63 protein-coding genes and 1 riboswitch (2 of these 64 cut by a window edge) are annotated in these 56690 nt (G+C 54.2%); of the genes, 4 read left to right on the plus strand and 59 right to left on the minus strand.

The window, feature by feature from the left end; translation table 11 throughout:
- From panB to U9M73_RS07595, 9 genes are all read right to left on the minus strand, one after another.
- Window positions 1–115: the 5' portion of a 3-methyl-2-oxobutanoate hydroxymethyltransferase gene (gene panB, locus U9M73_RS07555; RefSeq protein WP_323076707.1), read on the minus strand. It extends 764 nt beyond the left edge of the window; 115 of the gene's 879 nt are visible here — the first part of the coding sequence; it begins with the start codon at window positions 113–115; its stop codon lies off the left edge, out of view.
- Between the two features lie 308 nt (window positions 116–423).
- Window positions 424–1407, minus strand: coding sequence for a biotin--[acetyl-CoA-carboxylase] ligase (locus U9M73_RS07560; protein WP_009226978.1), 984 nt, complete (start codon window positions 1405–1407; stop codon window positions 424–426).
- Window positions 1382–2752 carry a CCA tRNA nucleotidyltransferase gene (locus U9M73_RS07565; RefSeq protein ID WP_407673902.1) on the minus strand — a complete coding sequence of 457 codons (1371 nt, stop codon included), beginning with the start codon at window positions 2750–2752 and terminating at the stop codon, window positions 1382–1384. Before U9M73_RS07565 ends, U9M73_RS07560 begins: the two co-directional genes overlap by 26 nt.
- 178 nt (window positions 2753–2930) lie before the next feature.
- Window positions 2931–4091, minus strand: coding sequence for an N-acetyl-alpha-D-glucosaminyl L-malate synthase BshA (bshA, locus tag U9M73_RS07570; RefSeq protein WP_323076710.1), 1161 nt, complete (start codon window positions 4089–4091; stop codon window positions 2931–2933).
- Window positions 4092–4131: 40 nt separating this feature from the next.
- Window positions 4132–4845, minus strand: a complete 714-nt coding sequence (gene bshB1, locus U9M73_RS07575; RefSeq protein WP_009226982.1) for a bacillithiol biosynthesis deacetylase BshB1 — start codon at window positions 4843–4845, stop codon at window positions 4132–4134.
- On the minus strand, window positions 4842–5264 hold the full coding sequence (gene mgsA, locus U9M73_RS07580) for a methylglyoxal synthase (RefSeq protein WP_009226983.1): 423 nt from the start codon (window positions 5262–5264) through the stop codon (window positions 4842–4844). The genes bshB1 and mgsA overlap by 4 nt, the downstream gene beginning before the upstream one ends.
- Before the next feature lie 14 nt (window positions 5265–5278).
- Window positions 5279–6085, minus strand: a complete 807-nt coding sequence (gene dapB, locus U9M73_RS07585) for a 4-hydroxy-tetrahydrodipicolinate reductase (RefSeq protein WP_009226984.1) — start codon at window positions 6083–6085, stop codon at window positions 5279–5281.
- Window positions 6086–6107: 22 nt separating this feature from the next.
- Entirely contained in the window at window positions 6108–6638 is a 531-nt protein-coding gene (locus tag U9M73_RS07590; protein WP_009226985.1) for a tetratricopeptide repeat protein, read from the minus strand.
- Window positions 6639–6694: 56 nt separating this feature from the next.
- Window positions 6695–7003, minus strand: a complete 309-nt coding sequence (locus U9M73_RS07595; protein ID WP_036646645.1) for a nucleotide pyrophosphohydrolase — start codon at window positions 7001–7003, stop codon at window positions 6695–6697.
- Between the two features lie 209 nt (window positions 7004–7212).
- Between U9M73_RS07595 and U9M73_RS07600 the strand changes: the two genes are divergently transcribed.
- Window positions 7213–8082: a YitT family protein gene (locus tag U9M73_RS07600; RefSeq protein WP_009226987.1), complete on the plus strand. Its 870-nt coding sequence runs from the start codon at window positions 7213–7215 to the stop codon at window positions 8080–8082.
- Between the two features lie 83 nt (window positions 8083–8165).
- Here the strand turns inward: U9M73_RS07600 and U9M73_RS07605 are convergent, their stop codons facing one another.
- The 15 genes from U9M73_RS07605 to tenA all read right to left on the minus strand — a co-directional run bounded on the left by U9M73_RS07605 (window position 8166) and on the right by tenA (window position 19653).
- The gene (locus U9M73_RS07605) at window positions 8166–9089 is read right to left on the minus strand and encodes a sporulation protein YpjB (RefSeq protein ID WP_323076715.1); all 924 of its coding nucleotides are present in this window, start codon (window positions 9087–9089) and stop codon (window positions 8166–8168) included.
- Window positions 9090–9147: 58 nt separating this feature from the next.
- The gene (locus tag U9M73_RS07610) at window positions 9148–9774 is read right to left on the minus strand and encodes a DUF1405 domain-containing protein (protein WP_009226989.1); all 627 of its coding nucleotides are present in this window, start codon (window positions 9772–9774) and stop codon (window positions 9148–9150) included.
- Between the two features lie 90 nt (window positions 9775–9864).
- On the minus strand, window positions 9865–10740 hold the full coding sequence (locus U9M73_RS07615; RefSeq protein ID WP_009226990.1) for a menaquinol-cytochrome c reductase cytochrome b/c subunit: 876 nt from the start codon (window positions 10738–10740) through the stop codon (window positions 9865–9867).
- Between the two features lie 80 nt (window positions 10741–10820).
- Window positions 10821–11492, minus strand: coding sequence for a menaquinol-cytochrome c reductase cytochrome b subunit (gene qcrB / locus U9M73_RS07620; RefSeq protein ID WP_009226991.1), 672 nt, complete (start codon window positions 11490–11492; stop codon window positions 10821–10823).
- Window positions 11493–11508: 16 nt separating this feature from the next.
- Complete coding sequence (locus tag U9M73_RS07625; protein WP_009226992.1) at window positions 11509–12051, minus strand: Rieske (2Fe-2S) protein; 543 nt, start codon at window positions 12049–12051, stop codon at window positions 11509–11511.
- A gap of 186 nt (window positions 12052–12237) precedes the next feature.
- Window positions 12238–12660: a DUF2487 family protein gene (locus tag U9M73_RS07630; RefSeq protein WP_323076717.1), complete on the minus strand. Its 423-nt coding sequence runs from the start codon at window positions 12658–12660 to the stop codon at window positions 12238–12240.
- 131 nt (window positions 12661–12791) lie between these two features.
- A complete protein-coding gene (locus U9M73_RS07635) occupies window positions 12792–12977 on the minus strand; it encodes an IDEAL domain-containing protein (protein WP_009226994.1) in 186 nt (61 codons plus the stop codon).
- Window positions 12978–13163: 186 nt separating this feature from the next.
- A complete protein-coding gene (locus U9M73_RS07640; protein WP_009226995.1) occupies window positions 13164–14252 on the minus strand; it encodes a hypothetical protein in 1089 nt (362 codons plus the stop codon).
- Window positions 14253–14366: 114 nt separating this feature from the next.
- Window positions 14367–14966, minus strand: coding sequence for a histidine phosphatase family protein (locus U9M73_RS07645; RefSeq protein ID WP_009226996.1), 600 nt, complete (start codon window positions 14964–14966; stop codon window positions 14367–14369).
- 69 nt (window positions 14967–15035) lie between these two features.
- Window positions 15036–15638 carry an anti-sigma factor family protein gene (locus U9M73_RS07650; RefSeq protein WP_009226997.1) on the minus strand — a complete coding sequence of 201 codons (603 nt, stop codon included), beginning with the start codon at window positions 15636–15638 and terminating at the stop codon, window positions 15036–15038.
- Window positions 15635–16228 (minus strand): RNA polymerase sigma factor, encoded by a 594-nt coding sequence (locus U9M73_RS07655; RefSeq protein ID WP_009226998.1) that lies wholly within the window; start codon window positions 16226–16228, stop codon window positions 15635–15637. The genes U9M73_RS07650 and U9M73_RS07655 overlap by 4 nt, the downstream gene beginning before the upstream one ends.
- A gap of 326 nt (window positions 16229–16554) precedes the next feature.
- Window positions 16555–17199, minus strand: a complete 645-nt coding sequence (gene thiE / locus U9M73_RS07660; RefSeq protein WP_269724348.1) for a thiamine phosphate synthase — start codon at window positions 17197–17199, stop codon at window positions 16555–16557.
- Window positions 17200–17237: 38 nt separating this feature from the next.
- On the minus strand, window positions 17238–18056 hold the full coding sequence (gene thiD, locus U9M73_RS07665; protein WP_009227000.1) for a bifunctional hydroxymethylpyrimidine kinase/phosphomethylpyrimidine kinase: 819 nt from the start codon (window positions 18054–18056) through the stop codon (window positions 17238–17240).
- Entirely contained in the window at window positions 18053–18901 is an 849-nt protein-coding gene (gene thiM / locus U9M73_RS07670; RefSeq protein WP_260071996.1) for a hydroxyethylthiazole kinase, read from the minus strand. The genes thiD and thiM overlap by 4 nt, the downstream gene beginning before the upstream one ends.
- Before the next feature lie 65 nt (window positions 18902–18966).
- A complete protein-coding gene (gene tenA / locus U9M73_RS07675) occupies window positions 18967–19653 on the minus strand; it encodes a thiaminase II (protein ID WP_323079088.1) in 687 nt (228 codons plus the stop codon).
- A 155-nt stretch (window positions 19654–19808) separates the two neighbouring features.
- Window positions 19809–19912, minus strand: a riboswitch (TPP riboswitch).
- A gap of 230 nt (window positions 19913–20142) precedes the next feature.
- Between tenA and U9M73_RS07680 the strand changes: the two genes are divergently transcribed.
- Window positions 20143–20445 (plus strand): hypothetical protein, encoded by a 303-nt coding sequence (locus U9M73_RS07680; RefSeq protein WP_260071695.1) that lies wholly within the window; start codon window positions 20143–20145, stop codon window positions 20443–20445.
- 113 nt (window positions 20446–20558) lie between these two features.
- Window positions 20559–20681, plus strand: a complete 123-nt coding sequence (locus U9M73_RS07685; RefSeq protein WP_260071681.1) for a hypothetical protein — start codon at window positions 20559–20561, stop codon at window positions 20679–20681.
- Between the two features lie 23 nt (window positions 20682–20704).
- On the opposite strand, the gene U9M73_RS07690 is transcribed toward U9M73_RS07685, so the two are convergent.
- Entirely contained in the window at window positions 20705–23839 is a 3135-nt protein-coding gene (locus U9M73_RS07690; protein ID WP_323076720.1) for an alpha-mannosidase, read from the minus strand.
- A gap of 143 nt (window positions 23840–23982) precedes the next feature.
- On the opposite strand from U9M73_RS07690, the gene U9M73_RS07695 reads away from it, so the two are divergent.
- On the plus strand, window positions 23983–24942 hold the full coding sequence (locus U9M73_RS07695) for a helix-turn-helix transcriptional regulator (RefSeq protein ID WP_260071683.1): 960 nt from the start codon (window positions 23983–23985) through the stop codon (window positions 24940–24942).
- Between the two features lie 1074 nt (window positions 24943–26016).
- Here U9M73_RS07695 and U9M73_RS07700 read toward each other — a convergent pair.
- From U9M73_RS07700 to rpsA, 34 genes are all read right to left on the minus strand, one after another.
- Entirely contained in the window at window positions 26017–27111 is a 1095-nt protein-coding gene (locus tag U9M73_RS07700) for a prephenate dehydrogenase (RefSeq protein ID WP_009225897.1), read from the minus strand.
- 35 nt (window positions 27112–27146) lie between these two features.
- Window positions 27147–28244: a histidinol-phosphate transaminase gene (gene hisC / locus U9M73_RS07705; protein WP_009225896.1), complete on the minus strand. Its 1098-nt coding sequence runs from the start codon at window positions 28242–28244 to the stop codon at window positions 27147–27149.
- A 47-nt stretch (window positions 28245–28291) separates the two neighbouring features.
- Window positions 28292–29113 carry a tryptophan synthase subunit alpha gene (gene trpA, locus U9M73_RS07710; protein WP_260071685.1) on the minus strand — a complete coding sequence of 274 codons (822 nt, stop codon included), beginning with the start codon at window positions 29111–29113 and terminating at the stop codon, window positions 28292–28294.
- On the minus strand, window positions 29110–30309 hold the full coding sequence (gene trpB / locus U9M73_RS07715; RefSeq protein WP_323079090.1) for a tryptophan synthase subunit beta: 1200 nt from the start codon (window positions 30307–30309) through the stop codon (window positions 29110–29112). The genes trpA and trpB overlap by 4 nt, the downstream gene beginning before the upstream one ends.
- Window positions 30309–30974 carry a phosphoribosylanthranilate isomerase gene (locus U9M73_RS07720; protein ID WP_323076723.1) on the minus strand — a complete coding sequence of 222 codons (666 nt, stop codon included), beginning with the start codon at window positions 30972–30974 and terminating at the stop codon, window positions 30309–30311. The genes trpB and U9M73_RS07720 overlap by 1 nt, the downstream gene beginning before the upstream one ends.
- Window positions 30967–31806, minus strand: coding sequence for an indole-3-glycerol phosphate synthase TrpC (gene trpC, locus U9M73_RS07725; RefSeq protein ID WP_009225892.1), 840 nt, complete (start codon window positions 31804–31806; stop codon window positions 30967–30969). The genes U9M73_RS07720 and trpC overlap by 8 nt, the downstream gene beginning before the upstream one ends.
- On the minus strand, window positions 31796–32836 hold the full coding sequence (gene trpD / locus U9M73_RS07730; RefSeq protein ID WP_260071688.1) for an anthranilate phosphoribosyltransferase: 1041 nt from the start codon (window positions 32834–32836) through the stop codon (window positions 31796–31798). The genes trpC and trpD overlap by 11 nt, the downstream gene beginning before the upstream one ends.
- Window positions 32837–32854: 18 nt before the next feature.
- Complete coding sequence (gene trpE, locus U9M73_RS07735; protein WP_009225890.1) at window positions 32855–34417, minus strand: anthranilate synthase component I; 1563 nt, start codon at window positions 34415–34417, stop codon at window positions 32855–32857.
- Between the two features lie 395 nt (window positions 34418–34812).
- A complete protein-coding gene (gene aroH / locus U9M73_RS07740; RefSeq protein ID WP_009225889.1) occupies window positions 34813–35187 on the minus strand; it encodes a chorismate mutase in 375 nt (124 codons plus the stop codon).
- Window positions 35180–36283: a 3-dehydroquinate synthase gene (gene aroB, locus U9M73_RS07745; RefSeq protein ID WP_260071690.1), complete on the minus strand. Its 1104-nt coding sequence runs from the start codon at window positions 36281–36283 to the stop codon at window positions 35180–35182. Before aroB ends, aroH begins: the two co-directional genes overlap by 8 nt.
- Window positions 36283–37452 carry a chorismate synthase gene (aroC, locus tag U9M73_RS07750; RefSeq protein ID WP_009225887.1) on the minus strand — a complete coding sequence of 390 codons (1170 nt, stop codon included), beginning with the start codon at window positions 37450–37452 and terminating at the stop codon, window positions 36283–36285. The genes aroB and aroC overlap by 1 nt, the downstream gene beginning before the upstream one ends.
- A gap of 226 nt (window positions 37453–37678) precedes the next feature.
- Window positions 37679–39019, minus strand: coding sequence for a hemolysin family protein (locus U9M73_RS07755; protein ID WP_323076725.1), 1341 nt, complete (start codon window positions 39017–39019; stop codon window positions 37679–37681).
- 338 nt (window positions 39020–39357) lie between these two features.
- Window positions 39358–39531: a hypothetical protein gene (locus U9M73_RS07760; protein WP_323076726.1), complete on the minus strand. Its 174-nt coding sequence runs from the start codon at window positions 39529–39531 to the stop codon at window positions 39358–39360.
- Between the two features lie 268 nt (window positions 39532–39799).
- On the minus strand, window positions 39800–40657 hold the full coding sequence (locus U9M73_RS07765) for a CheR family methyltransferase (protein ID WP_323076727.1): 858 nt from the start codon (window positions 40655–40657) through the stop codon (window positions 39800–39802).
- Window positions 40648–41091 carry a nucleoside-diphosphate kinase gene (gene ndk / locus U9M73_RS07770; RefSeq protein WP_009225883.1) on the minus strand — a complete coding sequence of 148 codons (444 nt, stop codon included), beginning with the start codon at window positions 41089–41091 and terminating at the stop codon, window positions 40648–40650. The genes U9M73_RS07765 and ndk overlap by 10 nt, the downstream gene beginning before the upstream one ends.
- A gap of 120 nt (window positions 41092–41211) precedes the next feature.
- Entirely contained in the window at window positions 41212–42186 is a 975-nt protein-coding gene (locus tag U9M73_RS07775) for a polyprenyl synthetase family protein (protein ID WP_009225882.1), read from the minus strand.
- Entirely contained in the window at window positions 42183–43052 is an 870-nt protein-coding gene (locus tag U9M73_RS07780) for a menaquinone biosynthesis protein (RefSeq protein WP_323076728.1), read from the minus strand. The genes U9M73_RS07775 and U9M73_RS07780 overlap by 4 nt, the downstream gene beginning before the upstream one ends.
- On the minus strand, window positions 43033–43650 hold the full coding sequence (locus tag U9M73_RS07785; RefSeq protein ID WP_009225880.1) for a UbiX family flavin prenyltransferase: 618 nt from the start codon (window positions 43648–43650) through the stop codon (window positions 43033–43035). The genes U9M73_RS07780 and U9M73_RS07785 overlap by 20 nt, the downstream gene beginning before the upstream one ends.
- Window positions 43650–44522 carry a UbiA-like polyprenyltransferase gene (locus tag U9M73_RS07790; protein ID WP_323076729.1) on the minus strand — a complete coding sequence of 291 codons (873 nt, stop codon included), beginning with the start codon at window positions 44520–44522 and terminating at the stop codon, window positions 43650–43652. Before U9M73_RS07790 ends, U9M73_RS07785 begins: the two co-directional genes overlap by 1 nt.
- A complete protein-coding gene (locus U9M73_RS07795) occupies window positions 44515–45243 on the minus strand; it encodes a demethylmenaquinone methyltransferase (protein ID WP_009225878.1) in 729 nt (242 codons plus the stop codon). The genes U9M73_RS07790 and U9M73_RS07795 overlap by 8 nt, the downstream gene beginning before the upstream one ends.
- Window positions 45244–45255: 12 nt before the next feature.
- Window positions 45256–46128 (minus strand): heptaprenyl diphosphate synthase component 1, encoded by an 873-nt coding sequence (locus U9M73_RS07800; RefSeq protein ID WP_009225877.1) that lies wholly within the window; start codon window positions 46126–46128, stop codon window positions 45256–45258.
- A 124-nt stretch (window positions 46129–46252) separates the two neighbouring features.
- A complete protein-coding gene (locus U9M73_RS07805) occupies window positions 46253–46792 on the minus strand; it encodes a hypothetical protein (RefSeq protein ID WP_036645812.1) in 540 nt (179 codons plus the stop codon).
- Window positions 46793–46905: 113 nt separating this feature from the next.
- Entirely contained in the window at window positions 46906–47154 is a 249-nt protein-coding gene (gene mtrB / locus U9M73_RS07810) for a trp RNA-binding attenuation protein MtrB (RefSeq protein WP_009225875.1), read from the minus strand.
- 119 nt (window positions 47155–47273) lie between these two features.
- Window positions 47274–47546, minus strand: coding sequence for an HU family DNA-binding protein (locus U9M73_RS07815; protein WP_009225874.1), 273 nt, complete (start codon window positions 47544–47546; stop codon window positions 47274–47276).
- Between the two features lie 489 nt (window positions 47547–48035).
- Complete coding sequence (spoIVA, locus tag U9M73_RS07820; RefSeq protein ID WP_260071273.1) at window positions 48036–49514, minus strand: stage IV sporulation protein A; 1479 nt, start codon at window positions 49512–49514, stop codon at window positions 48036–48038.
- A 401-nt stretch (window positions 49515–49915) separates the two neighbouring features.
- Window positions 49916–50671 carry a DUF3939 domain-containing protein gene (locus U9M73_RS07825; protein WP_009225872.1) on the minus strand — a complete coding sequence of 252 codons (756 nt, stop codon included), beginning with the start codon at window positions 50669–50671 and terminating at the stop codon, window positions 49916–49918.
- Between the two features lie 37 nt (window positions 50672–50708).
- Entirely contained in the window at window positions 50709–51059 is a 351-nt protein-coding gene (locus U9M73_RS07830) for a 2Fe-2S iron-sulfur cluster-binding protein (protein ID WP_009225871.1), read from the minus strand.
- Between the two features lie 10 nt (window positions 51060–51069).
- Window positions 51070–51705, minus strand: a complete 636-nt coding sequence (locus U9M73_RS07835) for a nucleotidyltransferase family protein (protein WP_009225870.1) — start codon at window positions 51703–51705, stop codon at window positions 51070–51072.
- Between the two features lie 42 nt (window positions 51706–51747).
- Window positions 51748–51927: a DUF2768 family protein gene (locus tag U9M73_RS07840; RefSeq protein WP_009225869.1), complete on the minus strand. Its 180-nt coding sequence runs from the start codon at window positions 51925–51927 to the stop codon at window positions 51748–51750.
- Window positions 51928–52072: 145 nt separating this feature from the next.
- Window positions 52073–52345: a stage VI sporulation protein F gene (locus U9M73_RS07845; protein WP_009225868.1), complete on the minus strand. Its 273-nt coding sequence runs from the start codon at window positions 52343–52345 to the stop codon at window positions 52073–52075.
- A 303-nt stretch (window positions 52346–52648) separates the two neighbouring features.
- Window positions 52649–53689 (minus strand): NAD(P)H-dependent glycerol-3-phosphate dehydrogenase, encoded by a 1041-nt coding sequence (locus tag U9M73_RS07850; RefSeq protein ID WP_009225867.1) that lies wholly within the window; start codon window positions 53687–53689, stop codon window positions 52649–52651.
- Window positions 53682–54293 carry a glycerol-3-phosphate 1-O-acyltransferase PlsY gene (gene plsY, locus U9M73_RS07855; protein ID WP_009225866.1) on the minus strand — a complete coding sequence of 204 codons (612 nt, stop codon included), beginning with the start codon at window positions 54291–54293 and terminating at the stop codon, window positions 53682–53684. The genes U9M73_RS07850 and plsY overlap by 8 nt, the downstream gene beginning before the upstream one ends.
- An 11-nt stretch (window positions 54294–54304) precedes the next feature.
- Window positions 54305–55627: a ribosome biogenesis GTPase Der gene (gene der, locus U9M73_RS07860; protein WP_323076736.1), complete on the minus strand. Its 1323-nt coding sequence runs from the start codon at window positions 55625–55627 to the stop codon at window positions 54305–54307.
- A 191-nt stretch (window positions 55628–55818) separates the two neighbouring features.
- Window positions 55819–56690 carry the 3' portion of a 30S ribosomal protein S1 gene (rpsA, locus tag U9M73_RS07865; RefSeq protein WP_016311778.1) on the minus strand. The gene runs 364 nt beyond the window's last position, so 872 of the gene's 1236 nt are visible here — the last part of the coding sequence; the start codon falls outside the window, past its right edge — the gene reads right to left on this strand; the stop codon is at window positions 55819–55821.

Raw genomic sequence — 56690 nt, forward strand, 5'->3', positions numbered from 1 at the left:
CTTCCTCGGCCAGTTGGGCCGACGGATAGTCGTAGGCGGTAATCATCGCGAGCGGAATGCCGTCTTGCTTCATTTTTTTCATTTTCACAATGTTTAAAGCTTGTTTCCCTGCCATTTGATCCATCTCCTTCGGTTTGACTTTGTGCGAGTCCTCCAAAAACGCGCACAACAAAAAAACCTTTTAGTTTGGCACTAAAAAGGTCCGAAGTCCAAAGAAGAGTGAGTTATATCCTCGTTCTTCTGTCTCGGTCCTCTTTCGGCTCAGAGCAGAATCCAACGCAACTTGATTTGTGGTCGTTCAAAAAGTCGGCCGACGGTTTGAACTTTCACCACATTCATACCTCCGACAAGCAACCGGAGTGCAGTTCAGAACGATGCCGATACCGCCTCCTGTGCTCAGTATAACAAATTACGTTATTTTTTTCATCCGCCAAGTTGTACTTCTCCAGAGAATATCGTGAAATGTTTGCCATTCTGATCCAAAAGGAATAATGCGCCGCTCGAATCCAATCCGGTTGCTGTGCCTTGGAGCACCCCGTTTGGCGTATGCACGGTGATCTCTCGGCCCAACGTGACCGACAGCGCCTCCCACAAGTGGCCGATCGGTGCAAAACCTTCCTGGATATAAAGCTCGTAAAGCTGCTCCAGCTCCTTGATCACCGCGCCGATCAAGCTTGTCCGATCAATCCGCCGCCCGCTTTCAATACATAATGAGGTCGCGATGGTCTCCAGCTCCGGCGGAATGTCAGCAGCCGTCAGATTGACATCAATGCCAATCCCGGCGACGGCGTACCGGATCAGCTCGTCCTCCGCCGCAGACTCCACGATAATGCCGCACAGCTTACGGCCGCGGGCTAAAATATCATTTGGCCATTTGATACCGGCATCTACGCCGGTGACTTTCCGTATGGCGCGGCAAACCGCCACTGCGGTCAGCAAGGTCAACTGCGGCGCAATCGACAGCGGTTGGCGGTCGGGACGCAGTAATAGGCTCATCCACACGCCTTTGCCCGGCGGTGAATACCAGCGGCGACCTTGGCGCCCGCGCCCCGCCGTCTGCTCTTCGGCGAGCACAAGGGTGCCGTGAGGCGCGCCTTCCTCCGCCAGCTTGCGGACTTCTTCCTGCGTGGAGGACGTGCTGTCCAGCAGCTTCAGCCGTTGTCCAAACGTCTTCGTCCCCTGCAAGGCATGCAGCAAACCGGCATGACTCAGCTTGTCGGGCTGCCGAGTCAACCGGTATCCCCTGCGCGGGGCGGACTCAAATTCGTAGCCTTCTTCGCGCAGCTTGGCGATTTGCTTCCATACCGCCGTCCGGCTGATCGACAGCCGGCGGCTGAGCTCCTCGCCAGATATATATTGCCCCGGATGCTCCAGCAGCATGTCAAGCAATCGGTTTGCTTCCATCATTCTTCACCACCGTTTCCACATGTTTCAGGAGAGTTAGCCGGTCGTTGGGCAGCTCACCTGCGGCAACTGCGATCAGCAGTTGCTTCAGCAGTTCGCTAAGCCAAGGGCCGCCTTTGCGGCCGGCCGTTTGCAGCACTTCGCCGCCGCTGATGGCCAGCTCCTTCAGCGTATGTACTTGCACCTCGCGGTGCCACTGGCCCGCGCGTGCCAGGATGGCCTGGTCGGCCTGCCGCTTGGCGTCGTCGCCTATGGCCGCTTGCACCACCGCCTGCTGGCGGTGCAGCCACCGCCCGGCGGTCTCGCGGCCAAACGCGACCTGCAGGCCGATCCAGCCGCGCCGCTGCTCGCGCTCACCTGGCGCCTCGGCCAGGATGGCTTCCCACGCTTCGTCAAAGCGGACGATCCCAGCCGCCTCTTGGGCGGTCTGGTTGGGGAACGTCCAGCTTTTGAGCAGCGGGGAAGCCGCCTCGCCCGGGGCGCCAAGCGCCTGCAGCAGCAGCGACCAGCGCAGCGCCGGCGGCGCAGGCGCCAGCAGCGGCAGCGCCGCCAGCAGCGCGCGGCGCGGCGGCTCGCGGTGCAGCAGGCGCCGCGACAGCGCGGCGATGGCGCCTGGCGTGGCTGCAGCGCCTGGCGTTGCCTCAGCGGCGCCCGCCCCCGCCTCGGCGCCATGCGCCTCCGCCGCAGCGGGCTCCTGCGCTGCCTTCGCGTACCGCAGCAGCCCGCTGCGTTCCAGCAGGGCCAGCCCGCGCAGCGGATCCGGGCCCAGCACTATTTTTTCCAGCTCCATCCGCACGCGCTCCTTCGCAATGTAGCCTAGCTTGTCCCGGCCTGCAAGGAGCGCCTTCCACAAGCTTAAAACCGGGCGGAACCCAAAGGTCGAAGCGAACCGGACCGCCCGCATCATGCGCAGGGCATCTTCCGCAAACCGTTCTTCGGCATCGCCCACGCAGCGGATCAGCTCGCGCTCAATATCCATCCGGCCGCCAAACGGGTCAATCAGCTCGCCCTCCAGCCCCCGGGCGATCGCATTCATCGTAAAATCCCGCCGCCGCAAATCCTCTGTCACCGCATCGACGAACTCCACCGAAGTCGGACGGCGATAATCGGCGTAATCCGACTCCTTGCGGAAAGTCGTCACCTCAAACGCATGATCCCCCATCATCACCGTTACCGTCCCGTGCTGAATTCCCGTTGGGATCGTGCGTTCAAACAACCGAACCACCTCATCCGGCTTCGCTGAAGTAGCAATATCCATGTCGTGGACCGGGCGCCCCATGAGTTCATCACGCACACACCCCCCGACAAAAAAAGCCTGGTGCCCGCCATCTCGCAAAATACGCAGCACACGTTCCCCCTGAGCTAGCATAAGGGGGTCAACTTGACTCCAATGATGTTTTTCGATTGCGGACACCTCCCTTCCAATCAATACAAGCATAGACAAAAAATCGGCACAGCAAGCGCAGGGCTCTCCAGCCCTGCGCCGTTAACATGCTGCGAATTCGCTTAATCATCGTCCGGTCCCATCAACCGCACGCCGGATTTAACGTTGGCATTGGAACATTTAGCACACGGTAATAAATTTCTTCGTATGCTGCCATCATTTTATCGCTGCTGAACTCGGTTTTGGCCCGGGTTAAACAGGCTTCACGCATCCGCTCAGCCAGCTCCGGGTTCTTCAGTAGCGAGATGCAGTACTCTGCCATCTGCTTCGTATCGCTGATCGGCGCTAAGAAACCGGTCTCCCCGTGCTTCACCAGCTCCGGAATCCCGCCTGCAATTGAGCCGATGGTCGGCACTCCGCAAGCCATCGCCTCCAGGGCGACCAGGCCAAAGCTTTCCTTCTCCGAAGGCAGCAGCAAGACGTCCGCCATGGAAATCACATGAGCGATATCGTCCTGTTTTCCGAGGAAATGCACCCGGTCGGCCAGGCCCAGCTCCTTGATTTTGCATTGGATCTTCGGCAATTCCGGTCCTTCACCGACAAACAACAGTTTCGACGAAACTTCCCGGTTGACTTGATGGAAAATATCCACCACATCACTCACCCGCTTCACCGGCCGGAAGTTGGAGATATGCATCAGCACTTTCTCGCCGGGAGCGGCAAAATTCATCCGGCAGCTCTTGGCGTCGCGCGGGTAATACACCCGCTCGTCAACAAAGTTATACGTCAAGTCGATATCCCGCGTGATGTCGAGGACCTCGCGGGTTTCCCGCATCAAATCGCGGGACACCGAGGTTACAGCGTCACTTTCATTAATCGCCAACCGAATCAAGTCCTTGAGCGATTCGTCCTGCGCCAATACGGTGATATCGGTCCCATGCAGCGTTGTCACGACCTTAAGCGAGTCTCCCACCATCTGCTTGGCGAGAAACGCGCAAACCGCGTGTGGCACCGCATAATGAACATGCAGAATATCCAGTCCTTGCTCTTTGGCTACCGTAGCCATTTTGGTGGCTAAGGACAAATCATAAGGCGGATACCGGAACACGTAGTAATCGCTGACTTCAACTTCGTGGTAAAAAATGTTTTTATGGTAACTCCCTAAGCGAAAAGGAACGCTATGCGAAATAAAATGGACTTCGTGGCCCTTCTCCGCCAGCAGCTTCCCGAGCTCGGTGGCCACAACCCCCGAACCGCCCAAGGATGGATAACATGTGATGCCAATTTTCAAAAATGGTTCCATATGGTGGGGGCCTCCTTTGTTGTTTGTTCCCTCTTTCAGCTTATGTGCGATGGGAGCCAAATAGATTAACCTGATATGCGGTTTTCGTCATAAACCCTTCTGCGAAAGGAATCAAGGCACGCTGACCAATCAGCGAGTCGCGGGCTTTGACCCGTTCCACATATCCCTGATTCAGCGGGGTTAAGGCAATGTCTTCGCCCGGCGAACCGGCCTCGAATTGAGAACGGTAGCACCGGAGCGCCCGCTCCTTCTGCTCGTAGGTTGCGCTCACATCGACGATCAGATCAGGCGTCACCCAATCATTAATGAAATAAAAATAAAGCTCAGGCGCAGCGACCGCCGGCTTGTCCGGCATGTACCGACGCAGCTTGGCGTTGAAGACCGCAGCCTCCACCAACTTGCTGCAATCGATATGATCGGGGTGGCGATCCTCCCAATACGGGGCAAAAACCACCCGCGGTGCATACTGACGAATCACCTCGGTTACCGCAGCCAGCTGCTCCGCCGACCCGGTTAACCCACGGTCAGGAAGCCCCAAATTGATGCGAGCGGCTAATCCGAGCACATCGGCTGCCGCCTCGGCTTCCTGCTTACGCAGCACCGGATTGCCATTGGAGGACAGCTCGGCTTCGGTCAAATCGCAAATGCCCACGCGGTACCCCGCGGCAATATGCTTGGCGATCGTGCCGGCCATGCCGATTTCGGCATCGTCCGCATGTGCCCCAAAGATTAAGATATCCAGTAAGCCGTTCATTTTGTCAACCCCGGTTTATTCTGTTCCACCAGTTCGCGCCAACCGAAGTCGCCGCGATCCAAGGCACGTACCAAAATTTCGGCGGTGGCCATATTCGTTGCTACTGGAATCCCGTGTACGTCGCACAAGCGCAGCAGTGCGGTGATGTCCGGTTCATGGGGCTGTGCCATCAACGGGTCGCGCAGGAAGATGACCAGATCCATCTCGTTCTGGGCAATTAACGCACCGATTTGCTGATCCCCGCCGAGCGGTCCCGACAGGAACCGGTGTATTTTTAGCGAAGTATTTTCCATGATTTGCCTTCCGGTCGTCCCCGTGGAATAAAGCCGCTTATCTTTGAATACATGCTCGTAGGCGATGACGAAATTAACGATATCTTCTTTCTTACGGTCATGAGCTATAAATGCGATGTTTAACATATGCCTTATCCCCTTTATTCATCCATGAAATGGTCGAACCCGTAAATCATGCCCTTGCAGTCAATCACTTTCTTAATGGCCAAATTCACGCCCGGCATGTAACCGGCACGCTCATACGAATCATGACGAATCTTCAGCGTCTGGCCAAAACCGCCAAACACAACTTCCTGCTGTGCAAATACGCCCGGTAACCGGACGCTATGTATCCGAAAACCGTTATAATAACCGCCGCGTGCGCCTTCAATCGTCTCTTCCTCATTCGGGTTGCCCTGACGAAGCTCCTTCCGGTTCTGCGCGATCAGCTCAGCCGTCTTCACCGCTGTCCCTGAAGGGGCATCCAGCTTCTGGTCGCCGTGGTATTCGATGATTTCCAGATGCGGAAAATATTTCGCCGCCTGTGCCGCAAAACGCATCATCAGAATCGCCCCGATGGAGAAGTTCGGAGCGATCAAACCACCGATCCCCTGGGCGTGGCACAGCTTGTCCAGTTCTTCGATTTGCTCCGGCGTAAACCCGGTCGTCCCTACAACCGGCGAAACGCCGTACCGAATCGCGAGTTCGGTGTTCGTATAAGCATACTGCGGTGTCGTAAAGTCTACAAGCACTCGCGGGCTCGTCTCCCGCAGCGCCTCTTCTAAATTCGTGGTTATCGGCACGCCGCAAGCCGGAAGGCCAACCAGCGTTCCGGCATCGATGCCTTCATTTGATAAATTCACAGCGGCAACCAGCTGAAGCTCCGGGTCCTGGAGCACCATTTTTACGACTTCTCTGCCCATTCTGCCTGCGGCGCCCGCCACGGCGACTTTAATCGGTTCCGACATCTCGATCTCCTCACATTCTCTACTAGGATGATTGCTTCATTTGCTGCTTCAATCGCTGCTCCAGCTCTTTCAGCTGACCTGCTGCACCGGCGTCCAAAGGAAGGGCCGATGCATTGCGAACCGCCTGCAGCGCAAGGTCGTAGCATTCCAGCTCGCCGTAGGCGATCGCCAGCCAAACCTGCGCATCCAACGACAACGGATCAAGCTCGACCGCACGCTTTAACATGCGGGCTGCCGGCTCGGCTGCCGCTTTCCGCTTGGCGCCGGTCGCCTCCAGCTGCCGTCTGGCCATTTGCGTCAGTTCCATGGACTGCAAACGATCGCAATGCAGCTTATATTCGTCCTGCTCAGGCTCCAAGGCCGCAGCCAGACGCGCGTGTTGCAGCGCCTTATCCAGCTGCCCGCTCCGGGCGCAGGTAATCGAGTAGCGATAATGGATGTCCGCGTGATCCGGCTGGACGTCCAGCGCTCGCTCGAACCAGTGCATCGCCTGCGCAAAGTCGTTTTCATAGATGCTGCGGTAAGCTCGTTGTAAATAATCCTCCGCCTTCATATGCTATCCCCCTTTACTGTAGGGATGATCATGCTAACAGCATATGAAGGATGACCCTATTCGGTGTCCTTTTTCGTCCATCGATCCGCATCCCGGGTCGCAAACTTATGCATCACCTTATCATGGGCCTCGGTGAGATTAATCCCAAGCGAATTGGCAAAGCATATGGTAATAAACAGGATATCGCCCAATTCCAGCTCGATCGAATTTTCCGGTTCATCCTTCTTCTTTGGCTTCTCACCAAAGGTATGGTTCACCTCGCGGGCCAGCTCGCCTACTTCCTCCGCCATTCGAGCGAGCATCGTCAGCGGGCTGAAATAGCCTTCTTTAAACTGCGAAATATAACGGTCTACTTCGCGCTGCATTTCCGCGAGAGATTTCTCATTGTTCCTATCCAAGTGCCAATCCCTCCGCTTTATGTCCCGTTTTCCCCTATGTTATCGTAAGTAGGTGACGAAAACAAATCCTTTTTTAATCGGCGCGGAAAAAGGTATACTAGGATAGGAAGATCTATCCAATTGGCGGTAGTAAGCTACATAACATAAATTACGCTGGGGACAGGTGAGGTTTTTTCATGGCTTTGAGCAAATTAACCGGATTTCTAAAAACGCTGCTGCCCATCATGCTGGGTACGGCGATTTATGCGTTTGGCCTTCTTTATTTTATCCTGCCCAACCAACTGATGGAAGGCGGGGTTACAGGCGTGACGCTGCTGCTGAACTATGCGTTTGGCATTTCACCTTCGCTGTCCAACCTCATGCTAAATATCCCTTTGTTTCTGATCGGCTGGAAGATCCTCGGCGGACGGTCCATTCTTTGGACCGGAGTCGGCATCGGCTCATTAACGCTCTTCCTGTGGCTGTTTGAACGGATGATTGATGAGGGCTGGATTTTGCCGTTCGAAACGCAGACGGACTATATCCTCGTCTCGTTGTATGCAGGGGTGACGCTGGGGGCAGGACTTGGCATCGTCTTCCGTTTCGGCGGCACAACCGGAGGATCGGATATCGTGGCGCGGATTCTTGGCCGCAAGTACGGGTTTAGTATGGGGCAGGTCATCCTGACGCTGGACATCATCATTATCGGGTTATCGCTCTTCTATATTAGGAAGGAAAATATTTTGTACACGCTTGTGGCCGTATTTATCGCCTCGAAAGTGATCGATTTTATTCAAGAGGGTGCGTACTCCGCCAAGGCGTTTACGATCATCAGCGACCATGCCCCCGCGATTGCCGATATCATTACGAAGGAGATGGATCGTGGCGTCACACTGATTCCGGCCATTGGGGCTTACTCCAAGCAAGCGAAGCATATGGCCTACTGCGTCGTGTCGAGGCAGGAAAGTCGGCGGTTGCAATCGATCGCCAAATCCGTGGATCCGCGGGCATTTATTATCATCAATGACGTCCACGATGTACACGGGGAAGGGTTCAAGGAAGATTAAAGGCACATAAACATAAACCTGCAAAAAAGCTTAAGAGGGTTAAGGTCATCCCTGCCTCTTAAGCTTTTTGTGTGATTCACGGCTTAAAGCCGGTACCGATTCATCTCTTCCGCCCGGCGCTGCGCTCGTACGGCAGTTACGGCTTGGTCAGCGCGATACTTCCGGATTCCCGTATAGGTCAAGGCAAGCACGATCCAAAGCCCGATCAGAGCGCTCCAATACCACGGGCTGTCTACGCCGGTGACCGGCAGGAATACGGGCTCGTCTCCCCGGCGGCCAAACAGTGCTTTTAATGCGCCTTCTCCTTGCTCGATGGCCCCTTTCAGAGCCGTTTCATCCCAGGTTGGTGCACTGCTTAGCCCTCCCGTATACGACAGCCACGACTCAAAGCGGTTGATCTCTGAGGCCGGGCGACGAATCACTGCGGCCGGGCGGACGACATCGTAATGATCCTGCAACGCTTGGAACGCCTTACGAAGCTCCGCAGGTTTTCCGCCTGCACGCGCCTGTTTCATCTGCTGCAAATTATCGGACATGACTTTATAATATTGCTGCCATAAGGCCTTATCTGGATGCAGCAGGCTATTGACCGCCAGCCGCAGTCGGGCCGAGGATTGCGCCCACGCTTCAGGCTGAATATCCACCTTAACTAACGTCTCTTTGGTGTCCATAATCGTTTCCGCCAAGGCATGGATGCCCTCCACCGAGGTTAACCCCTTAAAGGATACCCCCTCCAGCGCGTTAATTAACGCCTCCATGTCAGCCAATGCTTCTTGGGTACTTCCCTGCTGCATATGCTCATATAGCCGTTCCGATGCCAACTCAAGCTGCTTTAGCCGCTCGCTGCGTTCCTGTTCGGACATCGCTGGCGCCACCGCCTTCAACGTTGCTGGCGTGCTCTCAGTCCCGTCCTTCTCCGGCTGAGCGAATACCACCGAATTCCATAGCAGCATGGCGGCAAGCAAAGCAAGTACGGCTACCGCTCCTTTCAACCAAGTTCTTCTCACGGACATCCCCTCCCTACCATCATGGTATGGCAGGCTGTCCTACGTTAGAACCCCGCTCTCAGGCGCGTTTGGCCTGCTTCAGCGCCAGCCAGCCGGCGGCAATGCTCGCCACCGTCAAGAGGACGGTAAAGATCGCCACTTCGGACACGTCATCCCACAACGTCTCCGGTAACCAGGGATAGACCTCATAGGTATAATCCACCGTATCGTTTAGCAGGGTCCAGGCACCGGCCCCAAGCAGCATCAACGTCCCAAACTTATACAATCGGACAAACAGCATCGCCTCTACAGCCATCGCCAAATGGGAGGCGACCAGCATCCAGTCCTGCCACACCAGCTCCCCGCCCTGATACGCCCCGGCAAAAATCATCGTCACGGCCCACACCCCGTATTTCACACTCGTCACGACCGCCAGCCCCTCGATCAGGGTTCGGAGGCGGTAATATTTAGCCAATGTCGCCGGGAACAACAAAAACAGCAAGCTTAACGTAAAGAATAAGCTGGCCGTCGGGCTGTCCGGAACGAACACGATTTGCCAATTCGGATGGTTCCGCCAGGTGTCTAGCAGCTGCGCATCATACCAAATATAGCCGTAAACCGTCCCCAATAGATTACATACGAACAATGCCCAAAGAATGAAGCGGGAAGATAAAAAAGACTTGCTCCACAGATCCGATAGTTTCAAGCGCGATCTCCCTCTTTTTCCACGAAAATAGCACCACAGCTTAAAAAAACCTGATCGCAATACGATCAGGTTTTTAGATTACTACTTATTTTACTGTTCTGCTTTTTGTTTCGCAAGCCATTCAGCCAAGTGGTCGATGTCTTGATCCGTCAAGCCTGCGCTAATCGCAGTATCATACATTGCAGGCATCTTGCCATTGTATCCTTCTTTAATAATCGAAAGGATTGCTTCCTTATCATGCTTGTCACCAACGCCGCGAAGCGATGGTCCAGCCGCCCCTTTCAGGTCAGCCCCATGGCACGATACGCAGGTCGCTTTCTTGTATACTTCCATGGCTGGGTCGTCCTTATCCACGATCGCGACCTCTTCCTGACGGTTCGCATTCGACGTGGGCAAGCCCTTCTCCCGATTCTCGCGAGCTTGTTCTTCCCGCTGAATATGTTCCGGTACTTGACCTGTCGCTTGAAGTTCTTTCTGGTAATGCGTCCAAGCAAAGTTCGTCAAGTAAACGACAGCAGCGATCGAAAGAAACATCAGCGCCGATGCGATCGGACGCTTATAGAAGCGGCGCTCCTTGCCCCGATCCAAGAACGGCGCGAGCAGCAGACCGCCGAACATCACAGCCGGAATCCCCATCGTACCAAGCACGACGTAATCGCCGGAGGCATATGGATATTTCAGATATTGGTACAGGAACAGGAAGTACCAGTCCGGCATCGGGATAACCGAAGCCGTCGGATTGGCCGGGAAGCCCAGCGGAGCCGGTTCCGAAATCGTCAGCACCAGGAATCCAACGAGCACAACGACGCCAACCATCCATTCCTTCAGCAAAAAGTTAGGAATGAACGCTTCCGACTTGCCGGGATACGCCGTATAATCCGGAGGCGTAATAAAGCCCTTCCCCTTACGGACGCGGGAATCGCCGACGTATACGACCTTTTCCTTCGAATTGTCATGATGAGCCATGTCCTTTTTGCCCCCCTTCTCTTATAGAGGTCATTCGAAACTTAATTTAATTCATTAGAATCAGCTTTGCCCCACGCTTCTTATAGAGGACCGGAAATGCCTTGTCTGCGGATCATGATAAAGTGACCCACCAAGAGGATCAGCAATACTGCAGGCAGGAAGAACACGTGAATGGCAAAGAAGCGAGTTAACGTTTCTGCCCCTACAATCGATCCACCTTGCAGCAGTTCCTTAATAACCGGACCCAACACCGGTACGGAGTTGGCGATTTCCAACGTTACCTTTGTTGCGAAATAAGCTTTGTTATCCCATGGCAGCAGGTAACCCGTCAAACCGAGACCGATCATGACGAAGAAAATCAGCATGCCGACTACCCAGTTCATTTCGCGTGGTGCCTTGTAGGAACCGGTAAAGAAAACGCGAAGCGTATGTAGAAACATCATAACGATAACCAAGCTTGCTCCCCAGTGGTGCATCCCGCGGACAATCTGGCCAAAAGCGACCTGGGTCTGCAGGTATTCTACACTGGCATAAGCGTTAATAATATCGGGAACGTAATACATGGTCAGGAACATCCCCGATAAGATCTGGATCACCGTAATAAAAAACGTCAAGCCGCCGAAGCAATACACAAACGCGGAGAAGTGATGCGCTGGGTTCACGTGCTCCGGAACCTCGTGATCGGCCACATCGCGCCAAATCGGCGTGATATCAAGACGTTCGTCAATCCAGTTGTATACATTTTTAAACATCCGAATCTACGCCTCCTTATTTCACGATGGTGTTCGGGATGATATCCCCCAGATAAACCCAGTCGTCCTTAATCATAACCTTGTACTCATCCAGCGGCTTCGACGCCACCGCCAACTGCTTGCCTTCCTTGGTGTAATGCGCACCGTGGCAAGGGCAATGGTATTCATTCGGGAAATTCTTGTCGTTATTCCAACCGACCGTACATCCCAAATGTTTACAGATCGGTGAAAGCGCATAAATTTTGCCGCTTTCGTCTTTGCGAATCCAAGCCGTCAGGGAAGCTGTACTTAAGTACCAACCGTCTTGCTGCTTGAGCTCGAACGAAAATTCCTGTGGTTCGCTGGTAATCTTACTCACTTCCACAACTTTAACGAAGGTACCTTCGCCTTTCTTGTGCAAAATCGGATCAACAGCAAAACGAACCATAGGAAGCGTCACCCCACCCACCATGAATGCTGTGGCGCCCCCTAGCGTATATGTAAGAAATTGCCGACGGGACATCTCTTTGCGAATAGGCGGTTTGTGCGAGGATTCCTGCTGGTCATGCTGATTGCTCATATGTCTTCAACCCCCCTTGTCAAGCAATTGTTTCCGTGCGTTTCAATGATAATTATCACAACATCGCGTAAGACATATTAATAATATATTAGCGTTTTAAGAGCGTCAAGAATTTGACACATTTTTTTGACCCGCAAAAAGCTTGTCCCACTTGAAATTGTCGATATTTTGTCACAATCATCATCGCTATTTGCCTTGCCACATTTCTTGTACTGCCGCCTTCACTCGTGCCGCAGCTCCCTCCTTGGAATCCGCTGCAAAACGGCCTGGCGTCACGATTAAATCTGCCTCTGGAAGCTGCCCATCTCCCCACTCAAAATCTGCAGAGATGACCACGGCATACGCAAATCCACTGCCCTTGACATTTCGGCACAAATCATTTAGGGTCTGCGCCATATCCGGCGTCTGGTATTGGTATGACGGGTACGTAACGACCCTTCCCTTGAAAGGGATTTCCACCCAATCGAGGACATCTCTCAGCCTTTCCAACTTTTTGGTGACTTCATACGGGCGTTCTTGTCCGGATAATCCCGTTACCGGAATCAAGCAGGTATCCAGGTATGGGCGCAGCTCTTCCCAGGCGGAAGCTTCAATTTCACTAAATTTCATGTTGCATCCCCTTCTTCGATCAATGTCTTCCCATTATAAACAGGGATCCTTGACAAATCCATCCTTCATCTCCTCACAAAAAAACCGTCCCATCCGTTCGTATTCTTGTGAACAGATAGGGCGGTTTGCTTTTAGCGTTCTTCTAGTGTTTTCAGTTCATCCGTCAGGAGCCGGAAGGCAACCTCGTCGCCATTCGCCAAGGCGGTGTCAATCTCGTTGTAGATCTGTTCCGAGCGATGCTTCCGGAGCGCTTCGTCCCATATCATTTCCGCCGCCAATCCAAGCATTGCTTCATAAGTAACCTTCATCTGATCCATAGGATGCACCTCCAAACCATCGTTACATAGATATTCTTTTCCATACCGTCACACATCTCGTAGATTCCGTCACTTCACAACCTGCTCATACTTAAAGATATTCACCGATATCTTCGCCGATATGGGAGACGTTTGCCCCCATTCTCATGAATATGTCTGTGCCTAGCGGCATTCGCGGATCCCGGCCTAGCCCTTATGGATTTGCTGAACCGCTTGTTTCCCGAACGGGGAAGCCTGCACATATCGTTCGCGCTGCTCGTCTTCTCCGAAGCGCACCATCCCGAGATGAAGCATCATCTGCAGGATCCGCTCTTCAAAAATCGAAGCCGGAGAGTCGTAGAAGAACGGCTTGATCAGCGGCTCTACTCGTTCGAACAGCGAGGAGACCGTCACCCATTCTTTCGAACAGCAGACAATCCAGTAGACGAGAGACAGCAAATTGGGTATAGGTCCTTTATATAATCTTAACCAAAAGCGGACGAACTGGATCATCGGCTCCTTGCGTTCCTCCGTCAGGCAGACCACTCCCGTATCCGTCAATTCCAGTCGATGGTTGTTCTCTTGAATGAGACGGAAATGATAGGCATAGTCGTAGAGCAGCGCAAACCGGTTGGGATAATCCTTAAAACGGCGGCCATACCCGAAACGCCACCCTTTGCCAACCAGCCCCTCGGAGACGTGCAGCGATTCCATGATCTGCGACTGGTTTCTCCGATACATGACCCCTTCGCTATTCAGCGGGATGTCATGCCGGGAAACGTATTGCAGGAAGAGCAGCAGGTCGGCGGACAACATCTCCGGCTCCTCCCGGTACATCGGCGGTTCGGCGGCGGCCGCCTTCACCTCGGCAAGAAACCGGCGTTCCAGTGCTTCGCGGAAACGCTGCTTCAAGTCCTCCGGAACCTCAAACAGATAGCGAGTTTGCTGGGTGGTGCCATTAAACAGCCAACCCTGCTGGCGAAAGCGGGTGATCATCTCCCGCGGACTTTCCCGTTCCTTCGCATCTTCCGTAAACCGCGAGCCCTGTGCACAGGCAACCAATTCCTCCAGGCTGAACTGACGACGACCATCAAACAGCAGGGTGTTCAGGAAGCGCAAATCCTCCATACTCATGCTGCCGATATAGCGCTCGATAAAATCACGGCGCCCTACTGTCTGCAGGATGGATTGAATCAGTTCATGCTTCGAGTGCCCGTTGCATTCACAGCGGTAATGATCCGCTATTCTGCTAAGTTGTCCGATATCGGCATAAGTGAGCATATCCGCAAGATTCATAGTTTTACCGCCTCGCCGTTTTAATCCCATTATGGGAAGGTTTTCCGGCGTTTATTCCCTGAAAGCAAAATTATTCCATGAAATAGGCAAAAAAAGAAACCGGCCTAAGCCGATTTACTTTGGTTCCTGGACGCTTTCCTGCAGATGACGCGTACAATTATAAAGCCGCAGGTCCCAGGATTGCTCGTTTTTCTCCAGAATGGTGAGCGATAAGTTGCCGATGCGCTCCTGGCATCTCTCCTGATACAAGGCAATGTATAACTGAGCCAACAGGCCGCCGTGGGTAACGACCAGGATGTTATTCGACGGGTAACGCTCCGCCAAATCGGTCATAAAAGACAAGGCCCGCTGACGAATCTCCTCATCCTTCTCCTGCCCGAGTTCATGGCGATCCCAATCTTTTCCCCATAAGGCTTCCCTTTCTGTTAGCGTCAGCCCCTCAACCTTGCCAAACGACCGTTCCATCAACCGTGGATCCGGATCGTATAGCGGAATCCCGAGCGCATCGGCGATGATCGAACCGGTCTCCCGCGCCCGTGACAACGTGCTCGTCAGGACGAAATCCCAGCGGTATTCGTTTTCCTCCTTCAATCTTCTGCCCAGCAGCTCGGCTTGACGCCGTCCCTCATCGTTTAACGGAATATCGCTTTGTCCTTGAATTCTTCCGATTGCGTTCCAATCGGTAAGTCCATGGCGAATCAACCCAACGAGCATAATCATCCCCCTTTAGATGTAAAAACGCCCCGCCCGCTCCGAAAGCGGGAGAAGCGTTAGGACCCAAGTTTATCTTTTGGTTCGGCGCAGCCCTTTCCAGGAAAAGAGTGCCAGCAGCATACCGCCCATGGACAGGTACATCCAATATTGCGGATAGGCCGGACCCATTTGTACCGCAAAAGGCTCTACAATCCCACGCGAGACGCTAGTTAAGGCGATTGAGAAATCCTCATACGTATCCGACTCCGATCCCGCTACCACAACGGCGGCCGGGAGAATCCCGGTCGTCGGCTCGGCACTTTTCTGGTCCGTCGTAAAATGATCCATCAGCAGGAATCCAAAACTAAAGACGAAGATCGCAAGGAAGCTGGCGGCCCAAATCACCACCCGCCGCCGAATACGACGGGTCACGCCGCGCTTCACATCGGGAGCCAGCCAAGGCGATTCGGCATAAATCCGGTCCATCACTCGCCGGTTGACCGCTTCCGCTTGCTCTTCTGTCACTTCGATCGGTATGTACTGCAGCATGTCCAGGCATTCTTCCCATTGTTGGTATTCGCCCGCGCAAGACTCGCAGCCCAAAAGATGCTGTTCCAGCATTAGCCGCTGTGGGTGTTGTTCGGGCAAGTCCCGTAACAATCCGAACAATTCTTGGGCCTCTTTACAATTCATCTGCTTTTCATCCCTTCGTAATGCTCGTAGATGGGTTCATAAAAGTAGGGTTCAAGCTGACTCTTTACACTGCTGCGCGCCCGGAACAATAGCGACTTCACGGCGCTGACGCTTTGTCCCAGTATGTTTGCGATCTCCTGGTAATCCAATTGATCGTATTCACGCAAGATCAAAGCTGACCTTTGCTTCTCCGGCAAATTGTTGATTGCTTCTCTCACCATGCCCACTTTCTCGTTCCGCAATACCGCTTGCTCCGGGGCGACTTCGCTTGGGGCTACGGGAATAATCCCGCTTTCCTCCAAGGGGACGTTACCGTTTCGTTGCTTGCGGAGCTCGCTGAGCACCGTGTTACGGGCAATCGTATACAACCAGGTTGAGAAAGAAGCATCCAGCTCTCTAAAGGAATGCAAGCTGCGAAATGCTTTATAGAACGTTTCCGAGCATAAATCTTCAGCAAGCAGCTCTAAATGAGCGCTCTTTAACATGTGATACACGAAAGCTAGAATCTTCCGCTGATACCTTCGCATCAGCTCCGAGTACAGTTCCGTGTTACCTTCCTTAATTTCGCGAATCATTTGGGAATCCGTCATTTAGGTGCGATCCTCCTCGCGCTTCCATGGGCCATCTTCCCGTTCGATTCTTTCCTAAATTATTACCGAACAGGGGCGAAAAAGTTGCGGTGATCTATGTAACATAAACTAAAAAATATCATACCAACAAGACAGCAAATTAACAGCATTGCCAAACATTGAGGATATTATACCATAGGAGTAGGAATTAAAAAAATATGCGTTCACGCATTATTCATGACAAAAGCGAAATTAATACGAATCCCCTTTACCATATGATCCACAAATTCCCAGACCCTTGCCTGGGGCAAGGGTCTGGTCTGCGTATTGCGTATATGATGAAGCTCTCAAGTTGTGCTTGTGCCGGCATCCGTTGTCGCGTATAACTGCGCAGCGGCTTGGCGGACGTCATCCGCCAAGGTTATGGCGGAGATCACGGCAACGCCATCGGCACCGGCGCGAATCACGTCGCCGGCTGTTTCGGCCGTAATGCCGCCGATGCCAACCAGCGGCAAGGTGATCCCGCGGTCGCGAAGCTCGCGGAGAATCGCCGGCCCTTGCGGCGCTTTGGCGTCCGCCTTCGAGGCCGTGGGGTAGATCGGCCCGATGCCGAGGTAATCGGCGCCATGCCGCACGGCGGCCTCCGCCTCGGCGAACGTGTGCGCGGAGACGCCGAGAATGCGGTCGCCGATCCGGGCGCGGACCTGCGCGGCCGCCTCGTCCTCCTGGCCGACGTGAACGCCGTCGGCACCGATCGCAAGGGCCAGTTCCACGTCGTCATTGACGAGGAACGGCACGCCCCGCCGGCGGCATGCGGCCAGCAGTTGGACGGCAAGCGCCCGCAGCGGCTCCCCGGTGAGCGCTCCCGGTCCTTTCTCGCGGAACTGCACCAGCGTCACGCCGCCGTCCAACGCCGCCTCCAATACGCGGAGCGGATGATCGCGGCAGTTCGGGCTGCCAAGGACCAGATACGTGCGCAGCAGCTTGCGCATCCAATCCGCCGCAATCCGTCCGCTTCCGCCCCCGCCGCTCATCGGGACGCTCCTTGCAGCCGGCGATAGGCAAAATGGTTGGTCGGGCCGTGCCCTTGCCCCAATCCAAGCTCATGCTCAATCGCCGCTTGAATGAAGGCTCGCGCGGTTCGCACCGCCTCGAAGGCCGGTGTTCCTTTAGCAAGCTCTGCCGTCAAAGCGGCCGAGAACGTGCAGCCTGTGCCGTGCGTTTGTGACGTAGGGATCCGCCGCTCCACCAGTTCGCTGAAGGTCGCGCCGTCATAATACAAATCCACGACCTGCTCGCCGGCAGCGGCATCATGCCCTCCTTTGATGACGACCTGCTGCGCCCCGTAAGCACAGATCCGTTTTGCTGCCTCGCGGCGGTCCTCCATGCTGCGGATGGACAGGCCGGACAGCACCTCCGCTTCGGGAAGGTTCGGCGTTACGATGTACGCCAGCGGCAGCAGCTGCGAGCGCAACGCCTGCACCGCTTCCGTCTGGAGCAAGGAAGCTCCGCCTTTGGCGATCATCACCGGGTCGACAACGACCCGGTTCCAGCCGAACGCGCGGATTTGCGCGGCCACCGCCCCAATGATTTCGGCGCTGAACAGCATTCCGGTCTTTAGCGCATCTACGCCGAGGTCGGAGCCAACCGCATCGATTTGCTCTGCCGCAGCTTCCGGAGGCAGCGGATAGACGTTGGACACGCCCAGCGTGTTCTGAACCGTCACGGCGGTGATCGCCGACATCCCGAATACACCCAGCTCCTGGAACGTTTTCAGGTCGGCCTGGATGCCAGCCCCGCCGCCGCTGTCCGACCCGGCAATCGTTAAGGCTCTAGCGATCTGGCTCATCCGACCCACCATCCGCCGGCTCCGGTCGCCTGAAATTCACGTACTGCCGCGTGCCCTTTGAGCGAGTGCGGGTGCAGCTTCGCCAGTTCGTCGAGGAACGCGATCTGGAAGCTGCCCGGGCCGGCCGAAGCCGTCCGCTCGGCGGCGCGGGACGCGGCAGCGCCATAGAACGCCAGCCCGGCGGTGCCGGCCAGCAGCAGATCGCGCTCCACCGCGGCGAAAGCCCCCAACACCGACGTCAGCAGGCAGCCCGTGCCGGTCACCTGGGTGAGCAGCGCGTCGCCGCCGCTCACGATCCGGCACTGCAGCCCGTCGGTGATGACATCTTCACGGCCGGTGATCGCCACGACCGTGTTCAGCGCCCGCGCGGCCCGCACCGCGAGCTCGGCCGCCTCGGCGCTCGCGGTGTCGCCGGCGTCGACGCCCTTGATCTCGCGGGATTCCCCGACGAGATGGGCGATCTCCGCCGCGTTGCCGCGCACGAGCGACACCTTCACCTCGCGCAGGATGCTCAGCGCCGACTCGGTCCGGAAGGCGGTAGCTCCCGCGCCCACCGGGTCAAGCAGCACCGGCACGCCGTGGGCGTTCGCCGACTGGCCGGCAAGGATCATCGCCTCCACCTGCGGCGTCGACAACGTGCCGATGTTAAGGACAAGCGCGCCGGCGATCTTGGCCATATCGGCCACCTCCTCCGGCGCATACGCCATGACCGGCGACGCGCCAAGCGCGTACAAGCCGTTCGCCGTAAAATTCGTGACAACCACGTTCGTGATGTTATGAACGAGCGGTTTCGTATTTTGCACCTTTTGCAGCACTTCGGATAGCTCTTTTTCCAGCAAACTCATATAAGTTCAACCTCTCTTTCGATCATTTGGCTTTGGGCATGGATGGATAGCGAATCGGCGCGGAGTTACAGCTGAAGCACCGGCACCGCAACCGGCCAATCTTCCAACCGATACGCCATATCCCAGAAGAGATATTCGAGCTGGCAGCTCTGCAAAAAATGCTCGGTCATGCGTTGACGCTCCGCCGCATTGGCGGTTTCCGCCCATTGGTCCAACGCCCGCATGAACTTCTCTGTGACGCCTCCTGCCCGTTGACCGTAGAAAGTGATCCACTCATAGTACGGATGCTCCGGCGTCGGCTGCACTTCCTCCAACAGCTTCTTGCCAATCTCCAGATAAGTCCACGGACAAGGCAGGAGCACGGCGTATATTTCTCCCAAACTTCCTTCGTGGGCCACCGTCAGCATATGACGGATATAATGATGAGCCGAAGGGGCTAGCGGAAAGCCTTGCAAATCTTCAAATTTCACCCCGGCCACCCGGCAAAAATTGTGATGCGGATGAATCTCACTGTTTAAAATGAAATCGATCTGTTGATTGAACAACGCAATCTCCTCGCGGGTCTGGCACTTGGAAATCGCGATCCCGTAAATTCGCATGTAAGCATTCAGATACTCAAAATCTTGCTTGACGTAATGAATGAGCTGTTCTTTCTGTAACCGGCCTTCCGCAATACCTCTGACAAAGGGATGATCAAATATCGCTTGATAAATTCCGTCCGCCTTCCTACGCAACTCTTGAGAAAATCCCAACTTCTCCACCTCCACAAATTTTGGCAAGGAAATCCTCTGAGAGGACAACGGCAAACCGAGCTGCCAGAGCACGCAAAAAAGCCGCTCCGTAGAGGGAGCGGCTGGATGAACCCTAGGCATACCGATATACTCATGGCAGCCTAAGCGCATGTCACTTGGGGCCGGCTCCACTTTCCTACGCTAGTATGAACTAGATCAGGTTCAAAGGGTCCAAGATGATCTCTTGTCTCAGCCGATGACGGCGCCCCTAGTGGATTTCCTATGCAATTCAATTATTACTCTACCGGTCCCTGCCTGGATTGTCAATCCCGTCCAGATGGTGGAATAGGTGGATCGTTTGCGTCTCTTCGTCTACACCAACCCCGCGCGGTTGCATAGCATAAATAACAGGGCACTCCTAGGAATCGATTTAGGATCGATTTCGGGATCGGTTCGACCTGTTCCGCATGACAAGCAACTGGACTCCATCAAGTTAAGGAAGGTAAAGCCATGAACTCAGCCGGAAAGAACAAGTCCTCGTCTTCCAGCAAGAAGAACGGCAAAAAAGGCGGCTTCCGGCCTAAAACCCCGGAATACACCGTAGCTGCGCTGCTGCTCTCCGGCAAACTACGCGTGGATTCCGTCCAGTTATACCGAAACGCGACCATGTTCGTCTCCTTGGTTGGCGAGTACAAAACGATCAGCAGCGACGCGAACGCCGATAAACTGCTGAATTTCCTCAATGAAAACGGGGATCTCACCATCAACGACATCATTAATGCCATGAAGAAAAAAGCGGACAGTTCCTCCTAATGCTGGCGTTCGTTGTCGTAAGCCGGAGTTGCTCCAAATGCCTGTTCATTTCAGCGGACGCCAAATGGAGATTGTACGCTTTGAACTTAATTACGATTACGGGGGTTTGCCACATGGGTCAATTTGACGGCGAAGGTTTTTCCGAATGGATTGTGATCATTATTCTGGTGGTTTTATTTTTCTATGGTTCTAACGATATTGAAACGCTAACAGGCGCCCCCACTTCCGACAACTGAGGAGGCGCCCGTTTCGCCCATCTTTATTTCAACTGAAGACGAATCGTCTTGATTTCATAAGGCGTCACTGTCAGCTCAATCGTATCTGCGGAGGACAGCTCTCCGGCCGGACGTTCCATCAGGTCGGTTTCCTGCCAGGACGCCACGGGCACTCCGACGTGTAACCGGACGCGGCCCCGGCCGCCCTTATATTCATGGAAACGGACGATCACGCTATCGTCGTCTTCCGCTTTTTTCACCGCATCGATGACGACATCCGCACTGCCGCTCGTTTGGAGCAAGGAGAACGACGTAGTATGAGCCGTACCTGGTGTAGCGTATACCGGTTGATTCAGGAGCGCTGCCGCCTGCACGGTACCGCCTTCGGACCAATCCCCCTCATGCGGATACAGCGCATACGTAAATTCATGCTCGCCGCGATCCGCCTGCGGGTCTGGGTACGTTGCCGATTTCAGCAGCGACAGGCGTATCACATGATCCTTAATGTCATGCCCGTACTTGCAATCATTCAGCAGACTAACCCCATAGCCGCGCTCCGACAAATCCACCCATTGATGCCCGACCGTTTCGAAGCGGGCGAAATCCCACGACGTGTTCCAATGCGTTGGGCGCTTCACGTTGCCATACTGAATGTCGTAAGTCGCTTCCGTCGCCCGAATGTCCACTGGAAAAGCAACCTTCAGCAGCTGCTGACGTTCCTGCCAATCCACCCAAGTCCGGAAATCGATCCGCCGGTTATCGGCATACAGAATCATCTGCTGGCGAATCGTCGAGCTCATGTACGTCCAGGTAAATGTGACGACAGCCCGCAGCGTACCGGTAACGACCTTGCATTCTTGGAGTTGCTCAACCTCGCGCTGCTTCTCCTGATAGAACACATCGATGTCCCAAGCCTCAAACATTTTGGGCTTATCCTCAAACACCTGCAGCACGTTGCCCCGTTCGCCGGAAGCCAGCACTTCACGGCCAGCGACGCGGTCGAAGATGGAGATCAGCTGCCCGCGGTCGTTCCACTCAATGTTATAAATCGGAGTTTCGATCCCGTTTGGCCGCGCTTTAAACGGTTCGCTTGTCACCGCGTTATTTGCTTGCCCGTCCTTCTTACGTTGGATCGTTACAAAGCCAAGCGGCGGCACGTTCTCCACGCGTACCCACACGGTCGTCCCGTCGAATTCGGATTGCAGCTTTTGCCCATCCGCTTGAATCCACTGTGTTCCCGTGTCTGTGTCTTGACCTTCCAAGGCAACCAGTCCGGTAAACGGCCAAGAGGACGGATTCCACACGGTATACGTATCCCCCGCATCGCTCGTCAAGGCTTGAATGGCCTGCTCCCGGCACGACTCCAGCAGCGATTCAGCTTGGGCATACTCCTCCTTGGAGTCGCGGTATACCTCTGGAATGGACGAGCCCGGGATGATGTCGTGGAACTGGTTGCGCAGGATCGTTTTCCAGCTTTCGTCCAGCTTGGCCTTCGGATAGGCCTCCCAGTTTCCGCAGCCCGCAAGCAACGCCTGCAAGCTAAGCAGCCATTCGGCGTCCCGGGACAGCAGCTCCAGCTTCCGGTTCATTTTTTTATTGTACGCCTGGCTGGTATAGGTTCCCCGGTGGTACTCCAGGTACAACTCGCCGTCCCACGTATGGACGTAACGATCCGCTGCTTCCACTGTCTCATGCAGCTTCGCAAAAAAATCGTCCGCCCTTCCGGTCGTCACACGCGGCAGACCCGGCATCTCGTCGAGGCGCCGACGCAGCTCCAAGTGCTCGCGGTTTACGCCGCCGCCGCCATCGCCGTATCCGTAAGAGAGCAAGAGCTTCTTGTTCACTTCTTTATCGCGGTAGGCCTCCCAGATGCCTTGCACGCTGGACGCCTCGATCTGCCCGTTGTAGGTGTACCACCAGAAATTTCCGTCCTGCGGCGTGGTGATGAAGTGGGTCAGCACCTCACTGCCGTCGATGCCGCGCCACCAAAACGTATCATGCGGCATGCGGTTGTACTGGTTCCAGCTGATTTTTGTTGTCATGAACGTGTGAATACCCGACTTGCGTAAAATCTGCGGCAAGGCCCAGCTGTAGCCAAAGACGTCCGGCAGCCACAGATAGGTGCATTCCTGGCCAAATTCCTCGCGCAAAAACCGCGTCCCATACAGCAGCTGCCGCACCAGCGATTCCCCGCTCGTCAAATTGCAGTCCGCCTCCAGCCACATGCCGCCGGCCGCTTCCCAGCGTCCTTCTTTGACCCGTTCCTTGATCTGTTCATAGAGCTCCGGGTAATCCTGCTTCAGATATTCGTATAGCTGCGGCTGCGTTTGCAGGAACACGTATTCCGGGAACATCTCCATCAGTCGCAGTACGGTGCTGAAGCTGCGGGCTGCTTTTTCCCGTGTATGCTTCAGCCGCCACAACCAGGCGACATCGATATGCGTATGCCCGATGCATTGCACCGTCACCGGCGACGTTTTCTTCATTCCCGCCACCGCCTGGGTTAATTGCTCCTCCGCTTCCGTCAGCGACGCATAAAACGCCTCCGATCCCGGATAGGACCAATCGATTCGCAGGAAAGCGCGATCCAGCGCCGTCAACAAATCCGTCCGCTCCGGCGCGTTCGCCGGCAATACCTCCACCGTCTGCATGACCGCACGGGCCGTATAGTACAAACGGTCCACCGTTCCGTCCAGCCACGCGATCTCCGCCCGCTTGATCCGGTGCTCCTGTACCTGCGGTTTCCCGCCGCCCTCCAGACCGGACCATAAGCGGAACTGCAGCTTCACCTTCGTACCGGAAGCCTCGTCCGGGAAAAATACCTCCTGGTGATTCATATCCACGCCTTGGAACGGTTCGCCGTTGACATACAGAAGTGATTCAAACCCGGAGTTGTTTCCGCCTCCCGTTTTGCCGAAGTCAAACACGCCAACGATCTTGCGCCCTTTCCATTCGGCCGGAAGCTCGACGTCCGTCTCCAGCCATAAATAAAGATCGCGGCCTTCCCAGCGTTCTCCTGTCTGCATTGTGGACCACGGCCCCTCCTTGGGCGGTCTGGCGCCGATGCGCCCTTCCTCATCCACTTGAGCGCGAAACGCCTCGATCGGCCGGGCATCGCGGTATCGATACCCCTCCAGCTCGCGAATCCGTGCGTTTAATTTCTCCTCCGTCCAGAACATCGTATCGGGTACCTCCCCTGAATATGAGTTAGCCTTCCCCCTCATTTTCCGGTTCTCCCCCGGCGAAGTAAATTACTTATCCTCATCAATTTTTGTCCTATTATGATATGATGGAGTCAAATCGAACAAAGGAGCAGCAGCTCATGGATTTGAAAAAATGGCGTAACGAACTGGTGCCTGCACTGAACAAAATCTGTGGTGAAATCGCGGTTGGCGATGCGGTGGTGGACTGGGTCGATATCGTGATAGAACAAACCGGGGGTTCAGGCAAATGCCCTCCCCACGCCCACACTTGGTATGAATTCAACTATGTCTTGTCCGGCCGTATGCAAACACGATTTATCGACCAGGACGTGATGGTGTATGCGGACGAATTTTTTTTGATCCCTCCGGGGATGACCCATGCGCACGACTACTCTCGGGAAGATCCCCATGAGGGCATTTGTTTGCGGTGGCGGTTTCGGCCAATTCCAGGCGCGGCAGAGGAAGAGACTGCGACAGAAGCAGCGGACGATTTAGCGGAAAATAGCGCAGCAAAGCCGGCGAACGACAGCTTTCTCCTGCGGCTGAATCGGTTGAAGGATTGGCCTCCGGGGGCCTACCGGGACGATTACGGCATTCGGTCGCTGCTCATTCAGCTGTTTACCGAGGCTGAACATGGGCGGTCGCCTTTTTATCTCAGGCTGCTGCTCGTACAACTGCTGGAGGTCTTGTCCGGCGTGACCGCCGCACATGAGACCGGCGCATCAGCTTCGGAGCCTGCGCAAGCCCGGGACGCCTTGCTTCGTAAGGTGGAGGTGTACCTGGAGGATTTTCGCGGGGAGCGTCTGAATGTGGAAGCACTAGCCGCATCGCTGCATATGAGCTACGGCCATCTGTCCCGCGTATATAAGCAAAAAACCGGCCGAACCCTGATCGAGGAGATGAACCGGATCCGGCTGGCCAAAGCCTGCGAACTGTTGCAGCAGCCTTCCCTGCTGATCAAAGAAGTCGCCGAACAAGCCGGTTTCCCTGACATTTATTATTTCAGCAAGGCGTTTAAGAAGAAATACGGCGTCAGCCCGCTCACCTATCGCAAGCAGCATTTCAACCGGTCGGGCTAACTCCAGCGTGTTAAGCGTGTTAAAAAATGCGCCAAGAAAGCTACGGATAACATGACCATGATGAAGTAACTGATGCTGAAAACGTGTGCGTGTGCTATCGTCCGCCGTGTTGGTCCGAAAGATGTATAGTGTGAGTTCCATAGACCGCGGTATGAAGTTTGTTGTCTGGCGTTAGTTTTGTGAGGCGGTGAGAAATAGTTGATGATAATCTGGACCTGAGGCGCGTGCGAGGTACCAGTGCTGTTGTTGAGTAACTTGTCTTAGGTCGCGGTAGAAGTAACCGGGGATGGTGGGGAAGTAACTTCTCTTGGATGCGGATAGTGTGACTTATGGGTGTCGATTATAGTTAAGGGGTACGGATATGGGGGCAGCAGGAGAAACTAATCAAACCGTTACCGTAGTTCGCTTGCCGTGTACCGTAGTTAGCATGCATGGGGATCGGTTGCAATGTATTCGATTTTTCGCATACATTTTGCCGCGATCGCCCAAAAATCCGAAATGTATTCGAAATTTCATACAGAATCGCGCCTTCCACCCTCCTGATGCCCCAATAAACACGAAATTTCATATATATTTCGGCTGAAACCAGCAGAACGAGCGAATTGTATTCGATTTTTCGAGTAGATTGCTCACCAGCTGACGCAAAAAAAGACCGCTTCCGAAGAAGCGGTCCTTGCTCACTTGGGAGCAAGAAGTTATTGGATAGGAGTGGAGAGAAACCATACTGTACTTTTATTATATGTATACGTTTTCATTCTGTCAACATCTTTTTTTAGCGCTTACATTACGATCACGACGGGCTGCTAACGGAACGTATGGACCTTATTTGTCCATTTCCCGGCGATTTCCCGTTGTAACGGACCCCAGAGACCTTATTCGCCAGTCACGCCTGCGAATTCGCAGCGATTAAGCCAAATAAGGTCTCCTCGTTCCGTTAGAATTGGAAAAGGCCTACATCCACGCAAATAACGTCCCTAGGTTCCGTTAAATCCCCGTCAGCGGCCAAAGCAACAAAAGGCCCGGCTGAATTTAAAATTCAACACCGAGCCAAGCCTTTCCCCTAACAAAAGCCAACTACACGTACACAACATACCCCAGCGATTGGAGGTGAGCTTTCGCCCGCTCCATCTCCCCTTCCTGGCGGAAAGAGAGGCGCAGTACGCCCGGAACGTCCTCGCGGCTTTCGATAATCTGCATGTTGCTCAAGTTAATATGGCGCAGACCAAGTTCGGTTGCGATTTGCCCGATAATCCCCGGTGTGTCGGGTACGTCGATATAAATATCGAACAACGAGGTGATCGCCCCTTTGCGCCGCTCCGGCAGCTCGCTGCGGAACTGGTTGGCCTTTTGGAATTCGGCCTCGATCCCTTCCCCGTTCTGTGCCTCCAATAAAGTGATAAAGCCTTCGATCTCGCGGTTCCAGTCCTTCAACAAATGAAGCAGCACGTCCCGGTTACTAAGCAGGATATCCCGCCAAATCACCGGGTCGCTTGAAGCGATCCGCGTGATGTCGCGGAAACCACCTGCCGCCAGCATCCGGTATAACCCGTTGCCATCGTTGTAATTACGCACCTGATTCACCAAGGCAACCGCGATAATATGCGGAAGATGGCTGATCGCCCCAACGATTTCATCATGCAGAACTGGGTCCACACGCACAATTTGCGCTTTGGTGTACGCCAGCAGCTGCTCCAGGCGTTGATAGGCCTCCTCCGGCACATCAGGAGACGGCGTCAGCACATAGTAGGCGTTCTCGAACAAGAGCGTCGAAGCCGCCTCCACGCCGGAACGCTCCGAGCCGGCCATCGGATGGCCGCCGATGAAATGCACGCCCGGACGGGCGATTTTGGCCGCACAAGCGGCGACCGACGCCTTGGTGCTGCCAACGTCGGTTACAATGCAGCCCGGCTTCAGCGGCAGCTCGGTCAGCTTCCGCAGGTAATCTTCCAACAACCCGACCGGCACGCACAAAAAAATAAAGTCGGCATCCGCCGCCGCCTCTTCCATGGACAGAGTCGCGGCGTCAACGACACCGCGCTCCTCAATGCGTTTCAAGGATTCCGGGCGATGGGCGTGGCCAACGACCGTAATTCCCGGCTTGCCTTTGAAGCACAACGCCAGCGATCCGCCGATCAAACCCACGCCAAAAATGGCAATTTTCGTTGTCATCGTATCTCACTCATTTTCTGCGAATAAATTGGGGATTAGACCCGAGTTGCCGATTTGCCAAGCACCTGCTCCAAGGCAGATATAAATTTAGCGTTCTGTTCCGCCGATCCGACGGTCACCCGCACGGAAGTTGGATATTTATGGAATCCTCCGCGCACGATAATCCCCAGCTGCAATAACGACTGAAACATTTCACCCGCCGGACGCTGAACATCCACCATGATAAAATTGCCATGCGCCGGGAAATACTTCAGGCCCAGCCGGTCGAATTCCTTATACAAATAGGCGATTCCCTCGCGGTTTTTAGCCCGGCAGTCAGCCACGAATTCCTGATCGGCCAAAGCCGCTTTTGCCGCCGCTTGCCCGATCCGCGAAGTATTAAACGGCTCACGAACCTGATTGATCAGTTTAATGACCGCCGGTTGCCCCACGCCATAACCGATCCGCAGCGCAGCGAGACCGTAAATTTTAGAGAAAGTACGAAGCACAACTAGATTTGGGTACTGGTTCAGCAAAGCGATCCCGTTCGTGTAATCTGAATCGGTCACATATTCGGCATAAGCTTCATCCAAAACGACCAGCACGTGCCCCGGAACCCGGTCCAGAAAAGCAACCAACTCCGCATGAGGTACGATCGTTCCGGTTGGATTGTTCGGGTTGCAAATCCAAACCACTTTCGTTTTGTCTCCGATGCGTTCAAGCATTCCCTCCAAATCGTGGGTACCTTCCTTCAGCGGCACCTCGATGCTGACTGCACCTTCGATGTCGGCGTTGCTTTTATACACACTAAACGTCTGGTCTGCCATCACCGTCTCGTCCCCCGGCAGGAAGAAAGCGCGGGCAATCAGAGCGATGATCTCATCCGAACCGCAGCCGAAAATAATGTGCTCCTTCCCAACGCCAAGCTGGCTGGCCAACGCCTCGGTCAATTCTGCGGCACTGCCGTCAGGATACAAGCTTAAGTTCGCCAGCTCCTGTTCAATGGCGGCGCGGACGCGCGGCGAGCAACCAAACGGATTTTCGTTGGAAGCCAGCTTAATGACATCCTCGAGCCCAAGCTCTTTCTTCACTTCTTCAATCGGTTTTCCCGGCTGATATACCGGCAAATTGACGATCTGGGGTTTCGGCAACATGTATAGGTTCCTCCTCAAATGACTTTGTGATGGTTTAGCCAAAAAAACTATAATCTCAATTTTGCCACAAAGTCGCGAATTTGCAACAACCCTTGGTCCCGAGTCGAAGCCTGGGACAAGAGCGGCAAGTTTTCCTCTATTTTACGCACGATGGCGCTGCCCACGACCGCTCCGTCACAGATCGCAGCAAACCGCTCGACCTGTTCCCGGCTAGATATTCCGAAGCCGACGGCAACGGGCAAATCCGTTTGCGCTTTAACCGAGGCGATAAATTCGTCGACGCTGGCATGGAACGAAGTCCGTTCTCCGGTTACGCCCAGCGAAGAGACGCAATATACGAATCCGCGGGCACGCTCCAAGATCCGTGCAATCCGGCCGCTGGAGGTAGGCGCGACGAGCGGGATCAGCCTTACGCCGGCGGCATCCGCCAACTTCAGGACCTCCTCCGCTTCTTCATACGGCAAATCCGGAATGATTAAGCCGCTGATCCCCGCCTTCTGCAGCTCAGCCAACAAGCGCTCTGTCCCCATTTGCAACACGGGATTGTAATAAGTAAACAAGACAAATGGCATACGGATGCCGCGTTCCCGGGCTTTGGATGCCGTCTCGATACAGGAAGCCACCGTGATTCCGTGGACAAGGGCACGTTCCGACGCCCGCTGAATCACCGGGCCATCCGCCAAGGGATCGGAATAAGGTACACCCAGCTCCACCACATCGGCACCGGCTTCCTCCAGAACGGCCAAAATGTCGAGCGTCGTCTCCGGGTCCGGGTCACCGACGGTCACGAACGGAATCAGCGCGGTTTGTCCCGCTGCTTTCAGCTTCGCAAACGTGTCGTCCAGCAATTGACCTGTTGGTTGACTCATATCGTCTCCCCGCCTTTCGTATACGCCATAATCGACTCCACGTCCTTATCCCCGCGGCCGGACAAGCAAATGACGATGATTTCGTCCCGGCTCATTGCCGGAGCCATTTTCACAACTTGGGCCACCGCATGCGCCGACTCCAGCGCCGGAATGATCCCTTCGGTCCGGCTTAGCAGCTGAAGGGCATCCAGAGCCTCACGGTCCGTGATTGGATAATACTTCGCACGTTCGATATCCTTCAGATACGAATGCTCTGGGCCAATGCCCGGATAATCGAGACCGGCCGAGATCGAGTGGGCTGGCAGAACTTGGCCGTAAGCGTCCTGAAGCAGATAACTCATCGAGCCCTGGAAGACGCCTTTGGTGCCTTTGGTCATCGTGGCAGCATGGAACTCGGTGTCAATGCCTTTGCCTGCGGCTTCTACACCGACCAGACGAACCTCCTGATCCTCGATAAACGGATAAAACATCCCGATCGCATTGCTGCCGCCGCCGACCGCAGCGACAAGCATATCCGGCAACCGGCCTTCCGCCTCTAAAATCTGCTTCCGCGTTTCATCGCCGATAATCCGCTGGAAGTTCCGAACCATCATCGGATAAGGATGCGGCCCGGTGGCCGATCCGAGAATATAGAAAGTATCATGCACATTGCTCACCCAATAGCGCAGCGCTTCGTTGCAAGCATCCTTTAACGTGCGTGTACCGGACATAACCGGAACAACTTCAGCACCCAGCAGCTTCATCCGAAACACGTTAAGCTGCTGCCGCTTCGTGTCCTCTTCACCCATGAATACCTTGCATTCAAGACCTAGCAAGGCCGCTACCGTAGCCGTAGCCACGCCGTGTTGGCCTGCGCCGGTTTCGGCGATCACTTTCTGCTTGCCCATCCGCTTCGCCAGAATCCCCTGCCCGATCGCGTTGTTGATTTTATGGGCGCCAGTATGGTTTAAATCCTCGCGCTTCAGATAAATTTTCGCCCCGCCCAGGTGCTCCGTCAGGCGTTCCGCGTAATAAAGCGGCGTCTCCCGTCCGGAATACTGCTTCAGCAGATAAGCGATCTCCGCTTGAAACTCGGGATCATCTTTAAATTTCAAATAGGACTCTTCCAGTTCGATCAAAGCGTTCATCAGCGTCTCCGGCACGTAGCGGCCGCCAAAAGGACCAAACCGTCCATGCTCATCCGGTACCTGCTTCATCATCCCTTCACCCTCTCTACGAATGCAGTTATTTTCGCGATATCCTTCACGCCGTCGGTTTCCACGCCGCTTGAGACGTCTACGCCATCCGGCTGCAGCGTCTCAATTAACGTCCTAACGTTGCCGGGATGCAAGCCGCCGGCCGCAAAGAACGGGATTCCTCGCTCCTTGGCCCATTGACGAAAAGGCTCTGCAGCAGCCCAATCAAATGCAACGCCAGAGCCCCCGCCGTACTTCGGATCGTACGTGTCGAGCAACAGCCCGTCCAGCACGCCGTCATACTCCGCCAAGGTCGCGCCGACATGGACCGATCCGTCCGTTTTGACCGAGAATGCCTTGAAAAGCTTGACGCCATAAGCGTCCTTCACCTTCCGGCAAAAATCCGGGCTTTCCGTCCCGTGGAGCTGCAGGATGTCCAGCGGCGCCTGCCGCAAAACCTCGTCCAGCTCCTCCAAGGTCGGATTGACGAACACCCCAACGCTCTGCGGAACTGCCCCTGTGCTCCACGTTTGAAGCACAGGAAGCAGCTCCGCTGCACGGCTTCCGCTGATTTGGCGCTTGCTTCGGGCAAACACGAATCCAACATAATCTACGGGTAAGTTCACCATAGATTTTAGCACTTCAACGCTTTGAAGTCCACAAATTTTTACGGCCACTTCACCCATTTGACGTCGTCCCTTCGGCATCCAATTCGCGGGAATCCGTTTGAAGTAACGGTCCCATTAAGTCAACCACGGCGTCCCCCACATTTTCTCGCCGCATAAACGTTTCTCCGATCAGCACGCCTTGTGCGCCGGTCTGTTGAAGGTATTTTACATCCTGCCGGGTTTGAATCCCGCTCTCGCTGATCAGCGTCGCACTGGATGGCACCAGCTCCGCCAACGCGGCCGTCGTCTCCAGGGACACTTCAAACGTCCGCAGGTTCCGGTTGTTGATGCCGATCAGCTTCGCCGCTGGAAGCATCAGGACCCGCTCCAGCTCCTCGCGATCATGCACTTCGATAAGCGCATCCAGTCCCAGCGCCGTGGCGATCGACAGGTAGTCGCGAAGCTGTGCATCGCTCAGGATTGCGGCGATCAGCAGTACAGCGTCAGCGCCAAGCAGCCGGGCTTCGTAAATCTGCCGCTCGTCAATCACAAAATCCTTGCGCAGCAGCGGCACATTTACGGCCTCGCGAATTGCGCTCAAATAGGCGCCGCTGCCCTGAAAATACGTTTCATCCGTCAGCACGGAGATGCAATCGGTTCCCGCCGCTTCATAAGCCGCTGCCAGCTGCACCGGATGGAAATCCGGGCGAATCAGCCCTTTGGACGGGGACGCCTTTTTCACCTCGGCGATTAACCCCATATCCCGCTTCCGGCCGGTTGTAAGTGCCGCGTGGAACCCCCGCGTGGGCTCCATCGCCGCAATGCGGCGCTCCGCATCCGCAAGGGAGAAGCTTTCTGCCAAACGTGCGACTTCTGTTTTTTTCGTCTCTACAATTCGATCAAGATACATAACTTAATTCCCCCGTTGTCTGAATCAGCTGTTGCAGCTTGGCATAGGCCTTCCCGGAATCGATCGCATCCGCAGCGATCGTAACTCCGTCCCGGATCGTGTCCGCCAAACCAGCCACATATACGCAAGCGCCTGCGTTGGCCAGTACGACGTCACGGTGAGCGCCGCGCTCCCCTTGCAGCACGCGCCGGACGATCTCCGCATTCGTCTCGGGATCGCCGCCGATCATCGCTTCCAGCGGGTACGTGCGAAGTCCCAGATCTTCCGGCAGCAGTTCGTAGGTTGTGATCTCCCCGTTTTTCAACTCGGATACCCGTGTCGGCGACGAAATGCTGATTTCATCCAGACCTTCCTGGCTGCTGACAACCAGCGCCCGTTTGGATCCGAGCTCGCGCAGCACTTCAGCGATCGTCGACGTTTTGCTGCCGTCATAAATGCCCAGCACCTGGCGATCCGCTCCTGCCGGATTCGTTAATGGCCCCAGCATGTTGAAGACCGTTCGAATCCCCAACTCTTTGCGAGGGCCTGCCGCGTGCTTCATCGATGGATGATACAGCTGTGAAAACATAAAGCAGATGCCGATATCATCCAGACAGCGTTTCGCTTGGCTGGCGTCCAATTGGATATTCACGCCCAACGCTTCGAGAACATCGGCGCTTCCCGAACGGCCGGATGCCGACCGGTTGCCGTGTTTAGCTACCCGCACCGACACCGAGGCTGCCACGATCGCCGCCGTCGTGGATACGTTGATTTTGTGGATGCCGGATCCGCCTGTTCCGCACGTATCCAGCAGCTTTTGCGTTTCCGTATGAATTCGGCTGGAGGCGCCGCGCATCGCCTCGGCGAAGCCGGTGATCTCCTCGACAGTCTCTCCCTTGATTCGCAGCGCGGTCAACAGGCTGCCGATTTGAGCTGGCGTTGATTCGCCGTTCATGATCGCCTGCATCACACCACGCGCTTCTTCCCGCGACAAATGCCGTCCTTCAATCAAGCGGCTAATGCCCGCCTGAACGGTTTGCTGTCCTGTCATCTCGATTCGCTCCTCTCTTTAGTTCCCCGGGGTATATTCGTAAAGGTAATCCTGATTAATCACACCGTCATTTCGGGTGGCTGGCGGAAACATCTGCTCCGCTGTACGGATCGCCGTCAGCAAAGCCTTCGCCTTGTTCACCGACTCCTGATATTCGTTCTCCGGTATGGAATCCCATACGATGCCTCCGCCGGCCTGCACGTATGCTTTCCCTTGCTTGAACACGATCGTGCGGATCGTAATACAAGAATCCATGTTCCCTGAGAATCCAAGGTACCCAATGGCCCCGGCATAAGTGCCGCGTGCCTCGCGCTCCAGCTCCGCAATAATCTCCATCGCCCGCAGCTTTGGCGCCCCGGAGACGGTCCCGGCTGGCAAACAAGACAGGAATGCATCGAAGAAGTCCTTATCCTCCCGCAGCTTGCCAGACACCTTGGATACCATGTGCATAACGTGGGAATACCGTTCGATCTCCATATACGAGTCGCAGGTTACGCTGCCGAACTCGGATACCCGGCCTAAATCGTTGCGTCCAAGGTCGACCAGCATCAGATGTTCCGCCCGTTCTTTTTCATCCTGCAGCAGCTCCGCTTCCAACGCTAAATCGGCTTCTTCCGTCGCCCCCCGCGGTCTCGTGCCGGCGATCGGACGCGTTTCCACTCGGCCGTTCTCTACCTTGACCAAAGCCTCCGGCGACGTCCCAACGATAATCTCCTCGTCCAGCTTGAGGTAATACATGTACGGCGACGGATTTAACGTCCGCAGGACGCGGTAGACGTGAAGCGGATCAACTTCTGTTTCGATATGGAACCGCTGTGACAGCACCACTTGAAAAATATCGCCTGCGCGGATATATTCCTTCGCTTTTTCAACGTTCGCGATGAACTGCTCCTTCGTCAGGTTGGATTTGACGTCCCCAAGATCCGTCACGACCGGCATCGGCCGGCGGTTAAAGCTTTCGCCCGGCCCCTCCTGCTGCAGCAGATCGGCCGCCAAATCCAGCTTCAGCTCCGCTTCCGCATAAGCCCGGCGAATATCTTCGTCGCGATCGTCTGGCTTCACGTGTACGTTGGCCACCAGCAGGATCCGCTGCTTCACGTGGTCGAACACGATCACTTGATCGCAGAACATAAACTGCATATCATTCAGGTTCAGGTCATCGACCTGATGCGCCGGCAGCTTCTCATAGTACTGCAGCAGATCATATCCAAAGAAACCAATCGCTCCACCCGTAAACGGCGGCATTTCCGGAAGCTTCGGACTGCGATAGCCCCGCAGGATCGCCTTCAACTCATCGACGGGACGGGACGAGCGCAAATGCTCTGTACCGCCTTCCCGTTGAATCGTGATCTCGCCCTTCTTCGCGGAAATCGTCAAGAACGGGGCGGTGCCGATGAAAGAATACCGCGCCCACTGACTGCCACCTTCCACGCTCTCCAGCAAAAATGCCTGCTCCCGCTGAGCAATACGACGGAAGATCCGGATTGGGGTTTCCATGTCGGCGAGCAACGTTCGGGCAATCGGGATCAGATTATATTCGTTTGCTAAAGCAATGACCTGTTCTACATTCGGGGTTGCCATGTCTCTCACTTCCTTTTCGAATTGGTTTCAGAGCCAAATAAAAAAACCTCTACCGAAGTAGAGGTTGTAGGATTTGCGGTTTATGGGAAAGCACAGCTCCTAAAGACGCGTCTTGCCGTCATTCTCCCACAATCAAGAAAACGACGAAGTACGCACAAGGAACAGGCTATTCACTCAGCTAAACTCAGCTCATCTCAACTGATCTCTACTCAGCTCTAAAAAATGTGTTTACTCTAAACTCTTCTAACTTAGAACTTACTCTCAACTAACTTACTCAACTAACTTGCACTCATCTAAAATCTAAATTAACTATACCCTAACCGCGGCCCGTTTGGCAACCCAAACCTGCAGCTTGATTTGCCAATCCTAAAAATAGCTTCGCTCGCTTGCTGCCCTCAGGAATTGGTGGAGCTGAGGTCCGGACGGAGGCTGCGGGCTTCGTTCAAATACACGTGCTTCATATCCCGCTGCCCTTTGGTGGTGTTCACCTGAATCAGCAGCCGGATACACTTCGGCAAAGCGCCTTGAACCGGGATTTCCGTGGAGCACATCAGAGGAACCATATCCCACCCGTTTAATACGCGAATGGCACGAGCCGGAAAAGTCGCCGTCAAGTCCGGCGTAACCGTAATCCAAACGCTGCAAATATCCTCAGGCTCGATTTCGTTGCGAGCGACAATCTCTTTTAACAACTCAGCTGTCGCGTCCAGAATTTCCTGTTCGTCGTTGCGGGATACCGTCGTTGCTCCGCGAATACCTCTGTTATACATGTTGTCCCTCCTCTTTGAGTTCAGCAATCACCTGGCGGACTTCGTCCAATGTCACGTCTGAGACAATTTCCACCTTGCCGATCTCTACAGGCAAAATAAACACCATCGTCTGTTCCTTAAACTTCTTGTCGTGCATCATCGCACCAATCAAATCCTGCTCGTTCAAATGTGCCGGCATGGCCGTTGGCAAACCGAAGCCGCTCAGCAGGGACACCGTGTACTTGTAAATATGCGGATCCCGGCCCCGGTTCACTGCCAGCTTCGCCGCTGCGGCCATCCCAATCGAGATCGCTTCCCCGTGCAAAAATTCACCATACCCGCCGATCGCCTCGATGGCATGACCCAGCGTATGCCCCAGGTTGAGAATCGCACGAAGCCCATTCTCCTTCTCATCCACAGAGACAACCTGGGCTTTCACGGAGCACCCCTGGGTTAATCCGTATCCCAGCGCTTCCGGATCCAGCACCAGCAAATCCGCCGTGTGCTCGCGGCACCAGTCCGCAAATGCCGCATCCCAGATCAGGCCATGCTTGACCATTTCCGACAAGCCCGCCCGGACGTCGCGCGGCGGCAGGGTTTGCAGGCTGTCCACGTCATACAGCACCATTTCCGGCTGATGAAAAGCGCCGATCATATTTTTGGCCAGCCGATGGTTGACGGCCACCTTGCCTCCGACACTGCTGTCGTGAGCCAGGATCGTGGTAGGCATTTGCACAAACGCTACGCCTCGCATATACGTTGCCGCCACGAAGCCAGCCAAATCGCCGACGACGCCGCCGCCCAGCGCAACGACCACAGAACGGCGGTCCAAACCGCCTTCAATCGCCGTAGTCATGACATCCTCATAAACCTCCAGCGATTTGGATTTTTCACCGGCCTTCACGACTTTGCTGACCGTACGATAGCCTTTGGCCTGCAGCGAGGCTTCGACAACCGGCAGATACTTCGGCGCGACATGGTCATCGGTAACGATTAAGACAGGGCTCTTCGCCGACAGCTTATGCTGCTCGAAGAAATCCCCGGCCTTTCCCAGCAAGCCGCCGCCGATATAAATCGGATAAGAACGTTCGCCCAAATCGACCTGCAGTGTTCGCATCAATATTCCTCCAGTTGAGCCAAATATCCCTTATAATTACGCTCGATCTCCCCGATCGAATCGCCGCCGAATTTCTCCAGGAACGCTTTGGCCACTTCCCAAGCGACCACGTTCTCGAGCACAACGCTCGCGGCTGGCACTGCACAAGCATCAGAGCGCTCCACCTGAGCAGCAAACGCCTCGCGGGTGTCGATGTCGACGCTTTGCAGCGGTTTGTATAACGTCGGGATCGGCTTCATTACGCCGCGAACGACGATTGGCATGCCGTTGGTCATCCCGCCCTCGAAGCCGCCGAGCCGGTTGGTCGCCCGGTAATAGCCGCGCTCCTCGCTGTACAAAATTTCGTCATGAACCTTGGAGCCTGGCAGCTTCCCGGCTTCAAAACCGATGCCGATTTCCACGCCCTTAAACGCGTTAATCGACATTACCGCTTGCGCGATACGGCCGTCCAGCTTGCGGTCATACTGCACATGGCTTCCCAGTCCGACCGGAACGCCTTCAACGATACATTCGACGATGCCGCCGATGGAGTCGCCTTCCTCCTTGATTTTATCGATGTAGGCTTCCATCTTCTTCTCCGTCTCAAGGTCGGCAACCCGCACCGAAGAAGCTTCGGTGACTCGAGCCAACTCGTCCAGCGGCAGGTTATGCGGCGGTGCTTCAATTTCGCCGATGCGAATGACATGCCCGGCGATCCGGATGCCAAAGCGCCCCAGGAGCTGCTTGGCCACCGCACCAACCGCCACGCGAACAGCGGTTTCGCGTGCGCTCGAACGCTCCAGCACGTTCCGCAGGTCTTTATGGTTATATTTCAAGCCTCCGTTTAAATCGGCATGCCCTGGACGGGGACGATGTACTCTGCGTTTCTCCTCGTCCGTGCCTTCGATCGGCTCGATGTTCATGATTTTCTGCCAATGCTTCCAGTCGTTGTTCTCCACAACCAGTGCCACCGGCGCTCCTGTTGTATACCCGTGCCGGACTCCCCCGACGATCTTCGCGGTATCTTTCTCGATCTGCATCCGACGGCCGCGGCCATACCCTTTCTGACGACGGGCCAACTCAAAATTCAACGCTTCAAAATCCAGCTGCAAATGGCTGGGCAAGCCTTCAATAATCGCAGTCAACTGGGGTCCATGCGTCTCCCCGGCTGTTAAGTATCGCAAACTCATGATGCTGCGTTCCCCCTTTAAACTGTTAAACTGTAAAGAACTAAAACCCGATGATATCTTTGCTCATTATAATATTGTTTGATGCATTCTGTCACGTAGTGAATTCACTTATCCTGCTCATGCAATCTACTATTTCTCTCACCGTAAGCGGCACGAGGCCAAGCCGGACCCGGATTTTCGCGCCTCACGCTTCGAGGTTCACCAAAATCCGGGGACTTGCTAAATCTTAAGAATCCATGGAAACCGGATGAACTGAAAATGCTTGTTCCGGGTCGGTCAGTCGGGTGGCTGCGAGCTTGCGAATGCGATGCTGACCAACTTCTCGGACAGCGAAGACATAACCCCCGTATTCGAATTCCGGTATTTCATTCACCGTCGGAATCCGCTTCAACTGCCCGATCATAAATCCGCTTAGCGTATCGTAGTGTTCGATCGGAAGCTTAATATCCAAGATCTCCTGGGCATCGTCGAGGGACATCGTACCGCTGAACAGATAACTGCCTTCGCCAACCTGCTCGTATTCCCGTTCCTCTTCGTCGTGTTCGTCATAGATGTTGCCGACGATTTCCTCCAGCAAATCCTCCATCGTCACGATGCCGGCGGTTCCTCCGTATTCGTCTACGACGATGGCCATATGAATGCGGTTTTGCTGCATTTCCTCGAACAGTTCATTCGTTTTTTTGGAGATCGGGATAAAATAAGGCGGCGTCACCAGCTCCTGTAAATTCCAATGCTCCTTCTCCCCGTTGCGTAAAAAGCGAATCAAATCCTTACTGTGCAATATTCCAATCATATTGTCAACTGTATCCTCATACACCGGGAAGCGGGTATATTGCTCCTTATCGGCAATTTCAGCCACGGTCTGCTGATCGGCATCGGCCGGGATAGCTACGACGTCAATCCGGTGCGTCATGATATCGGACACCGTCAAATTGTCAAAATCAAAGATGTTGTTAATCATCAGGCGCTCGCTAGGCTGGATCGTCCCCATTTCCTCTCCGGTATCCAACATCATGCGGATCTCCTCCTCGGAGACTTCCTCCTCCTTAGCGTTCGGATCGATGCCAAACAGCCGCACCAACATGTTGGTGGACGTGGTCAGCAGCTTCACGAACGGCGAGGTCGCCTTCGACAAGATGGACAACGTCGTAGCCGCAAACATCGCCATCGCTTCGGCCTTGTTCATGGCTACCCGTTTCGGCACCAGCTCCCCCAGCACCAACTGGAAGTATGAGAGCAACAAAGTGATGATGATCAGCGATATCGTGCTAAGCACGTTTTCGGGAATCGGCAGCCCCATGCGGATTAAATAAGCCGCCAGGTCGTCGGCAAAGCTTTCCCCGGCGAAGGCACTGGCAAAAAAGCCCGCAAGCGTGATGCCAATTTGAATCGTCGCCAGAAACTTGCTGGGCTCGCCAAGCAAACCTACGATAACCTTCGCTTTCCGGTGGCCCTGCCCCGCCATCGCTTTAATTTTATTATCGTTCAAGGAGATCAAGGCGATTTCCGATGCAGCAAAAAAGGCATTAATCAAAATTAATATGAAGACAACTAAAAGTCCCAACAACTCATTTCCACCTCCAAAAGTTTCCCCCGGCGTCGTTTGAAGCTGTCATTCCGGCGGGTAAACAAACGCAAAAAGGCATAACCCGCCGTCACCAAATTGACGCAGGCTATGCCTGAAATTCCTCAATGAATAGATTATTGAAAAATTGTACCGTGTCGCTACTCTCCGGGTCGTCCGAATCGTTCATGGATGAAATCTCTCCTGACCTGAATTTATAACTATTATAGGAAGCTCCCCTGACGGCTGTCAAGAACGCTTCAACCAAGAACGCAAAAAGCGCCGTTCCCCGCCCTGCTTGGCGATGTCGGCGCTATTTAACTGGTATGGGCGCTTGCAGCTTATCTGAGGCCTGAAGCTGGTTTATTTTCCAAAGCGGCGGAACGCCGGGGATCCACCGGAAAATCCTCAAGCATCACCTTGAGGTGCGAACCTTCGATGCCAAGCACCTGCGCGCATTCCTGCGGCGTCAAGAATCCCCGCCGATAAGCTTCGATCACTTTTCGCTTGTCCATGATCTGACCTCCATTGACTATATGGTCCAAGTATAGGAAAGATCAAACCATTCTATACTATCGTTTTGGCTTCTTATCGCGAAGTAACTCATGTGAAGCGAATACGGCATCGAATCTTGAATTCAGATGCTCGCTCCGTTGCTCACGTAGGTTTCCCTACGCTCCGCTACTCACTCACCTCTTCATCCAACCTTCTCGGCGCTAAGAACCCAAAATTTTTAATCATGAAGTAGCTCGTGTGAAGCGAATTCGACTTCGAATCTTGAATTCAGTTGCTCGCTCCGTTGTTCCCTTCCCCCTTCTTACGATAAAAGAACGTTTCCGCCGCTTCCAAATCGTATTGGCCAGGGGAGAAAATTTGCTCCGTGCTGCCGACGAACAGGACGCCGCCGGGACGCAGCGCACGCGAAAACTTATGATAAAGCCCTTGTTTTGCTTCTTCGGTAAAATAAATCATCACGTTGCGGCAAACGATCAGGTCAAAGCCCTCTTCAAACGGATCGAGCAGCAGGTTTTGCTTCTTGAACGTGACGGCCTTCTTCAGCTTCGGATCAAAGCGGAACATCGGGCCTTCCGGCGTAAAATAACGCTCGGCGACCGCCTTCGGCACATCCTTCAGCGAACGCTCCAGATATAATCCTTCCTGGGCTTTCCCGAGCGCTCCTTCATCAATGTCCGTTGCCAGCAAATAGGTGTTCGCTAGAAGCCCCAGATCTGCGAGAATCATGGCCAACGTGTATGGCTCCTCTCCCGTCGAACAGGCCGCGCTCCACACCTTCAGCCGGGGCCGCCCGGCGGCCAGCCCCGGCAGCACCGAGTCCCTCAGCACTTCCCAGCGATTGGGGTTGCGCCAAAATTCAGATACGTTAATCGTCATCTTGTCCAAAAATTCATAAAATAACTGCTTGTTGCTCAGCATCGCCGTATAAAAATCCGCAAACTTCGAATAGCCGTTCTTATTGCGCAGCGTCGTCAAACGCCGCTTCATTTGCGCTTCCTTGTATTGGGCCAAATCGATACCCGTGCTTTTTTTAATGTTCTGGATAAAGCCGAGATAATCCGGATCCGGTGCCGTCTCTGTGTTGTCTACCCGAGGGATGTCGGGAAAAATCCGGTTCAAATCCATGGGCTCACGCTTCTCGTATACTGTAGTAGCTCATGAGGCTCAAAGAAGTTGGCGATTTCTCGCTCCGCACTCTCTACTCCGTCGGAACCATGAATCAGATTAAACGGCGTATGGGCGGCAAAATCCCCCCGAATCGTGCCGGGAAGCGCCTCGGTGACTTTCGTCTTGCCGATGACCATGCGGGACAAGTTAATGATGTCATCCCCTTCCCATACCATGGCAAATACCGGCCCAGAAGTAATGAAGCCCACCAGTTCGTCAAAGAAAGGCTTGCCCTCATGCTCCGCATAATGTCTCTTCGCCTGCTCTTCTGTCACTTGAACCAGCTTGCCTGCGACGAGTTGAAATCCCTTATCCTCGAACCGGCTGATAATTCTGCCGATCAGCCCGCGCTGTACGCCGTCCGGCTTAACCATTAAAAACGTTCTTTCCATGGTTCCCCTCCCGAATTTAACAGCATCATTTGCGATTCAAACCTCATTCCCACCTTCCTCCAGGAAGGCGGTTTCACCTGCATTTTACCAGAAACTTGCGAAACAGGTAAAGCGATAAGATTAATAGGAGCGTTTGTTAACAAATTCTGCAATGTCCTGTAAATGGGAGCGCGCCGCTGTATCCGGCAGCTGCTGCAACGCCGCCAGCGCTTTTGCAATATAGCGGTCGGCCAACGCCTCCGCTTTGCCAATGCCCGGGCTTGTCCGAATCATTTCGATCGCACGGGACACATCCCCGCTGCCGTCTCCGGCCTGGATGCCGCGAATTTCCCGAAGCAGCGGCTCTCTTAAATCAGGCTCCTGCAGAGCGTAAAGCACAGGAAGCGTGATGTTGCCCTGGCGCATATCGCTGCCCGGCGGTTTACCGATCGTCTTCTCAGTACCAAATAAATCAAGCAGATCGTCGCGAATCTGGAAGGCCATGCCCACGTTGTACCCGTACCGGTACAGCAGCGCACTCACTTTGGCCGGAGCATCTGCCGCCATGGCTCCCAGCTGACAGCTGATGGCGATGAGCAAAGCGGTTTTCCGCCGGATGCGCAGCAAATAGTTGCGTACGCTTTGCTCCGTGTTGAAAAAATCGCGGATCTGCTCCATTTCCCCGATCGACATCTGCACCATCGCTTTGGCCAGTATGCGGTGTATGTATGGATTTGCGAGCTCGGATACCTGCATCAGGGCCTTGGCGTAGATGTAGTCGCCGGTATACATGGCGATCCGATTATCCCACTTCGACTTTACCGTCGCTTTGCCCCGCCGCGTGTCGGCATCGTCGATCACGTCATCGTGAACGAGTGACGCCGAATGGATGAGCTCCAGCGGCACAGCGATATACTGCAGCTTCTGCAGATCGTAGTTCCCAAACTTCCCGCCAAGCAATACGAAGACCGGCCGCAGCCGCTTCCCGCCTGCCTTCAACAAGTGCAGGGACGTCTCGCTGAGCAGATCGTCATCGCCGTCGATGCTGCGGTACAGCTGGCGTTCGATAAAATCCATATCTTTTTTTAACGCACCGAAAATATCCAGTAGTTTCATTCTTTCACCCGTGTCAGCAAATTGTCACTCCATATCTCCAGCTCTACTCGATGATCCAGCAGCCCCATTTCATAGGCATAGTCAAAATACAACGAAAGTCCTTGGCGGTGCGATTCATTAAAATCATAGCGGATGTTCTGAGTAAAATAATGCCGCCAATAATCCGCCGTACCGCCAATTTCGGCGCAAGCCTTGGCCACGAGCGGGGATACATCACTTAAGCTCTTACGTTTGCTTTCCACAAAGGCTTCCGTCACTTCAGCCAAATAGTCGCCGTGGGCTTCGGCAAACGACTTCTGAACGGCCCAGACCGCAAAGGTCATACCATAGCCGGTCCATGATTTCCAAACTTCCCCCAAATCGGTAACGATATAATCGTGATCCCGCCAGGATGCCTGAATCGCGTGATCGCCGATCAACAGCGCGCCGTCGCTTTCTGCCATCATCAGATCCAAATCAGGCTCACTGTCCCAATACTCAGGTTTGCCACCGTACGCTTTTTCCATAATGATCTTCAGCAAATTGACCGAAGTTGCCGACGTATTCGTTAGCGCGATCTTGCCGTTCGCAATTTCCTCCGGCGGCTTCCGCGAGAACAGCAGAATCGAACCCACCGGCCCATCGGAGCTGACGGAAAGATCCGGCAGCAGCAGGAACCGCTCCGAGCCGTACCCGTAGGCAAAAGAAGACACCGGGGAAATATCCAGCATCCCGCCAAGCATCCGGCGGTTCAGCTTCGAAGGGACCTCGGTGACGAGTTGGCTCACTTGGGACAGGCGCGTCACATCAAAATAATGAAAAACGGGCCAGACGTTGCTGTATTTGATTTGGCCGATGAGGATGTTTTCATTCTCCCGATTGTTCATTCTGATCCCCCCATCTCTTGAATAACGCATGCTCGATGCCCAGATTGTCGAGCACTTTACCAACTAAAAACCGGACCAGATCATCAATGGTCTGCGGTCCGAAATAAAATGCCGGCATCGCCGGGATGATGCGCACGCCAAGTCGAGCCAGCTTCAGCATGTTCTCCAAATGGATCGCATGCAGTGGCGTTTCGCGTGGCACCAGCACAAGCGGCCGGCCTTCCTTCAGCATGACATCGGCTGCCCGAGCCATCAGATTGTCGGACGTTCCGTTTGCGATCGAAGACAGGGTTCCCATCGAACAAGGCATAACGATCATCCCGTGCGTGAGGAAAGAACCGCTGGCGATCGAAGCCCCAATATCCGCGATCGGATGGTATACCAGCTTCCCGGGAAGCTGACCGAAATGTTCCTCCAGCGTCGCCTCCCGATCGCTCGTGTTCCAACCGAGCTCCTCCTTGATCACTCGCCACCCTGCATTGGATACAACGAGATGCACGAGGAAGTTCATACCTAACAGCGTTTCAATCAGCTTCACTCCATAGATCGAACCACTGGCCCCAGTTATGCCGACAACAATCGATTTCCCTTTATCCATTAGAATTGTCGCACCACCAAATCAATCAATGTGAAGGAAAACACAACGATGCTCAGCACGCCGTTCATGGTGAAGAACGCGGTTTGCAGCCGGCTGAGATCGCTCGGAGAAACGATATGGTGCTCGTAAAACAAAATAGCATACGCAATAATCATGCCCACGACATACCACCAGCCCAAATCCGTCAACAGCAGCAAAGCGATAAAGCCCAGCGCGGTGATGATATGAAACGCTTGAGCAATCTTCAGCGATTTAGCGACACCAAACCGAACAGGAATGGAATAAAGACCTTCCTTCGTATCGAAATCAACGTCCTGGCAGGCGTAAATGATATCGAAGCCGGCAATCCAAAAGGTAATCGTTACATAAAATACCATTGCTGTCCAATCAACTTGTCCAGTTACAGCCGCCCAGCCGCCGAGAGGAGCTAAGCCGATCGTCAGACCCAGTATGACGTGGCAGAGCCAAGTAAAACGTTTCGTGTAGGAGTACAAAACCAACATGATGACGGCGATAGGCAACAGCTTTAATGCTAAGGGGTCTAGCTCGGCAGCGGCCCAGAACAACAAGGCAAAAGAGAGAATGATGAACAACACGACTTCGCCTATTTTTAAAAGTCCCGCCGGGATTGCGCGGTTTGCGGTACGAGGGTTCTTCGCATCGATGACCCGGTCAATAAGACGGTTCAGCCCCATCGCCGCACTTCGTGCGCCAAACATCGCCAACAGCACCCACCCGATCTGTGCCCAGGACGGCAGCTCATGGTTAATCATTTCAGACCCGAGCAGCGCGCCCATGAAAGCGAACGGTAAAGCGAATACCGTATGTTCAAACTTGATCATTTGCAGGAAAATTACCATTTTCTTAAACATGTTGCGTCTCCTTCGTTCCGATGTGCAAGGCGGCAATTCCGCCGGTTAAAGGATACGCTTCAACCCGGGTAAGTCCCGTCTCCCGGAAAATCTCCGCCAGCTCCGCACGGCCAGGAAACTGGACGAGGGAATCGGGAAGCCATTTGTACTGTTCATATCGTTTTGCCACCAGTTTGCCAAGCATCGGAAGCACATTTTGAAAATAAAAATAATAAAGTCCTTTGAACGGCTGCCAGGTCGGCTTGGACAATTCCAGGCAAACCACCTTTCCTCCAGGTTTTACGACGCGCCGCATTTCCCGCAGCACCTGGCGGAGATCAGGTACATTACGCAGACCAAAACCGATCGTCACGTAATCAAACCGGTTGTCTTCAAACGGCAGCTCCATCGCATTCCCTTGAACCAAGGTGATCCGCGACTCCAGCCCGCGCTCCTTTACTTTGAGGCGTCCGTATTCCAGCATCCGTTCACTAAAATCCAGGCCGATGATCTGCCCCCCGCTGGCTTCCGCCATGCTGATCGTCCAATCACAGGTACCGCAGCACAGGTCAAGCGCGGTCTCCCCGGGGGACATGTTCATTTTGGCCATCGTGAATTTCCGCCACGCTTTGTGACGCCTGAAGCTAAGCAAGTCGTTCATCATGTCGTATTTCGGAGCGATGCTCTCGAATACAGAATGCACGAACTGCTCTTTGGTCTCGGATGAAGATGTTTGGCTCATTTACTAATCCCCCTACCCTTCTTGCACGGAACGGCGTGACGGTGAAAGCACAGCGATAAACGGCTCAAGAATCGATTTGAGCTCCGTTCGCGCGGTTTCCTTCTTGCATTCATGCAGCAGCGATTGGACGTGATCCACCGATTGGTGCAGCATAGACAGCAGTTGTTCCTTGATATTGTATTTCACAAGCATCAGCGACCAGTCCCGCTCGCCGACTTTGCGGGTGGAGAGCGCAGTTTTATCCTCGGAGGATCCGGTTTCCATGATGCGCAAATAGGCGTAACCTTTACGTTCGTGCGGCAGCTCAGAAGTAGACCGGATTTCTTCCAGCATGACTTCACAGCGGCTTAACTCCGCCAGCAGCTTCTGCCATAAGCTTTGGACCGACTTGTCCAGGATCTCCGTAAAAGAAAGAAAAAGCCCCATTTTGACATGGACGCATTCCTTCAGATAGTCTTCCGCAGGCAATAACATCTGCTTCAACTTGCTGTACAGCTGGACCTTCAAGCGGTTCACCTCACAGATGGCCGAGCTCATCAACGGGACCATGCCGATCTCCCCGGCTCCAGCTAGCAGATGATAAAACACGCCGCTGAAATAGTCACCGGCCAGTACCTTGAGCTGGCGCGAACGCATGGCCCGGGTTGCTTCCCCCAGTCCGGACTCCAGATCGATGCGATCATGGGTGTCCATGCCAAGCTGCACGAGGAACGCGGCCAGCGCACAGGTCTCAGCTGACTCCAGCGACAGCCCCTCCCGCTCGGTTAAAAACGTATAAAGCAAACGAACACGGGGCACCGGAAACTCCGGAAGCGCCGTGTATGCGGTAATCATGTCGTAACTGACATATTTATTTGCCAATTCTGTTATGCGATAAGGTTTCATCCTTTGCCTCCGAGCCGCTGATCTTTCAGTAATAAAGATGTCACAATCTTGTCTATTATAGCATATGTTTTTTCACTGCGCACAGAGGCTATACGCGAAATCAACTCATCGGTCAATTCACCGGTTACTCCTGTAGAAAACGAGACTGCCACAGCTTTGTTTCCGTCATCCGCATGCGCAACCGCAACTCTTCGGGCATCTCACCGCTCCCGACATGCCGAAGAAGGTCCAGCTCCTCGGCCGAAAATTCGGTACGCCGAACATCGGCAGCCAGCAGCAGATATTTGGTGCCAAGCCAACGGTCCTCCGCCATCAATCTCAGCAGCAGCTGATCGATATTGTTGGTGCGTTCGAACGCAAACGAGATCATTTCCGCCATTCCCCGGTACACGTCTGCGGCACGAACCTGGTCGCCCTCAACCTTCAGGTCAACGGACAAAATATCCCGGTTCAGCTCCACTTTAGCGATGGGCACCGGAAGCTGCAGCGGGGCCAAGGCGTCCACGAGGTTCTCTTCGGTTAACTCCGCCGGGGACGTACCGGCAAACACCGCTGCCGCTTGCCGCTCCCGGGCAGGATGCTCGCCAAGCCAAGCTGCGCCCGCCATCGCCAGCGCGCAGACGAACGTTAACAGGATGGCCCGAACGGCTATGTTCCGTTTCATGGGGCATTCTCCCTTCTGGTACACTCGGACAGCGCAAATCTGCCTTTGTCCATACGGTTCTTATACCCCATTCTACATAGAAAAAAAGCAGGCTATGCCTGCAGATTTGAAAATCATTCTTCCGTATCGATCAAGCCGTGCTTCGTATAGACGAGCGCTTTGCCGCGAATCTTGACGGCGGAGGTGTGATCGGTAAATTGGGCGATGAGCACCTCACCCTTGTCCAACTTCTCGGTGTGGTGAAACCGCGTATCCTTCCCCCGGGTCAGCCCGATGACCGTAACGCCTTGTTCTTTGGCCTTAACCACGAAATAGTCTCCGCCCGCGGCAGATGGATCGTTACCGTGTTGCTGGTTATCCATGTGGCAGCGCCTCCCCCTTCACATTTTTGACAGACTGCTTCTTTTTTAAGCCTCCATGAAAAGAAAAAGCCGTGAACGAGAAGCCCACGGTCTTTTGCACGGAAGATACGTAGAAATCTTTATTTAATTCCGTCTTTGAGCGCTTTACCTGGTTTGAAAGCAGGAATTTTGCTCGCAGGGATTTCGATTTCCTCTCCGGTTTGCGGGTTGCGGCCTTTACGGGCGGAACGCTCGCGGACTTCAAAGTTACCGAAGCCAACCAGTTGAACTTTATCTCCGTTCTGCAGCGCTGTGGAAATCGCATCAAAAACGGCGTCAACCGCTTTAGTCGCGTCTTTCTTGGACAGCTCAGTACTTTCTGCAACTTGAGCAATCAAATCGGATTTGTTCATGTGTATTTCACCTCCCACCAAGGAAAATAATACCACTTGCTATTTGTGTTTCCGTTTTACCGCAGAATATACGTGATTTATGCAATTCATTACGTACAAGTTCCCGAAAAACGTGATGAAATCGCGCTTTCGGGGACGCGGAACAAATTTATAGTAATACAGCCCATGCATAATTTCAAGCTATTTCAAGGCTTCCCGGCGATATTTCCTCAATTCGCCCTACAAATTGGACCTTTCCGCCCCCCAAATAACAAAACAACCGCACGCAGCCAAAATACAGCATACGCGCGGTCATTGAGGAGGAATTGCAATTAGTAAAGATAAAAATTCGGCTTTTCAGCACCGAGAAGGTTGGATGAAGCTAGGGACTGAGTAGCGGAGCGTACATAGAGGTACGTGAGCAACGGAAGGCCCGGCTGAATTCAAGATTCGACGCCGACTCCGCTTCCTCAGGTTAGCTTCGTGATCAAAAGCCGAATTTTTAATTACCTATAGAATGATGGCGATGAGGCCGCCGGAGCCTTCGTTGATAATCCGCCCCAGCGTTTCCTGCAGCTTGTAACGTGCGTTATCCGGCATCATGGCAATTTTGCCTTGAATGCCTTCGCGTACGATCGAGTGCAGGGATCTGCCGAAGATGTCGGATTCCCAAATCTTGATCGGATCGTTCTCGAAATCCTGCATCAGGTAGCGGACAAGCTCTTCGCTTTGCTTCTCGGTCCCGATGATCGGCGCAAATTCCGACTCGACATCGACGCGGATCATATGGATCGATGGTGCCGTCGCCTTCAGCCTTACCCCGAAGCGGGAGCCTTGACGGATCAGCTCTGGCTCATCCAACGCCATTTCCGCAAGCGTCGGCGCAGCGATACCGTAACCGGTCGTTTTGACCATTTCCAGCGCCTCGGCGAACCGGTCGTATTCCCGTTTCGCGTGCGTGAATTCCTGCATCAGCTGCAGCAAATGGTCTTTGCCGCGAATTTCTACACCCACCACTTCCATCAGGATGCGATCATACAGATCATCCGGCGCATACAGATCGATCTCCGCTACACCTTGACCCATATTCAGTCCGCTCAGACCAGCTCGATCGATAAAATCGTATTCCATGAAATTTCCGACAACCCGGTCGACATCGCGCAGACGGCGAATATCCTTAACCGTGTCACGGACGGAGTTCTCAAAATTGGTGCGCAGCCAGTGGTTCTCGTTCAGTACCATCACCCAGCTAGGCAGGTTGACGTTGACCTCATGTACCGGGAACTCATACAGAACTTCCCGGAGGACACCGGTCACGTCTTCTTCCGTCATTGTCGCTGCGCTGAGCGCAAGGACCGGAATGTCATATTTTGCGGCCAACTCACCGCGGAGTTGCTGTGTTTCCTCACTGTTTGGACGCGTCGAGTTGATCACCAGCACAAATGGCTTGCCGACCTCCTTCAGTTCGGCAACCACCCGCTCCTCAGATTCCACGTAAGAATAACGCGGAATATCGGCGATCGTTCCATCCGTCGTCACGACAACCCCTAACGTGGAATGTTCCTGGATGACTTTGCGCGTTCCGATTTCCGCAGCCTCTTGGAACGGAATCGGTTCTTCAAACCATGGGGTGGAGATCATTCGCGGCCCATTTTCGTCCTCGTAGCCTTTTGCGCCTTCCACGGCGTATCCGACGCAATCGACGAGTCTTACGTTTACCTCGAGTCCTTCAGCCACCTTGATTTGCACCGCATTGTTCGGGACAAACTTCGGTTCGGTCGTCATAATAGTTTTGCCGGCGGCGCTTTGCGGAAGTTCATCTACCGCGCGGACTCGATCTGCTTCATTTGCGATGTTCGGGAGTACGACAGTTTCCATGAATCGCTTAATAAAGGTCGACTTCCCGGTACGGACGGCACCGACGACCCCTAGATAGATGTCGCCTCCAGTTCGTTCGGCAATGTCCTTAAAAATGTCCACTTTCTCCAATACCAATGATATCCCCTCCTCAAATTTCGCCGAAGGAAAAATGCCCCGAGAGCATCCGCTTCGTGATTCGTCATGATTTTGGGCCTCGCTGCTGCGGCAGGAGCGGCAGCCCCTCTTGCCCGTGTCCGCCGCCGCAAACCTGTGGAAAGAACCTGAACGAAGCGGCGTAAACTCGTACATGCATTTGGACTAGTAACATCTTATGTACCAGATGCGAGAATATGACGGTTAAAACCGTCCAAGCCCGTTTTTTTTGCGGGGCCGCTCATTCAACCCGAACAAGGCGGGCACTTAACCGCCATACTCCCATTTGTATGACTCTATCGGAAAAAGTATGACGCCTCAGGGATAGGAGAAGAGAGAAAAGAAAAACCTCCCGAAATCATTCGAGAGGTTTCTTCTTAATTGAGATATGGTACGGGTTCGCTTCCGTTCCAACGGTAAGGCGGCGACTTCACCGGAACGAACGCGGAGCGGTCCGTCAACCAGGTGCGCAGATCTTCGTCGCCTTGCGGCGTTTTCCCAGACTGATCGATCGCCTGCATAATATCAAAAGCGTAATCCACGTACACATTGCCCTGCTTGTCCATCAGGTAGGAAAGGGTCTCCCCGGAATAGACACTGGTCAATGCCAAGCTGTCGGCCTTAAGCAACGGGAGATCAACCGTATACAGACCCGGATAGACCTCACCATTGGCCTCGCCCGGGAGAGCATCTCCGTGGCTTGTACGGTAGCTCAGCACTTTGTGCTGGACGTCGTTCACCTTCTGAATCGTGTTTAAATCCATTACTTTAACCGTAGGGTCGGTTTCTTCATCGATAACGAGAAAATAGACGCTTCCGCCCTGCTCAAAGGCTGCCGCCGGAAGCTCATCCAAATAACCTTCCCGCTTCAATTGGTTCAAATCGATCTTGTATTTCTCGTATCGCGGAGTATCCTCCCCGGCAGTAATGATCGGCAGGATCCCCTTATCTTCCTGAAAACGGTCCAAAGCCCGTTGAACCCGGTCCACGCTCTCCATATAGGAAACCGGGCCGCCCTGCTGCCTCTCCCCGCGGTACAAACAGCCTGACAGCAGCGAGGTCGTTAACGCCAATAAGACAACCAGCGCCGCTGATCTCAAGCAGGTATGCTTCAAATAACGTAACTTCGTCATGTTGAAAATCTCACCTTATCCCCTTCCGTACTTGCCGTTACCATAATTCCTCCTCTTCCCGCTGCCGTTCCAGCTGTTTGCGAATCGCCGCCTTGAGCGGGTCCTTCGGCAGCTGAACCACCACATCCCCCCGGATCTTCGCCTGACAGGCCAGGCGCATCCCCTGGTCCAACAGCGGGCCAAGCTTGCGGCGCTCCGCATCGCTCGGAGGAGTTAACGCGGCAGCGTGCTCCGGATCGACCTGAACTTTGCACATCAGACAGCCGGCATTCCCACCGCATCGCGTCGCTAAATGAATTCTAGCTCCACGGGCAGCCCTCAGAACCGAAGTGCCCGGCCGGACTTGAACGGTTTTCCCGGACGGCAGAAACGTAATACGTCCTTCCACGATCCGCTCCTTAAGCCTTCCTGCCGCGATATTCGCGCCATGGCCGAGAGAGCAGCGGGCGATCCAACAACTCAGCCATCCGTCCAACCCAATCCGCCGACCATTCGTTCCGTTTCAACAGCTCGTCCAACAGGGGCAGATGTCGATCCGGCTCTTTACGGATCATCCCCGCAATCGGCAAATAGCGATCCGGACGCTCGCGCAGGAGGTTAAACACCAATTCATGGGCTAACGGCATGACCCATAAAGCGCTATCACGCAATTTCACACGCTGCGCGGCCGGCGCGAGCAACGCTTCTATCTCCGTCCGATAGAACGCCCCGGCGGTATGGACTTCAAATCCGCCTACCAGCTCAATTGTCGACTCGCCAATACGGTAATGGCTTAACCGGGAGGTATAGATTCCGCTCCGGTCATGACGCGGCTGGTCCGTCGCAAACTGCCGGAGCCGCTCGTGCAGCCGGTCGGCGGTCGCCAGATCCGCATAGACGTCGATATCCCGCGGAACCGTCGCAAGCTCAACCCCCTGGAGCCACAATCCGCAGCTTCCCCCTAGCAGCCACTTGCCCTCCATTCCACAGCTTTCGGCCAGCTTGCATAATTCTTCGGTTAAATCGGCATAGGCTTTGCTATCTTGTTGTTGCATATCTCTTCCTCTTCTCTTGGGTTCAGTGATGTAGAGGTGCTGTCAAGTAATCGACACAAGCCCGGTCAAAAAGCCCACCAGCATAATAAAAAAGGCAAGGAGCGATAAGATTCCCTTAATCCACCCTTTGGTTTTCGTCCGTGCAAATGTGATTAAAAAGACCGAGACCCCCATGATCAATACGGCGGCGATCGATAGCCACATCTTCGTCATTGCATCCATCTGTTTATTTCACCTACTATTTTTTGCTTTAATATGATCCATATTATAGCATTATGCGGTCTTTCAGGCTACGCGCTGGCCAAAACTAAACAAAGCCCCGCGGCATACGGCCGCAGAGCTTAAGGGCAATAAGGATCACCTTTATTTATTTTTTAAGCATTAACTTCATTAAGGCTTCCATATTGGACGGATTCATGCCGCTTTTTTTCACGGCGTTCACGATCTCGTGAATCGTGCTTTCCGACACGGGAACTTTCGCCATCGCCGATACTTGCTTGATCAGCTTACGTAGTTCGGCTTCATTTTGAATGGTTGATGGCTTTACGGTGCTGGCCAGCTTTTTGACCGAACTTTCCGAGATCGCTTTACCCGTCTTCTTGTTGATGGCATTCAAGGCCTCTTTGGATATCTTGCTCACGCTTTCGCCTCCTCCGTTGTCCTCTTCAACCAATGTATGAGAGGGCGGAGGTAAAGGTGATATTCCCCAGCAAAACGGGCTCTAACGGCGATATCAAAAGCCGTGTCTGGTAACTCCAATTTCAATAAAGGTTCAAAAAGGCGGCTTTTCAGCACCGAGAAGGTTGGATGAAGCTGGGACTGAGTAGCGGAGCGTAGGAGACCTACGTGAGCAACGGAAGGCCCTGCTGAATTCAAGATTCGATGTCGAATCCACTACTTTGAAGATGCTTCGTGATCAAAAGACGAATTTTTGAACTTCCGCTCAAGTGTGCCATTGTTCCCAGGTTTCTAGGGACATCACTTCCATCTCCGTTTTCCGGTCGCGTCCCATCAGCGCCTCTACAGCGGTGCGCGGGTCCAGCCCCTCGAATAGGACGTGGTAAAGCTGAGCCGCAATCGGCATCTGCACCTGATACTTCTCAGAGATGGCATGGGCCGCTTTCGTTGTGCGAATGCCTTCTACAACCATGCCCATCTGGGTTAATACTTCCTCCAGCGGTTTGCCTTCGCCCAGCATAAACCCAGCTCGCCAGTTCCGGCTGTGCCGGCTGGTTGCCGTCACGACCAGGTCACCGACCCCGGCCAAACCGGCAAAGGTCAGCGGGTTGGCTCCCATTTCAACGCCGACCCGCGTAATCTCCGCAAGACCGCGGGTAAGCAGTGCCGCCTTGGCGTTGTCCCCGTAGCCCAGTCCATCGGACATTCCGGCGCCCAGCGCGATGATATTTTTTAAAGCCCCGGCAAGCTCCACGCCTACCATATCCCGGTTGGTGTAGACGCGGAAATACGGGTTCATGAACAGGTCCTGAGCCAATTCAGCCTGGGCCGCGTCCTGTGCAGCGACAACCACAGTGGTCGGGCAGCGTTTCACAACTTCCTCCGCATGGCTAGGACCGGACAATACAACAATACGCCCCTCTTCACAGCCGAGTTCCTCCGCGATCACCGTCGACATCCGCTTCATGCTCTCAATCTCAAAGCCCTTGGTGGCATGCACCAGCAGCATATCCTCATGCCAGAAAGGCTTTAGTGATCGAGCAACCTCACGAACCGCCGAGGACGGCGCAACCATCACGACCGCTTTCGCACCGGTCACTGCGGCTTCCAAATCAGTGGTTGCCGTAAGGCGAGGCGACAAGTCCACGCCAGGCAAAAAACGTTCATTGCGATGTTTCGTATTGATTTCATCCTGTTGCGCTTCGCTACGTGTCCACAAGGCAACTTCCATGTCTTTGTCGGCGAGCACACTGGCGAGTGCCGTTCCCCAACTGCCCGCCACCAGCACGGCGGCTTTATTAGACAACGCGATCTCCTCCTTTGGATCCCAGCTTATTTTCCTTGCCGTGCACGATCTTCACGATATTCGTGCGATGTCTCCAGAAGGCGAACACGCAGATGACCAGACTCGCCCAGAAATAAGGGCCGAATTCGCCGGAGACCGCCAGAAAAATCGGCGTCAAGAAGACGAAGATAAGCGAACCAAGCGAGACGTACCGGGTAATAACGATCGATAATATCGCAATGATCCCCGCGTACAACGCAGGGAAGAAAAACAAGGTCGCCATCACGCCAATCGTGGTGGCAATCCCTTTTCCGCCGCGAAAGCGGAAATAAAGCGGCCAGTTATGGCCGACGATTGCTGCGATGCCGCACAGCGAGGCGATCCATTCGACGCCGTCGCCTAGCCAGCGGCCGATCCATACTGCGGCAATCCCCTTAAGCACATCCAGGGCCAGAACGAGAATCGCCGGGCCTTTCCCCAGTACGCGCAGTGTGTTGGTGGCTCCCGCGTTTCCGCTGCCGTGCTGGCGAATATCGATGCCTTTCAAGGCTTTCGCCAACACGACGCTGAAGCTAACCGAGCCAAGCAAATAACAAACAATTACAGCTATTACGGGTAAAATCACCTTATTCTCCCCTAACCTTCATCAGACTTGCGCCGCGTAAACAGCCGGATTGGCGTTCCCTCAAAATCAAATGCTGCCCGGATTTTGTTCTCCAGGTACCGTTCATAAGAGAAATGCATCAGCTCCGGATCGTTGACAAATACCACGATGGTCGGCGGTTTCACCGCAACCTGCGTGACGTAATTAATTCGCAGGCGCCGCCCTTTGTCCGTTGGCGGAGGATTGATGGCGATTGCATCCGACACAACATCGTTTAGCAAATGGGTCTGCACGCGCTTCGCATGCTGATCTGCGACGTGCTGAACCACCGGCAACAGTTTATGTAAACGCTGCTTCGTTTTAGCTGACAGGAAAACAATCGGGGCATACGTCATAAACAGGAAGTGGTCGCGGATTCTTTGCTCAAATTGGTGCATGGTTTTATCGTCCTTCTCAACCACATCCCATTTGTTCACGACGAAAATGGAAGCTTTACCGGCTTCATAAGCGTATCCCGCGATATGCTTATCCTGTTCGATGATCCCTTCTTCGCCGTTGATCAGAACCAGTACCACATCCGCCCGCTCGATCGCTTTCATGGCGCGCATAACGCTGTACTTCTCCGTCGTTTCATAGACCTTACCGCGTTTGCGCATCCCTGCGGTATCGATCAGGACGTACCGTTGACCGTCTTTCTCGAACGGCGTATCAATCGCATCACGGGTTGTTCCGGCGATATCGCTGACGATGACTCGCTCTTCACCGAGGATCGCGTTCACCAGCGAGGATTTCCCCACGTTTGGACGACCAATCAAAGCGACCCGGATCACGTCATCATCGTATTCGTCATCCGCGAGCTCCGGCAGATTATCCGCAATCGCATCCAGCAAATCGCCGATGCCCGTGCCATGGCTGCCCGATACCCCAATCGGCTCACCAAAGCCGAGGTTATAAAACTCATAAATATTGTCGATCCGGCCGATGTTATCCACCTTATTCACCGCGACAATGACCGGCTTGCCTGACCGGTACAACAAATTGGCGACCTCCTCGTCCGAAGTAGTCACGCCAGCCTTGGCGTCACACATAAATACAATCACATCGGCTTCCTCGATCGCGAGTTCGGCCTGCATACGGATCGATTTGAGAATCGGCTCCTTGTCGTCGAGTTCAATCCCTCCTGTATCGATGATGCTGAACGGTTTCCCGTTCCATTCCGACGCGCCGTAAATCCGGTCGCGCGTAATCCCGGGCTTATCTTCCACGATTGCCAGGCGGTCACCGATAATCCGGTTAAATATCGTGGATTTCCCCACATTCGGCCGCCCGACGATAGCCACAACGGGTCTTGCCATTGACATCCCTCCTAATACTTATTTTTGGATCCTCAAAATGGAGTTGATTCTCTATATAGGCTTCACACGTTTATTTACGGATACACGTAAATCATCATAGCAAAAAAAAGATGGCTTGGCTAACGGTCAACAACAAAAACGGCGAACCCGCTTCTTCAGGGTCCGCCGATGTTCGAGCCACTAAAACCTGATTATTTCAGTTTGCTGAGTTTATCGCCGAAGCGTTCGCCCAGCGTGATGCTTAAGCCTTGGTTGCTCAGCGATACGTTAGGGTTGTCGCCCAGGTCTTCTTTTCTCACGCTGCTGCCTTTGGAAGGTCTTTCGCTCTTCGGTGCAGGAGCCGGAGCTTCTTCCGTTTCCTTAATGCTGAGGCTTACCCGTTTCTCGCTAGGGTTCACGTCCAGCACTTTCACCTGTACCGTTTGTCCTTCTTTCAGCACTTCATGCGGAGTTCCGATATGCTTATGCGAAATTTGAGAGATATGAACGAGTCCTTCTACCCCCGGTGCGATTTCCACGAAGGCACCAAAGTTCACCAGTCGTTTAACTTCGCCTGTTACAATGTCACCGGTGTGGAATTTCTCAGCCGCTGTATCCCAAGGACCTGGTTGTGCTGCTTTGATCGAAAGGCTGATTTTGCCTTTTTCCGGATCAACTTTGAGCACTTTCACCTTCACTTTGTCGCCTTCGGACAGGACGTCAGCAGGTTTGTCAACATGGTTCCATGCGATTTCGGATACGTGTACCAATCCGTCTACGCCGCCTACGTCAACAAATGCACCAAATTGAGTCAAGCGTTGAACCGTACCTTCCAGCACTTGGCCTTCTTTCAATTCAGCCATCACTTTTTGTTTGTTCGCTTCAAACTCTTCATCAAGCACATCCTTTTGGGAAAGGATCACTTTGTTGTTCTCACGGTCAAGTTCTTTCACTTTGACGCGCAGCGTGCGGCCTTTATAGTCGCTGAAGTCTTCAACGAAGTGACGTTCTACCATCGATGCCGGAATGAAGCCGCGAACGCCTACGTCAGCGACAATCCCGCCTTTGACGACGTCGGCAACCG

This window comes from Paenibacillus phoenicis (assembly GCF_034718895.1).
In the GTDB taxonomy this organism is placed as follows: domain Bacteria; phylum Bacillota; class Bacilli; order Paenibacillales; family Paenibacillaceae; genus Fontibacillus; species Fontibacillus phoenicis.

Bases quoted from the DNA above. Each gene is read 5' to 3' on its own strand.
- U9M73_RS07560 (WP_009226978.1), bottom strand. From the start codon at position 1,407: ATGATGGAAGCAAACCGATTGCTTGACATGCTGCTGGAGCATCCGGGG.
- bshA (WP_323076710.1), bottom strand. From the start codon at position 4,091: ATGGAACCATTTTTGAAAATTGGCATCACATGTTATCCATCCTTGGGC.
- bshB1 (WP_009226982.1), bottom strand. From the start codon at position 4,845: ATGAACGGCTTACTGGATATCTTAATCTTTGGGGCACATGCGGACGAT.
- mgsA (WP_009226983.1), bottom strand. From the start codon at position 5,264: ATGTTAAACATCGCATTTATAGCTCATGACCGTAAGAAAGAAGATATC.
- dapB (WP_009226984.1), bottom strand. From the start codon at position 6,085: ATGTCGGAACCGATTAAAGTCGCCGTGGCGGGCGCCGCAGGCAGAATG.
- U9M73_RS07590 (WP_009226985.1), bottom strand. From the start codon at position 6,638: ATGAAGGCGGAGGATTATTTACAACGAGCTTACCGCAGCATCTATGAA.
- U9M73_RS07595 (WP_036646645.1), bottom strand. From the start codon at position 7,003: ATGCAGCGCGAAGTAGACCGTTATATTTCGCAGTTTAAAGAAGGCTAT.
- U9M73_RS07600 (WP_009226987.1), top strand. From the start codon at position 7,213: ATGGCTTTGAGCAAATTAACCGGATTTCTAAAAACGCTGCTGCCCATC.
- U9M73_RS07615 (WP_009226990.1), bottom strand. From the start codon at position 10,740: ATGGCTCATCATGACAATTCGAAGGAAAAGGTCGTATACGTCGGCGAT.
- qcrB (WP_009226991.1), bottom strand. From the start codon at position 11,492: ATGTTTAAAAATGTATACAACTGGATTGACGAACGTCTTGATATCACG.
- U9M73_RS07625 (WP_009226992.1), bottom strand. From the start codon at position 12,051: ATGAGCAATCAGCATGACCAGCAGGAATCCTCGCACAAACCGCCTATT.
- U9M73_RS07630 (WP_323076717.1), bottom strand. From the start codon at position 12,660: ATGAAATTTAGTGAAATTGAAGCTTCCGCCTGGGAAGAGCTGCGCCCA.
- U9M73_RS07635 (WP_009226994.1), bottom strand. From the start codon at position 12,977: ATGGATCAGATGAAGGTTACTTATGAAGCAATGCTTGGATTGGCGGCG.
- U9M73_RS07640 (WP_009226995.1), bottom strand. From the start codon at position 14,252: ATGAATCTTGCGGATATGCTCACTTATGCCGATATCGGACAACTTAGC.
- U9M73_RS07645 (WP_009226996.1), bottom strand. From the start codon at position 14,966: ATGCTCGTTGGGTTGATTCGCCATGGACTTACCGATTGGAACGCAATC.
- U9M73_RS07650 (WP_009226997.1), bottom strand. From the start codon at position 15,638: ATGAATTGTAAAGAGGCCCAAGAATTGTTCGGATTGTTACGGGACTTG.
- U9M73_RS07655 (WP_009226998.1), bottom strand. From the start codon at position 16,228: ATGACGGATTCCCAAATGATTCGCGAAATTAAGGAAGGTAACACGGAA.
- thiE (WP_269724348.1), bottom strand. From the start codon at position 17,199: ATGCGCAAGCTGCTGCGCACGTATCTGGTCCTTGGCAGCCCGAACTGC.
- thiD (WP_009227000.1), bottom strand. From the start codon at position 18,056: ATGAGCCAGATCGCTAGAGCCTTAACGATTGCCGGGTCGGACAGCGGC.
- thiM (WP_260071996.1), bottom strand. From the start codon at position 18,901: ATGAGTTTGCTGGAAAAAGAGCTATCCGAAGTGCTGCAAAAGGTGCAA.
- U9M73_RS07680 (WP_260071695.1), top strand. From the start codon at position 20,143: ATGAACTCAGCCGGAAAGAACAAGTCCTCGTCTTCCAGCAAGAAGAAC.
- U9M73_RS07685 (WP_260071681.1), top strand. From the start codon at position 20,559: ATGGGTCAATTTGACGGCGAAGGTTTTTCCGAATGGATTGTGATCATT.
- U9M73_RS07690 (WP_323076720.1), bottom strand. From the start codon at position 23,839: ATGTTCTGGACGGAGGAGAAATTAAACGCACGGATTCGCGAGCTGGAG.
- U9M73_RS07695 (WP_260071683.1), top strand. From the start codon at position 23,983: ATGGATTTGAAAAAATGGCGTAACGAACTGGTGCCTGCACTGAACAAA.
- U9M73_RS07700 (WP_009225897.1), bottom strand. From the start codon at position 27,111: ATGACAACGAAAATTGCCATTTTTGGCGTGGGTTTGATCGGCGGATCG.
- hisC (WP_009225896.1), bottom strand. From the start codon at position 28,244: ATGTTGCCGAAACCCCAGATCGTCAATTTGCCGGTATATCAGCCGGGA.
- trpA (WP_260071685.1), bottom strand. From the start codon at position 29,113: ATGAGTCAACCAACAGGTCAATTGCTGGACGACACGTTTGCGAAGCTG.
- trpB (WP_323079090.1), bottom strand. From the start codon at position 30,309: ATGAAGCAGGTACCGGATGAGCATGGACGGTTTGGTCCTTTTGGCGGC.
- U9M73_RS07720 (WP_323076723.1), bottom strand. From the start codon at position 30,974: ATGGGTGAAGTGGCCGTAAAAATTTGTGGACTTCAAAGCGTTGAAGTG.
- trpC (WP_009225892.1), bottom strand. From the start codon at position 31,806: ATGTATCTTGATCGAATTGTAGAGACGAAAAAAACAGAAGTCGCACGT.
- trpD (WP_260071688.1), bottom strand. From the start codon at position 32,836: ATGACAGGACAGCAAACCGTTCAGGCGGGCATTAGCCGCTTGATTGAA.
- trpE (WP_009225890.1), bottom strand. From the start codon at position 34,417: ATGGCAACCCCGAATGTAGAACAGGTCATTGCTTTAGCAAACGAATAT.
- aroH (WP_009225889.1), bottom strand. From the start codon at position 35,187: ATGTATAACAGAGGTATTCGCGGAGCAACGACGGTATCCCGCAACGAC.
- aroB (WP_260071690.1), bottom strand. From the start codon at position 36,283: ATGCGAACACTGCAGGTCGATTTGGGCGAACGTTCTTATCCGATTTAT.
- aroC (WP_009225887.1), bottom strand. From the start codon at position 37,452: ATGAGTTTGCGATACTTAACAGCCGGGGAGACGCATGGACCCCAGTTG.
- U9M73_RS07760 (WP_323076726.1), bottom strand. From the start codon at position 39,531: ATGGACAAGCGAAAAGTGATCGAAGCTTATCGGCGGGGATTCTTGACG.
- U9M73_RS07765 (WP_323076727.1), bottom strand. From the start codon at position 40,657: ATGGATTTGAACCGGATTTTTCCCGACATCCCTCGGGTAGACAACACA.
- ndk (WP_009225883.1), bottom strand. From the start codon at position 41,091: ATGGAAAGAACGTTTTTAATGGTTAAGCCGGACGGCGTACAGCGCGGG.
- U9M73_RS07775 (WP_009225882.1), bottom strand. From the start codon at position 42,186: ATGAAACTACTGGATATTTTCGGTGCGTTAAAAAAAGATATGGATTTT.
- U9M73_RS07780 (WP_323076728.1), bottom strand. From the start codon at position 43,052: ATGAACAATCGGGAGAATGAAAACATCCTCATCGGCCAAATCAAATAC.
- U9M73_RS07785 (WP_009225880.1), bottom strand. From the start codon at position 43,650: ATGGATAAAGGGAAATCGATTGTTGTCGGCATAACTGGGGCCAGTGGT.
- U9M73_RS07790 (WP_323076729.1), bottom strand. From the start codon at position 44,522: ATGTTTAAGAAAATGGTAATTTTCCTGCAAATGATCAAGTTTGAACAT.
- U9M73_RS07795 (WP_009225878.1), bottom strand. From the start codon at position 45,243: ATGAGCCAAACATCTTCATCCGAGACCAAAGAGCAGTTCGTGCATTCT.
- U9M73_RS07800 (WP_009225877.1), bottom strand. From the start codon at position 46,128: ATGAAACCTTATCGCATAACAGAATTGGCAAATAAATATGTCAGTTAC.
- U9M73_RS07805 (WP_036645812.1), bottom strand. From the start codon at position 46,792: ATGAAACGGAACATAGCCGTTCGGGCCATCCTGTTAACGTTCGTCTGC.
- mtrB (WP_009225875.1), bottom strand. From the start codon at position 47,154: ATGGATAACCAGCAACACGGTAACGATCCATCTGCCGCGGGCGGAGAC.
- U9M73_RS07815 (WP_009225874.1), bottom strand. From the start codon at position 47,546: ATGAACAAATCCGATTTGATTGCTCAAGTTGCAGAAAGTACTGAGCTG.
- U9M73_RS07825 (WP_009225872.1), bottom strand. From the start codon at position 50,671: ATGACGAAGTTACGTTATTTGAAGCATACCTGCTTGAGATCAGCGGCG.
- U9M73_RS07835 (WP_009225870.1), bottom strand. From the start codon at position 51,705: ATGCAACAACAAGATAGCAAAGCCTATGCCGATTTAACCGAAGAATTA.
- U9M73_RS07840 (WP_009225869.1), bottom strand. From the start codon at position 51,927: ATGGATGCAATGACGAAGATGTGGCTATCGATCGCCGCCGTATTGATC.
- der (WP_323076736.1), bottom strand. From the start codon at position 55,627: ATGGCAAGACCCGTTGTGGCTATCGTCGGGCGGCCGAATGTGGGGAAA.